At 59.8% G+C, this 54,997-nt stretch carries 59 protein-coding genes (1 of these 59 cut by a window edge); 32 read left to right on the top strand and 27 right to left on the bottom strand.

Features of this window, described 5'->3' with window-relative positions; genetic code table 11:
• From K290_RS0111205 to K290_RS0111165, 9 genes are all read right to left on the bottom strand, one after another.
• Positions 1 to 427: the 5' end (the start) of an aldehyde dehydrogenase family protein gene (locus tag K290_RS0111205; protein ID WP_028752015.1), read on the bottom strand. It extends 1,037 nt beyond the left edge of the window; 427 of the gene's 1,464 nt are visible here — the first part of the coding sequence; it begins with the start codon at positions 425 to 427; its stop codon lies beyond the left edge, outside the window.
• A gap of 126 nt (positions 428 to 553) precedes the next feature.
• Positions 554 to 1,426 carry a LysR family transcriptional regulator gene (locus K290_RS0111200; RefSeq protein ID WP_028752014.1) on the bottom strand — a complete coding sequence of 291 codons (873 nt, stop codon included), beginning with the start codon at positions 1,424 to 1,426 and terminating at the stop codon, positions 554 to 556.
• 48 nt (positions 1,427 to 1,474) lie between these two features.
• The gene (locus K290_RS0111195) at positions 1,475 to 3,442 is read right to left on the bottom strand and encodes a hydantoinase B/oxoprolinase family protein (RefSeq protein ID WP_028752013.1); all 1,968 of its coding nucleotides are present in this window, start codon (positions 3,440 to 3,442) and stop codon (positions 1,475 to 1,477) included.
• Position 3,443: 1 nt separating this feature from the next.
• A complete protein-coding gene (locus tag K290_RS0111190; RefSeq protein ID WP_028752012.1) occupies positions 3,444 to 5,489 on the bottom strand; it encodes a hydantoinase/oxoprolinase family protein in 2,046 nt (681 codons plus the stop codon).
• A gap of 88 nt (positions 5,490 to 5,577) precedes the next feature.
• Positions 5,578 to 6,042 (bottom strand): GNAT family N-acetyltransferase, encoded by a 465-nt coding sequence (locus K290_RS0111185; protein WP_037135256.1) that lies wholly within the window; start codon positions 6,040 to 6,042, stop codon positions 5,578 to 5,580.
• On the bottom strand, positions 6,042 to 6,395 hold the full coding sequence (locus tag K290_RS0111180) for a cupin domain-containing protein (protein ID WP_028752010.1): 354 nt from the start codon (positions 6,393 to 6,395) through the stop codon (positions 6,042 to 6,044). Before K290_RS0111180 ends, K290_RS0111185 begins: the two co-directional genes overlap by 1 nt.
• Positions 6,396 to 6,417: 22 nt before the next feature.
• The gene (locus tag K290_RS0111175; protein ID WP_028752009.1) at positions 6,418 to 7,341 is read right to left on the bottom strand and encodes a 2-hydroxyacid dehydrogenase; all 924 of its coding nucleotides are present in this window, start codon (positions 7,339 to 7,341) and stop codon (positions 6,418 to 6,420) included.
• Between the two features lie 126 nt (positions 7,342 to 7,467).
• Positions 7,468 to 8,592: an acetylornithine deacetylase gene (gene argE / locus K290_RS0111170; RefSeq protein ID WP_028752008.1), complete on the bottom strand. Its 1,125-nt coding sequence runs from the start codon at positions 8,590 to 8,592 to the stop codon at positions 7,468 to 7,470.
• Between the two features lie 8 nt (positions 8,593 to 8,600).
• Positions 8,601 to 9,929, bottom strand: coding sequence for an NAD(P)/FAD-dependent oxidoreductase (locus K290_RS0111165; protein ID WP_028752007.1), 1,329 nt, complete (start codon positions 9,927 to 9,929; stop codon positions 8,601 to 8,603).
• Between the two features lie 270 nt (positions 9,930 to 10,199).
• Between K290_RS0111165 and K290_RS0111160 the strand changes: the two genes are divergently transcribed.
• The 3 genes from K290_RS0111160 (at position 10,200) to K290_RS0111150 (ending at position 12,379) form a co-directional block, all read left to right on the top strand.
• Positions 10,200 to 11,099 carry a GNAT family N-acetyltransferase gene (locus K290_RS0111160; protein WP_028752006.1) on the top strand — a complete coding sequence of 300 codons (900 nt, stop codon included), beginning with the start codon at positions 10,200 to 10,202 and terminating at the stop codon, positions 11,097 to 11,099.
• An 87-nt stretch (positions 11,100 to 11,186) separates the two neighbouring features.
• Complete coding sequence (locus K290_RS0111155) at positions 11,187 to 11,732, top strand: DUF4334 domain-containing protein (protein ID WP_245276518.1); 546 nt, start codon at positions 11,187 to 11,189, stop codon at positions 11,730 to 11,732.
• A 305-nt stretch (positions 11,733 to 12,037) separates the two neighbouring features.
• Positions 12,038 to 12,379, top strand: a complete 342-nt coding sequence (locus tag K290_RS0111150; protein ID WP_028752004.1) for a hypothetical protein — start codon at positions 12,038 to 12,040, stop codon at positions 12,377 to 12,379.
• A gap of 65 nt (positions 12,380 to 12,444) precedes the next feature.
• Here K290_RS0111150 and K290_RS0111145 read toward each other — a convergent pair whose 3' ends face one another.
• Positions 12,445 to 12,732, bottom strand: coding sequence for a hypothetical protein (locus K290_RS0111145; protein ID WP_028752003.1), 288 nt, complete (start codon positions 12,730 to 12,732; stop codon positions 12,445 to 12,447).
• 146 nt (positions 12,733 to 12,878) lie between these two features.
• Entirely contained in the window at positions 12,879 to 13,901 is a 1,023-nt protein-coding gene (locus tag K290_RS0111140) for an LLM class flavin-dependent oxidoreductase (RefSeq protein ID WP_028752002.1), read from the bottom strand.
• A gap of 219 nt (positions 13,902 to 14,120) precedes the next feature.
• Between K290_RS0111140 and K290_RS0111135 the strand changes: the two genes are divergently transcribed.
• Both K290_RS0111135 and K290_RS0111130 read left to right on the top strand, forming a co-directional pair.
• Complete coding sequence (locus tag K290_RS0111135; protein ID WP_028752001.1) at positions 14,121 to 14,396, top strand: hypothetical protein; 276 nt, start codon at positions 14,121 to 14,123, stop codon at positions 14,394 to 14,396.
• Between the two features lie 208 nt (positions 14,397 to 14,604).
• Complete coding sequence (locus K290_RS0111130) at positions 14,605 to 16,437, top strand: methyl-accepting chemotaxis protein (RefSeq protein WP_028752000.1); 1,833 nt, start codon at positions 14,605 to 14,607, stop codon at positions 16,435 to 16,437.
• Positions 16,438 to 16,493: 56 nt separating this feature from the next.
• Here K290_RS0111130 and K290_RS37880 read toward each other — a convergent pair whose 3' ends face one another.
• The 3 genes from K290_RS37880 to K290_RS0111115 form a co-directional block, all read right to left on the bottom strand.
• Positions 16,494 to 17,159 (bottom strand): alpha/beta hydrolase family protein, encoded by a 666-nt coding sequence (locus tag K290_RS37880; RefSeq protein WP_028751999.1) that lies wholly within the window; start codon positions 17,157 to 17,159, stop codon positions 16,494 to 16,496.
• A gap of 121 nt (positions 17,160 to 17,280) precedes the next feature.
• Entirely contained in the window at positions 17,281 to 17,469 is a 189-nt protein-coding gene (locus K290_RS0111120) for a hypothetical protein (RefSeq protein ID WP_028751998.1), read from the bottom strand.
• Positions 17,470 to 17,579: 110 nt separating this feature from the next.
• Positions 17,580 to 18,638, bottom strand: a complete 1,059-nt coding sequence (locus K290_RS0111115) for a LacI family DNA-binding transcriptional regulator (RefSeq protein WP_028751997.1) — start codon at positions 18,636 to 18,638, stop codon at positions 17,580 to 17,582.
• Positions 18,639 to 18,880: 242 nt separating this feature from the next.
• On the opposite strand from K290_RS0111115, the gene K290_RS0111110 reads away from it, so the two are divergent.
• From K290_RS0111110 to K290_RS0111060, 11 genes are all read left to right on the top strand, one after another.
• Positions 18,881 to 19,870: an autoinducer 2 ABC transporter substrate-binding protein gene (locus K290_RS0111110; RefSeq protein ID WP_037135252.1), complete on the top strand. Its 990-nt coding sequence runs from the start codon at positions 18,881 to 18,883 to the stop codon at positions 19,868 to 19,870.
• Between the two features lie 85 nt (positions 19,871 to 19,955).
• Complete coding sequence (locus tag K290_RS0111105) at positions 19,956 to 21,470, top strand: sugar ABC transporter ATP-binding protein (protein ID WP_425337587.1); 1,515 nt, start codon at positions 19,956 to 19,958, stop codon at positions 21,468 to 21,470.
• The gene (locus K290_RS0111100; protein WP_028751994.1) at positions 21,463 to 22,464 is read left to right on the top strand and encodes an ABC transporter permease; all 1,002 of its coding nucleotides are present in this window, start codon (positions 21,463 to 21,465) and stop codon (positions 22,462 to 22,464) included. The genes K290_RS0111105 and K290_RS0111100 overlap by 8 nt, the downstream gene beginning before the upstream one ends.
• Positions 22,461 to 23,456, top strand: a complete 996-nt coding sequence (locus K290_RS0111095; protein ID WP_028751993.1) for an ABC transporter permease — start codon at positions 22,461 to 22,463, stop codon at positions 23,454 to 23,456. The genes K290_RS0111100 and K290_RS0111095 overlap by 4 nt, the downstream gene beginning before the upstream one ends.
• 5 nt (positions 23,457 to 23,461) lie before the next feature.
• Positions 23,462 to 24,310: a sugar phosphate isomerase/epimerase family protein gene (locus K290_RS0111090; protein ID WP_028751992.1), complete on the top strand. Its 849-nt coding sequence runs from the start codon at positions 23,462 to 23,464 to the stop codon at positions 24,308 to 24,310.
• Between the two features lie 74 nt (positions 24,311 to 24,384).
• Positions 24,385 to 24,912, top strand: a complete 528-nt coding sequence (locus K290_RS0111085; RefSeq protein ID WP_028751991.1) for a DUF992 domain-containing protein — start codon at positions 24,385 to 24,387, stop codon at positions 24,910 to 24,912.
• Positions 24,913 to 25,247: 335 nt separating this feature from the next.
• Positions 25,248 to 25,562, top strand: a complete 315-nt coding sequence (locus K290_RS0111080; protein WP_028751990.1) for a BufA1 family periplasmic bufferin-type metallophore — start codon at positions 25,248 to 25,250, stop codon at positions 25,560 to 25,562.
• 33 nt (positions 25,563 to 25,595) lie between these two features.
• Positions 25,596 to 26,522, top strand: a complete 927-nt coding sequence (gene bufB / locus K290_RS0111075; RefSeq protein ID WP_028751989.1) for an MNIO family bufferin maturase — start codon at positions 25,596 to 25,598, stop codon at positions 26,520 to 26,522.
• Positions 26,509 to 27,324, top strand: coding sequence for an HvfC/BufC N-terminal domain-containing protein (locus K290_RS0111070; RefSeq protein ID WP_051264009.1), 816 nt, complete (start codon positions 26,509 to 26,511; stop codon positions 27,322 to 27,324). The genes bufB and K290_RS0111070 overlap by 14 nt, the downstream gene beginning before the upstream one ends.
• Positions 27,308 to 27,862 carry a DoxX family protein gene (locus K290_RS34040; RefSeq protein ID WP_051264007.1) on the top strand — a complete coding sequence of 185 codons (555 nt, stop codon included), beginning with the start codon at positions 27,308 to 27,310 and terminating at the stop codon, positions 27,860 to 27,862. Before K290_RS0111070 ends, K290_RS34040 begins: the two co-directional genes overlap by 17 nt.
• A 104-nt stretch (positions 27,863 to 27,966) precedes the next feature.
• Complete coding sequence (locus tag K290_RS0111060) at positions 27,967 to 28,422, top strand: thiol-disulfide oxidoreductase DCC family protein (RefSeq protein ID WP_028751987.1); 456 nt, start codon at positions 27,967 to 27,969, stop codon at positions 28,420 to 28,422.
• 68 nt (positions 28,423 to 28,490) lie between these two features.
• On the opposite strand, the gene K290_RS0111055 is transcribed toward K290_RS0111060, so the two are convergent.
• The 3 genes from K290_RS0111055 to K290_RS34035 form a co-directional block, all read right to left on the bottom strand.
• The gene (locus tag K290_RS0111055) at positions 28,491 to 29,495 is read right to left on the bottom strand and encodes an inorganic phosphate transporter (protein WP_028751986.1); all 1,005 of its coding nucleotides are present in this window, start codon (positions 29,493 to 29,495) and stop codon (positions 28,491 to 28,493) included.
• Positions 29,495 to 30,112, bottom strand: coding sequence for a DUF47 family protein (locus tag K290_RS0111050; protein ID WP_037135251.1), 618 nt, complete (start codon positions 30,110 to 30,112; stop codon positions 29,495 to 29,497). The genes K290_RS0111055 and K290_RS0111050 overlap by 1 nt, the downstream gene beginning before the upstream one ends.
• Before the next feature lie 169 nt (positions 30,113 to 30,281).
• Positions 30,282 to 30,671, bottom strand: coding sequence for a hypothetical protein (locus tag K290_RS34035; RefSeq protein ID WP_183932596.1), 390 nt, complete (start codon positions 30,669 to 30,671; stop codon positions 30,282 to 30,284).
• A gap of 536 nt (positions 30,672 to 31,207) precedes the next feature.
• Between K290_RS34035 and K290_RS0111040 the strand changes: the two genes are divergently transcribed.
• A complete protein-coding gene (locus tag K290_RS0111040) occupies positions 31,208 to 31,750 on the top strand; it encodes a hypothetical protein (RefSeq protein WP_028751984.1) in 543 nt (180 codons plus the stop codon).
• Between the two features lie 15 nt (positions 31,751 to 31,765).
• Here K290_RS0111040 and K290_RS0111035 read toward each other — a convergent pair whose 3' ends face one another.
• Together K290_RS0111035 and K290_RS0111030 are read right to left on the bottom strand one after the other, a co-directional pair.
• Complete coding sequence (locus tag K290_RS0111035) at positions 31,766 to 32,413, bottom strand: response regulator (protein WP_028751983.1); 648 nt, start codon at positions 32,411 to 32,413, stop codon at positions 31,766 to 31,768.
• Positions 32,410 to 33,837, bottom strand: a complete 1,428-nt coding sequence (locus tag K290_RS0111030; RefSeq protein ID WP_037135250.1) for a sensor histidine kinase — start codon at positions 33,835 to 33,837, stop codon at positions 32,410 to 32,412. The genes K290_RS0111035 and K290_RS0111030 overlap by 4 nt, the downstream gene beginning before the upstream one ends.
• Before the next feature lie 306 nt (positions 33,838 to 34,143).
• Between K290_RS0111030 and K290_RS34030 the strand changes: the two genes are divergently transcribed.
• Together K290_RS34030 and K290_RS34025 are read left to right on the top strand one after the other, a co-directional pair.
• Entirely contained in the window at positions 34,144 to 34,866 is a 723-nt protein-coding gene (locus K290_RS34030; RefSeq protein ID WP_051264005.1) for a hypothetical protein, read from the top strand.
• 211 nt (positions 34,867 to 35,077) lie between these two features.
• Positions 35,078 to 35,950, top strand: coding sequence for a sterol desaturase family protein (locus tag K290_RS34025; protein ID WP_081670272.1), 873 nt, complete (start codon positions 35,078 to 35,080; stop codon positions 35,948 to 35,950).
• A gap of 65 nt (positions 35,951 to 36,015) precedes the next feature.
• On the opposite strand, the gene hutC is transcribed toward K290_RS34025, so the two are convergent.
• Entirely contained in the window at positions 36,016 to 36,771 is a 756-nt protein-coding gene (gene hutC, locus K290_RS0111015) for a histidine utilization transcriptional repressor HutC (RefSeq protein ID WP_028751981.1), read from the bottom strand.
• Positions 36,772 to 36,963: 192 nt separating this feature from the next.
• Here hutC and K290_RS0111010 point away from each other — a divergent pair, with 192 nt between their 5' ends.
• The 6 genes from K290_RS0111010 to solA all read left to right on the top strand — a co-directional run bounded on the left by K290_RS0111010 (position 36,964) and on the right by solA (position 42,838).
• Positions 36,964 to 37,809: a transporter substrate-binding domain-containing protein gene (locus K290_RS0111010; protein WP_028751980.1), complete on the top strand. Its 846-nt coding sequence runs from the start codon at positions 36,964 to 36,966 to the stop codon at positions 37,807 to 37,809.
• A gap of 112 nt (positions 37,810 to 37,921) precedes the next feature.
• A complete protein-coding gene (locus K290_RS0111005) occupies positions 37,922 to 38,644 on the top strand; it encodes an ABC transporter permease (protein ID WP_028751979.1) in 723 nt (240 codons plus the stop codon).
• Positions 38,645 to 38,653: 9 nt separating this feature from the next.
• Positions 38,654 to 39,358: an ABC transporter permease gene (locus tag K290_RS0111000; protein ID WP_028751978.1), complete on the top strand. Its 705-nt coding sequence runs from the start codon at positions 38,654 to 38,656 to the stop codon at positions 39,356 to 39,358.
• Between the two features lie 32 nt (positions 39,359 to 39,390).
• The gene (locus tag K290_RS0110995; protein WP_028751977.1) at positions 39,391 to 40,167 is read left to right on the top strand and encodes an ABC transporter ATP-binding protein; all 777 of its coding nucleotides are present in this window, start codon (positions 39,391 to 39,393) and stop codon (positions 40,165 to 40,167) included.
• Positions 40,164 to 41,660, top strand: coding sequence for an HAL/PAL/TAL family ammonia-lyase (locus K290_RS0110990; RefSeq protein WP_028751976.1), 1,497 nt, complete (start codon positions 40,164 to 40,166; stop codon positions 41,658 to 41,660). Before K290_RS0110995 ends, K290_RS0110990 begins: the two co-directional genes overlap by 4 nt.
• Before the next feature lie 8 nt (positions 41,661 to 41,668).
• Positions 41,669 to 42,838, top strand: coding sequence for an N-methyl-L-tryptophan oxidase (gene solA / locus K290_RS0110985; protein WP_028751975.1), 1,170 nt, complete (start codon positions 41,669 to 41,671; stop codon positions 42,836 to 42,838).
• Between the two features lie 14 nt (positions 42,839 to 42,852).
• On the opposite strand, the gene K290_RS0110980 is transcribed toward solA, so the two are convergent.
• Entirely contained in the window at positions 42,853 to 43,626 is a 774-nt protein-coding gene (locus K290_RS0110980; RefSeq protein ID WP_028751974.1) for a slipin family protein, read from the bottom strand.
• Between the two features lie 26 nt (positions 43,627 to 43,652).
• Positions 43,653 to 45,008, bottom strand: coding sequence for an NfeD family protein (locus tag K290_RS0110975; RefSeq protein ID WP_028751973.1), 1,356 nt, complete (start codon positions 45,006 to 45,008; stop codon positions 43,653 to 43,655).
• Between the two features lie 192 nt (positions 45,009 to 45,200).
• Here K290_RS0110975 and K290_RS0110970 point away from each other — a divergent pair, with 192 nt between their 5' ends.
• Positions 45,201 to 46,079: an intradiol ring-cleavage dioxygenase gene (locus K290_RS0110970; protein ID WP_028751972.1), complete on the top strand. Its 879-nt coding sequence runs from the start codon at positions 45,201 to 45,203 to the stop codon at positions 46,077 to 46,079.
• 14 nt (positions 46,080 to 46,093) lie between these two features.
• Here the strand turns inward: K290_RS0110970 and K290_RS34020 are convergent, their stop codons facing one another.
• Positions 46,094 to 47,410 (bottom strand): MFS transporter, encoded by a 1,317-nt coding sequence (locus K290_RS34020; RefSeq protein WP_037135249.1) that lies wholly within the window; start codon positions 47,408 to 47,410, stop codon positions 46,094 to 46,096.
• A 253-nt stretch (positions 47,411 to 47,663) separates the two neighbouring features.
• Here K290_RS34020 and K290_RS34015 point away from each other — a divergent pair, with 253 nt between their 5' ends.
• The 3 genes from K290_RS34015 to K290_RS0110950 all read left to right on the top strand — a co-directional run bounded on the left by K290_RS34015 (position 47,664) and on the right by K290_RS0110950 (position 49,368).
• A complete protein-coding gene (locus tag K290_RS34015) occupies positions 47,664 to 47,969 on the top strand; it encodes a putative quinol monooxygenase (protein WP_051264002.1) in 306 nt (101 codons plus the stop codon).
• Complete coding sequence (locus K290_RS0110955) at positions 47,966 to 48,346, top strand: EthD family reductase (protein WP_245276517.1); 381 nt, start codon at positions 47,966 to 47,968, stop codon at positions 48,344 to 48,346. Before K290_RS34015 ends, K290_RS0110955 begins: the two co-directional genes overlap by 4 nt.
• A gap of 164 nt (positions 48,347 to 48,510) precedes the next feature.
• Complete coding sequence (locus K290_RS0110950) at positions 48,511 to 49,368, top strand: sigma-70 family RNA polymerase sigma factor (RefSeq protein WP_028751970.1); 858 nt, start codon at positions 48,511 to 48,513, stop codon at positions 49,366 to 49,368.
• A gap of 68 nt (positions 49,369 to 49,436) precedes the next feature.
• On the opposite strand, the gene K290_RS0110945 is transcribed toward K290_RS0110950, so the two are convergent.
• The 3 genes from K290_RS0110945 to K290_RS0110935 all read right to left on the bottom strand — a co-directional run bounded on the left by K290_RS0110945 (position 49,437) and on the right by K290_RS0110935 (position 51,760).
• Positions 49,437 to 50,474, bottom strand: coding sequence for a glycoside hydrolase family 25 protein (locus K290_RS0110945; RefSeq protein ID WP_028751969.1), 1,038 nt, complete (start codon positions 50,472 to 50,474; stop codon positions 49,437 to 49,439).
• 199 nt (positions 50,475 to 50,673) lie between these two features.
• Positions 50,674 to 50,955, bottom strand: a complete 282-nt coding sequence (locus K290_RS0110940; RefSeq protein WP_051264036.1) for a hypothetical protein — start codon at positions 50,953 to 50,955, stop codon at positions 50,674 to 50,676.
• Between the two features lie 7 nt (positions 50,956 to 50,962).
• Positions 50,963 to 51,760 (bottom strand): DUF899 domain-containing protein, encoded by a 798-nt coding sequence (locus K290_RS0110935; RefSeq protein WP_028751967.1) that lies wholly within the window; start codon positions 51,758 to 51,760, stop codon positions 50,963 to 50,965.
• Between the two features lie 122 nt (positions 51,761 to 51,882).
• On the opposite strand from K290_RS0110935, the gene K290_RS0110930 reads away from it, so the two are divergent.
• From K290_RS0110930 to K290_RS0110920, 3 genes are all read left to right on the top strand, one after another.
• The gene (locus tag K290_RS0110930) at positions 51,883 to 53,103 is read left to right on the top strand and encodes a hypothetical protein (protein ID WP_028751966.1); all 1,221 of its coding nucleotides are present in this window, start codon (positions 51,883 to 51,885) and stop codon (positions 53,101 to 53,103) included.
• 9 nt (positions 53,104 to 53,112) lie between these two features.
• Positions 53,113 to 53,769: a Vgb family protein gene (locus tag K290_RS0110925; RefSeq protein WP_028751965.1), complete on the top strand. Its 657-nt coding sequence runs from the start codon at positions 53,113 to 53,115 to the stop codon at positions 53,767 to 53,769.
• Between the two features lie 440 nt (positions 53,770 to 54,209).
• A complete protein-coding gene (locus tag K290_RS0110920) occupies positions 54,210 to 54,455 on the top strand; it encodes a helix-turn-helix domain-containing protein (protein ID WP_028751964.1) in 246 nt (81 codons plus the stop codon).
• Positions 54,456 to 54,736: 281 nt separating this feature from the next.
• Here K290_RS0110920 and K290_RS34010 read toward each other — a convergent pair.
• Positions 54,737 to 54,997: IS256 family transposase (locus K290_RS34010; RefSeq protein WP_037135081.1), on the bottom strand; the 261-nt coding region annotated here is incomplete at its 5' end.

The raw sequence follows: 54,997 nt of genomic DNA, 5'->3' as shown, positions 1-54,997 counted from the left end.
CGAGGCTATGGTCATCGGTCGGCACCAGATCGCTGCCTTCCTTGTCGGCGAATTCGGCGAAGAAGCGGATCTGTTCGGCGGTGATGGCGATGTCGCCAGCGATGAGTTGCCCGATCGGGCGGGTCGAGGACACGGCTTCCAGACGCGCGAGCGTCACGGCCTCTTCTTCCATGAGATCGGCCCAGCGAACCAGCGCCTTCGTTCGCTCGCGCGGCCGGAGCGAAGACCAGCCGCTCGTTTTCAGGGCCCGGTTCGCGGCCTCGACGGCCCGGTCGACCATATCCTTTCCGGCAACCGGACATTCCGCGAAAGCAACGCCGTCAGACGGACGATGCACGGTCATGCCGCCGCTGGCGGCGACATAATGGCCATCGATGAAATGTCCGTCTGGGAGATCGAGCGAATCTGGGTCGAAACTAAGGGTCATGGTTGCTCCTTACCGCCGGGTAAGGCAAGTCTATCGGCTGCACCCTGGCAGTTTCGATTGAGTGCTTTCGCTATCGCGACGGAATATCCCGTTTGCGCTCGGTGTTTCAGCGCAAGATTCGGCGGTTCAGAGAACATCACGCAGCGTGGCGAGGAAGGGTCGCACAAATCGCGAGGCGGGCCGGGCGTCATTGGTCGCCGCCACCATTTGCATGGCGATTTGCGGTTCGAAGGGGCGGGCAACTAGACCCTCGAAGCCATGCCACGCAACGAGTCCGTCTACCAGGGCGATGCCGAGACCTTCCCGCACCAACGGCACCGCGCCCACCGAGGAGGCAATCTGAATGGCAACCTCGCGCTGCCGACCGCAGCTTGCGAAGGCCGCATCCATCGCTGCGCCGATTTCCGCATGGGCGCCGTAGGAGATCAGCGGCAAACCATCGAGATCGGAAGGGCCAATCGTTTCCTTTGACGCCAAGGGATCATCGGCCCGCATCACCGCGACGATCGGGACATCGCTGAGGATTTCGCTGCGAACGGTCGGGGCTTCGATCACGGACAATGTGACGGCGAGGTCGATGTCGCCGAGAAGCAGAGCCTCAGCGATCTCGCGCTTCGGCAGGGCATGGAGGTGAACCTTCACTTCCGGATGCTTCGTACGAAAACGCAGGAGCGCCTTGGGAAGCACTGAATAGGTGACTGCCAGGCTGATACCGAGCCGCAACAGGCCGATCTTCTGCGCGCCGATGTCCCGCGCCAATGACTTCAGTGCCTCGATTTCGCGAAAGACCCGGTCGGCATCCGCAAACAGCAGGTTGGCCTCCATGGTCGGCACGAGACGCCCGCCGATGCGATCGAATAGCTGATAGCCGAGCTGACTTTCCAGATGATGGAGAAACTTGCTGGCTGCCGGCTGTGAAATCCCGAGCGAATTCGCAGCCGCGGTCAGCGTACCGTCGCGCATGATCGCGCGGAAGATTTCTAGCTGGCGTGCATTCATAAGGTCCGCCGTTGGGTTATGGAAGTCATAACCAATCGCCGCAGTCTGTCAAACGCCGTAGCGTTCGCGCATGTCGGCGAAGATGGCGCGCATCTGTTCGGCCATGCCACTGCCCGCCCTGTTTGATTGCGATGCGACCGCATCGAAGATCCTGTGCTTCAAAAAGAAGCGCCAACCGACCGGGACGCCCGCAAGGAAGGTCGTCAGCAGATCGTAGCGTTCCTCCGTCCACACCGCTTCAAAGGCGATTCGCTCGACGGCATAGGTGATAGGACCGATCTTTGCTGATCGCCCAGCCCGCAAGGCGGCCGTCGCCTCGCCGTCGACCACGCCATCCGATATCGCCACGCCGTAGTCGCGTCGCGCACTTTCCGTCGAGAGGGCGCCGCACTGTACATCTCGGATGACGGTTTCAACGGGCCGCTCAAACGGATTACCGTAGCCGCCGGCGCCAGGACCAATAACACGGATCACATCGCCGGGATTGCAATGCACGATGTCTGTATTCCCAAGCGAAATTTCGTCCTCTCTACCGGGATTGCGGATGAAGCGCGAAATCGTGCCGGCATGGCCGCCGGCGAGCCCCCAGGAGGGCATGACCGAGCGATTGCGGTTGCGGGCCGTCACCACGGTCTCCGGCGCCGAGACCTGGAACTCCATCACCGCCGACAGGCCGCCGCGATAGCGACCCGGAGCGCCCGTATCGGCTTCCAGTCCGTAGCGGAGAAAGCGGATCGGCACTTCCGCCTCGCTGATCTCGATGGGTGTGTTGCGCAGGAAACCTGTGGCGCCGCCGGCACCGTCGCTTCCGTCGCCGACCGGTGTCCCGCCGCCACCGCCGCCGACAGGGCCGATCGAGGCCATGACCGGCCGGCCGTTTCTGTCGCTGGTCTTGATGTTCATGATCGCGTTGCCGCCGGGAGACGCAGCCGGCATCAACTCCGGAAGCGCCTTTGCAAAGGCGCCGACCGTTACGATCTGGGTCGTGGCGCAGGTCAGCGAGCGCATGCCGACAGCGGCGGGACGCTGACAATTGACGATGCTGCCTTCGGGGAGCACCGCTCGCGCCGGCCGGAGCGTTCCGGCATTCAGCAGCAGGGAATTGTCGAGCGTGTAAAGGACATAGGTGAGACCCACCATCACCAGCGGATGGCGCTCGCGTCCGCCGGTCGGCATGTTGAGCGACGACCCCAATTGCGGATCGCTGCCGGTATAATCAAGCTCGATCTCATCGCCGCGGATGCGCAGCGTCAGCGCCACGCGGCAAGGCTTGCCGCCGACGGAATCCTCATCGGCGTAGTCCGCGAAGAAATAGTCGCCGTCCGGTATGCGCTTGAGAATGGCGCGCGTCTGTTCCTCGGCATAGTCGAGGATCTGGCCGACACCATTGATGAAATCCTCGAAGCCGAAGCGCGCAATGATCTCCTTCAGCTTGCGCTCGCCGATATTGACCGAGGCGATCTGGGCGTTGAGATCGCCGATGTTCTGGTCCGGCAGGCGTACATTGGCGCGGATCGTGCGCAGCACGAAATCGTTCAGCACGCCGTTCTCGACGAGCTTGACCGGCGGAATACGCAGACCCTCCTGCTCGATTTCGGTGAGCGATCGCGACAGGGAAGCAGGCACGGCGCCCCCGACATCGGTGTTGTGGATGTGACCGACGACGAAGCAGGCGATCTCGCCGCCGTGAAATACCGGCTTCCAAATGTGAATATCCGGGGAATGGGTCGCGACGAAGCCGCTATAGGGATCATTGGTGATGCAGATGTCGCCTTCGGCATAGTCGTCGAACATGTCGAGGATGGGGCGGTAATCGATGCCGCTGTACCAGGGGGCTCCGAATTGTCGCGGGCTTGCGAAGGCGAGCCCTTCGCGCGTCACCACTTGGCAGGAGAAGTCCTCCGTTTCCTTGACGAAGGCGGAGTGCGCAGTGCGCATCAGCGTGAAGGCCATGGCATCGGCCGCCGCAGCGCAAAAATTGGCGAGCACCTTCAGATTTCTGCGATCGATCGCCATGTCAGGCCTCCATGCGGGTGATGACGAGATTGCCGAACCTGTCGACGTCGACGGCGAAATCCGGGGGCACCACTGTGGTCGTATCGTCCTGGGCGATGATTGCCGGGCCGGCCAGGCGATGTCCCGCCCGTAAATCGCTGCGATGATACATTGCCGTCGCTGCCAGGCGGCCGTCGAACAAGGCCTCGACCGAAAAGCGCGGCTGGGCGGGTTCAGATGCAGAGCCGAGTTCGGCGAGATACGGTTTCGGCGTCGCGCCCGATATGGTCAGGCGGAGATTGATCATCTGTACAGGCGAAGCCGATGCGGCATGGCCGAAAAGCCGCTCATGTTCGGTATAGAAGGCAGTGACAATAGCATCGGCATCTATCTCTTCGAGCCAATCGCCCTGTAGCGTGACTTCGATCTCGTAGGATTGGCCGAGATAGCGCATGTCGGCAAAGGCCTGGACGACGGCGGGCCCGGCGAAGCCCTGCTTCTGCCGTAGCCAGTGTTCGGCTTCAGCCTTCAGTTCCCGGTACGGCGCGGCAACATTTGCCATGGCCTCCGGCGTAACATCGCAATAGACGGTGCGGATGAAATCGTTTTTCAGGTCGGCGATCAGACCGCCGAGCGCCGAGACGACGCCGGGAGTGGGTGGCACCACGACACCCTTCATGTCCAGTTCGCGGGCCAGGAAGCAGGCCAGCATGGCTCCGGCGCCGCCGAAAGCGAAGAGATGGAACTCCCGCGGGTCTATCCCGAAACGGGAGATCAGGCCGCTGACCTCGGCATACATGCCCGAGACCGAGATGTTGAGGATGTCGTTTGCCGTCGCTTCGATCGTGCTGCCGAGCGCAGATGCAAGCGGAGCAATCGCGGCACGCGCGGCGGCGCGATCGACGTCGACCGCACCATAGCCGAGCGGCATGTGGCCGATGAGGTTACAGGCTGCGACGGCATCGGTGACCGTCGGCCTCGTGCCGCCGCGTCCATAGCAGGCAGGACCCGGCGTCGAACCGGCGCTGTCCGGTCCGACCTGCAGCATGCCGAAGGCATCCACCCAGGCAACGGAGCCGCCGCCCTGTCCGACCGAGCTCACCGATACCGAGGGGATGTGAATCTGGGAATCCCCGATCAGCTCGCCGACACCATATTGCGGCAGACCGTCGACGATGACGGCGACATCGGCGCTGGTGCCGCCGATATCGAGGCTCAAAATGCGGTTGAAGCCGCTGGCCTTGGCGAGATAGCCCGCCCCGATCACCCCAGAGGCGGTCCCGGAAAGGATCATCTGCACGCAATCGTTTCGCGCCTGGTCGATGCCCATGACGCCGCCATTGCTCTTGGTGATCAGCAGAGGGCAGGCGAGGCCCTCCTGTCTCAGAACCCTTTCGAAACGGTCGAGATAGCGGGAGACGCGCGGCTGCACATAGCCGCTGATGACGGCCGTGATGGTGCGCTCATATTCGCGGATGATCGGCCAGGTCTGTGCCGAGGAGAAGACCGGCAGGCCGGGAGCAAATCTTTCGATCATCGTCTTGACGGCAAGTTCGTTGGCCGGATTGCGATAGGCGTTGAGAAAGGCGATGACGATACCCTTGCAGCCGGCCCGTTCGGCGGCACGCACCGCTCCCTCCACGTCGTCCTCACGCGGAGCGTCGAGTATATCGCCCGTTGCGGCGGTTCGCTCGTCGATGCCGAACACGCGGTCGCGCCCAATCAGCGGCTCCGGGCGCACCGAATAGAGATTGTGGATCTGCGGGATCTTCAGGCGCGCGATCTGCAGCACGTCCTCGAAATTCCGCGTGGTGAACAGCGCGAGGTAATGGCCGTTGCGCTGAATAACGGTGTTGACGCCGACAGTCGTGCCATGGGTGAAATAATCGACCTCGGCAGGATCGAGTCCGTCGCGGGCTTTGAGCGTCGAAAGACCTGCCGTGATTTCCGCTCCCGGCTCATCGGGCCGGGAGAAGACTTTGAGGGTGGAGATGCGCCCGTTGGCCTCATCAAACACCGCAAAATCGGTGAAGGATCCCCCGACGTCGACCCCGATACGATAGCCCATGTGCTGTTTCCTCGTGCTGGCCGGTGCAGAATGGCGGGTGAGCCTCACGGTCGCCAGTAACAAGAGCAGCGCAATCCATAACCCTTGGTTATGGGCTTTCAGTGGGTTTTCGGATACTCATGTAATATTCCGGGTGTGGGACTGGCGCGAAGCCAGCCTTTGTGTAGACCGCATGCGCATCACGCGTCGCCAGCATCCAGTTGCTCACCGTTTTCAGCTCGGGATGGGTCTGGATCACCGTGGCAAGAAATGTCGCCAAGCCCCGGCCGCGATGGTCGGGCAGAGTGAAGACGTCGCGCAGATAGGCAAAGACAGCGAGATCCGTGACGACGCGTGCAAAGGCGGCAAAATCGCCGTTCGGCGCATAGATCGCGACTGGCAGTGAACCGGCAAGCGCCCGTTCGAGCAGAGCGCGGTCGAGGCCGCGCGCCCAGTAGGATTCTTCCGAGAGATAGCGATGGATCTGATCGACATCGAGGCGAGCGCGATCTGTGCTCAGCATATAGCCGTCATGAACGGCCTCAAAGACCGGCAAGTCCGCAAGGCTTGTCATCAGCTAACCGTCACATAGATCTTGCGGACCGTCTCTATCGTCCGCCATACGCCCTTGAAGCCAGGCTTCATGACGAAGCTGTCGCCGGCGCGATAGGTTACGGATGTCCCGCCCTCATCGGTCAATTCGATGACGCCTTGAAGGATGTGGCAGAATTCGAAAGTTTCGCCCTTGATCGAACGCGTTTCGCCCGGGGTCGCTTCCCATACGCCGGTGTTGATCATTCCGTCGCGTGCGCTGTCCTGGGCCCAGGTCTTGAAGGACGGATCTCCGGAGATCAGACGGTCCGGCATGGCTTTGGAGTGTTTCGGGTCGAATGCCGGCTGCGGGTCGATGGTTTTCAAGAGAGACATGGGGTTCCTTTCCTGGTGATGATCAATAGCCGCGGCTGCGATCGACAAGACCGATCGGGTCGAGCCCGGCCTCATGGCGGCGAATATTGGCGATGACGGTGTTTGCGGCCGTCTCCGGCTGCGTGATGCTGGCAATGTGCGGCGTCAGAACGATCTTGGGGTGGCTCCAGAGCGCGTGGTCAGTCGGCAGTGGCTCGGGCTCGGTGACATCGAGGACAGCGCCGCCGATATGGCCGCTGTCGAGCGCTTCGATAAGAGCCTCCGCATCGAGCTGCTGACCGCGGCCGGCATGGACGAGGCAGGCTCCTTGCGGCAGAGCCTTGAAAAGATCGGCATTCAGGATACCGCGCGTCTCGGGCGTTAGCGGCAAAAGGCAGACGAGGATATCGACATCAGCCAAAAACTCCGGCAACTGATCCGTTCCGCCATAGCAAGCGACGCCCTCGATGCTGCGCGGCGAGCGACTCCACCCGCGAAGCGGAAAACCGAAGGGGCGCAGCCGCTCGATGACCGCAAGGCCGAGATTGCCGAGGCCGAGTATGCCGATACGCCGATCGGCGGCCTGCCGAACCGGACGGGAGGCCCATTTGCCTGCGTTCTGCTGCTCGATATAGCCGGGCAGATCACGATGCAACGCCAAGACGCCGAGCGTCACATATTCCTGCATCATCCTGATAATGCCGTCCTCGACCATGCGGACCAGTTTGACCTTGTCCGGTAGCGCGGCCAGCGAGAACTGATCGACGCCTGCGCCGATCGAAAACAGGATTTCGAGATTGCTATAGCGGTCGAGATCGTCAGGCGCTGTCCAGGTCAGCAGATATTTGACTGTCGCTGGATCGACGCTTGCCGGATCTGTGATGAACGGAAGAGCCGGCAATTCGCGCGCGAAAGCCGCCGCGAAGATTCTCGCCCGTTCGGCATCGGAGTTGAATAGAAAAGCCATGGGCCTCCTCGCGCTTACGTCACATCATCCTGCTGAGATTTCCACGGCAGGATGGATCGAAGTGAGACCTGTCGACCGCATATCGATCCGATTTTTGCGTTTGGACATGCTTGTCGTCGCCGTCGATTATCGGGCAAGACGTTCCCCCAGCGCTTCGATCATCCTGACACAGGCGCACAATTCATCATCCTCGATGAATTCATTGGCTTTGTGAGCCCGCCCGATATCGCCCGGACCGCAGATGATCGCCTCCGTTCCGGCCGCCTGGTAAAGGCCAGCCTCCGTGCCGTAGCTGACGGCAGCGAGCGGTGTTTGCCCCGTCACTTCTTCCAGCAGTAGGGCAAGCGGCGCATCGGCGGCAAGGGAAAGGGCGGGATAGCTACTCATGATCTCCCAACGCGCCGCAAAGCCCCGCTCTTTCAAGGCATCCAGCCGTCCCTCTATCCCCGCGAGCAACTCCGTTGGATCGACGCCGGCGATCGCCCGCGCCTCCAGCTCGACCGTGCATTCTTCGGGAATGACATTGACGGCCTGCCCGCCATGAATGGTGCCGATCTGCAGCGAGGAATAGGGCGGCTCGAAGTTGTTGTCGAACGGCCCTCCGGTGAGACGCTTGGCGGTCATAACTGCTTCATTAAGAATGTCCGCCATCGCATGGATGGCGTTCAGCCCGAGGTCCGGCCGCGACGAATGGCCGGCTCGGCCGCCGAGCACGACCCTTGCGGCCGCTTTCCCCTTGTGGGCGCGGATGGCGCGCATGCCGCTCGGCTCGCCGATGATGCATCCCTCCGGCTTCGCGCAGAGATCGGGAAGCCGCGCGATCAGATGCGGAGCGCCGCGGCAGCCGGCTTCCTCGTCATAGGAAAAAGCAAGATGCAATGGCCGTGCGAGCGGGCGTGCGGCAATGGCCGGCAGCGTAGCAAGTACACAGGCGAGAAAGCCTTTCATGTCGCTCGTGCCGCGACCTGTGAGTCGCCCGCCGTTTCGCTGCAGGCGAAAAGGGTCGCTGGCCCATCCGGGTTCGGTCGCCGCGACGACATCCATGTGACCCGAAAGCAGGTATCCCGGCCGGTCGGCGGGGCCGATGGTCGCAAACAGGTTGGATCGATCGCCTTCGGGTCCGGTAAGGACGACGACCTTTGCGCCGGCCCCCTCCAGATAATCGGCGATCCAGCCGACGATCTCATGGTTTGGCGTACCGACCACAGAGGGAAAGCCGACCAGCTTTTCGAGGATCTGTTCCGCTGTCATCGCGATCATCACAGCATCCCCGGCTTTCCAAGATCGGTGCCGTCGATCATGCGCTCATATCGATAGGGGGCGGGATCGACGCAGGGCTTTTCACCGCGAATGAGATCGGCGGCCAGCATGCCCGCGGCGGGTCCGATCCCAAAGCCGTGACCGCTGAAGCCCGACGAAACGAACAGGCCGGGCCGCGAAGGGATCGAGGAGATGACGGGTATGGCATCCGGAGTGGAATCCACCATGCCGCCCCAGGACTCGGCGGGACGGATGCCGGCAAGCTCGGGGTAGGTCGCCACGAGCCGGGAAATGCCGCGCTTGACAAGATGGATGTCCGGCTGCGGATCGAGCGTGCGGATGCGCTCGAACGGAGAAATGCCGTCTGCCTTCCAACGAGCGATTGCTTCCGGTCCTTCGACAAACTGGCGGCTGAGGGCAAAGGTCAGGCCCTTCCGTCTTGTCTGAAACGTGCGCCAGAAATCGCGCGCTTGCAGCAGGCCGTAGGGCGTGATCTGCAACTGACCGAGACCGCTCAAGCCAACGGTATAGCCGCCATCCAGCCGTCTGCGGATCGTCACGTCCTCCATCGCGATCCCGCCGTCGGTTACGGCCGGCGCAGCGACGGTATAGAAGGATGTGGATTTGACGCATGCCTGCAGGAAGCGAATTCCGTGATGCCGGAGGAACATACCGCTCCAGGCGCCGCCGGCAACCAGAACGGCCGAGGCGCGGATTGCGCCCTTCTCCGTGACGACGCCGCTGATGCGCCCCGCTTCGGTTTCAAGCTCACGGGCGGCACAGTTCTGGACCATGACCGCGCCAAGCCGTTGGGCGCCGCGCGCCAATGCCGGCACGGCAAGCTCCGGTTCCGCGCGTCCGTCGCTCGGCGAGTAGACGCCGCCGTCCCAGTGACGACTATTACCGGGAAGCATCGTGGCACATTCGGCTCCCGTCAGCATTCGGGTGTCGACGCCGAACTGCTTGCCGACGTGGCTCCAGCGCTCCCAGGCGGTCAGGTCTGGTTTACGTGTCGTGGCATAGACGAGGCCGGTGCGGCGAAAGCCGGTTTCTTCGCCGAGCTCCGCATTGAGATTGTCCCATCTATGTAGCGCAAGCCGTGCGAGCGGCAGTTCTCTCGGATCGCGATTCTGCTGGCGACACCAACCCCAATTGCGGCTCGATTGTTCCCCGGCGATCACGCCTTTCTCGATGAGGACGACGGAGGTTCCGCGACGGGCGAGTTCGTAAGCAGTCGCAACGCCGGCCATGCCGCCGCCGAGGATAACGACATCGGCGGATTTCGGAACATCCTGGTTGCTGGCGACGCGACCGACGGGAGGGGACATCGATGGACCTCTTGAGTGTGTGGAAGGAGGTATCCGGAAGCGGAAGGTTTCATTCAGAATAAGCCGCGGCCTGTCCCCTGCCTGCCGAAAGCCCCGCGGCTTTGGTGGAATCTTTCGAATTCGCGGGGATCTCAAGCGTATTCTGTTGCGTGATCACCGCTACAACCGAAGCGGGGTGGTCGGCTGCCGGAAACGTGAGAGTCCATCCTGCACGGTAGGCCAAGCGTTCCCGCCGGTCCGGGAACGCGCATGTTGGGAGGGGAGATAGTCATGGCAAGATCCAGTTCGATCCAACTGGATTCCTTCGAACTGACCCTCAGCGAGATGGAGAATGCCGATCTCGATGCCCTGCATGCGCTTTCGCTGGCGGTCGGCTGGCCGCATCGCGCCGAGGACTGGCAGATCGTTCGTGAGATGGGTCGCGGCGTCGTGGCGCGCGATGCCATAGGCCGCGTGCTCGGCTCCGCCATGTGGTTCGATTTTGCTCCCGACTTCACCACCATCGGCATGGTCATCACCTCTCCAAGATTGCAGATGCTGGGCACCGGCCGCTGGATGATGGAGCATGTCCTTGCTCAGACCGGTTCCCGCGCTCTCGGCCTCAATTCCACGCGCGCGGCCAAGCGGCTTTATCAGTCACTCGGCTTCCGCGCGGAAAAGCTCGACTATCAGTGCAATGGCGAAGCGATTTCTCCACCCGTCGTACCGCTGCCGCCACGCACCCGCCTGCGAGCGCTTGATCAGGCCGATCTTGCGGAAATTGCCGCGCTGGATTTGGCGGCCTATGGTGCGGGTCGAATGCCAGTGCTTGCGCGCCTGTTGAACGTCTCGAAAGGTATGGCGCTTATACGCGACGGGCGCATCGTCGCCTATTCGCTTTGCCGCCGCTTCGGGCGTGGCCACGTGATTGGCCCGGTCGCCGCAACCAGTGACGAAGAGGCAATCGCCGTCATCCGGCCGCATGTCGCCGACCATGCCGGCAGCTTCCTGCGGATCGACACCCGCCAGCAGACCGGCGCCTTTCCGCAATTCCTCGCGCAATCGGGCCTGTCCGTCTACGATACGGTAACGAGCATGTCGATGAGACGCGCATGGCTGCAGGGAGACGGCGCTCAGCCGAGCGGCGGAGGGCCGCTCATCTATGGTTTGGCGAGTCAGGCCTTGGGGTAGCTAAGTTCCAAAGGAACAGTATTCGGCCGTCTTTGCATGGGATGGTGCGGGCCTTGATTCGACCATCAAGCTTCCGAGTTGAGCGACGTGGAAAATACTGCCAAGCAGATCCCAAGCAGTTTCCTATCGGAGGCCGACGCCCTTGACTATTTCGACAGCCTAAGCGTCGCGCCGGTCGCCGAACTTGCCGGACTTTGGCAAGGTCATGGCGTGGCATCCGAACACCCGCTGGATGGTGTCTTGGAAAATCTCGGATGGTACGGCAAGCGCTTCGCCGCTGATCTGAGAGCCGATGCTCTGCTGTTTGCCGTAGGGCCTCATCGGCTGGTGGCCATCGACCCTGCATTGATCCCTCTGAGGCTCGCTTTCCGCTTTCATCGTTTCGGACGAACCCAGGTGGCGCGCAACTTGTTTTTGTATCTGCAGAAAATCTGGCGAGCAAAAGGGCCGGTCGCCTCACTCAGACCGATGTCCTTCAGGGGCAAGACAAGTGCCGCAATGGTATATGACAGCCAGCCGATTACCGACCATTTCCGCAGAATTGACGAGGACCGGCTCCTCGGCGTCATGGCTGTAGAGGGAGATAGCCGGTATTATTTTTTTGTCCTCACGCGTGTGGGGACGGAGCCTTAGGGCGCACGGGGGACCACAATCGGCAAATGGTCGATATCATCGTGTCCCCGGTTTTGCCATGATCCCTATCCACTGGTGCGCTGCACCACTTACCGCCACATATGACTGTTCTCCGCAAATGCCTGCGCTATCTAGTTTATTAACGGGCATTGAGTACGTCACTTCCACGGTTCCAGCTTGGCACCGGATGAAAGGGCTAAAGTGCCCCGCGAATCAAAGTGGCTACATGAATAGCTCGTTCGGGTAGCATTCAGGTAGGTACTGTATGATCCCGCCCATATCGCCGACATAGGAGGAAGCGAAAGATGTTTGGACGTTTCACAGGAATTTCTTGCATTGCGTTGGTCGCAATGGCCGCGGTGCAATTGCTACCTTCGGCCGCGATGGCGCAATATTACGACGATGACAATGGCCCGCCGCCGCGGTGGGACCGCCAAGATCCGGACTGGGGTCGCTCGCGAGGGGATTGGGATCGTGGTGGCGGCTGCGACCGGCGCGAACTCATGCGAGCCGCCCGCGAAGAGGGTTTCCGCCGCATCGATTCCATCCAAATGAACGGACGGCGCATTATCGTGCGTGGTTGGAATGACGGTGGTCCCGACCGTATGGCCTTTGCCAACCGGCGTGGTTGCCCGGCTCTTAACTAATCGGCGATGACTCATTGCGCGCCGATAACGAGGCCCGGCATGGAATGCCGGGCCTTATTCATGAGTTAGTCGCAACGGCGGATCGTTCTTGTGATTCGATCGCCGTCTTCGTTCATGCGCGTAATCGTCTTGGTGTAGCACCGATCGCGGTCATAATAGCGATCACGATGAACCCTGCCGACCGAAATGCCGCGATCGCTAATGATCACGCCGGCGCGGTCGCGATGATGCCCTTGATAGTAGCCGTCATCATATGAGGGGCCGCCGATTACGAGGTCGTCTGCGAATGCCGGCACAGCAGCGGATCCCATGACGAGAGCGGCGACTGCGCATCCGATGATTGTATTTCGCATGTGTTTATCCTCCTTAATTGCATATTTAAGCAACGATTGAGGAGGGACATGGTTCCCACATAGGACTTCAGTCCAATGGCGCGGTGGAAACGCCAGCAAGCCGCTCAAGGATCAATTGCCGATATTTGATGCCTTCCCGAGCGGCGTCAGCGCCAGCCAAGTGCCGGCGCGACGTGAGTCAGAATCGCTTCGATGACATGCGCGTTATAGTCGACGCCGAGCTGGTTGGGGACGGTCAGAAGCAGTGTGTCGGCCTCGGCAATAGCCTCATCCTTTGCCAGTTGCTCGATGAGTCTATCCGGCTCTGCGGCGTAGCTGCGACCGAAGATTGCTCGGGTTTTCTCGTCGATGAAGCCGATCTTGTCGTCATCCTGGTTGCCATATCCGAAGTAGGCGCGGTCGCGGTCGTCTACCAGCGCAAAGATGCTGCGGCTGACTGACACCCGCGGCTCGCGCTTATGGCCGGCCGCCTTCCATGCCTCGCGAAACACTCTGATCTGGTCGGCCTGTTGGACATGGAACGGAAGCCCGGTTTCGTCATCCTTCAGCGTCGAGCTCTGCAGGTTCATCCCCAGTTTTGCCGCCCAGGTTGCGGTGGCATTCGAGCTGGCGCCCCACCAGATCCGGTCGCGCAGACCTTCCGAATGCGGCTCGAGGCGCAGGAGGCCAGGCGGATTTGGGAACATCGGCCGCGGATTGGGCTGGGCAAAGCCCTCGCCGCGCAATACGTCGAGCAGGACCTCGGCATGGCGCCGGGCCATCTGAGACTCGGTCTCGCCTTCGCCCGGCACGTAGCCAAAATGACGCCATCCGTCGATGACCTGCTCGGGGGAACCGCGGCTGATGCCGAGCTGCAGGCGCCCGCCTGCGATGATGTCGGCAGCACCGGCATCCTCGGCCATATAGAGCGGATTTTCGTAACGCATGTCGATGACCGCCGTGCCGATCTCGATGCGGCTGGTCTTCGCGCCGACGGCTGCCAGCAGCGGGAACGGCGAGCCAAGCTGGCGGGCGAAATGATGTACGCGGAAATAAGCCCCGTCGGCGCCCAGTTCCTCGGCCGCGACGGCGAGGTCGATAGACTGCAGAAGCGCGTCGGATGCCGATCGCGTCAGCGATTGGGGTGAGGGTGTCCAGTGCCCGAACGATAGGAAGCCGATTTTCTTCATCGTCGTGTAGCCTCAAAACTGTGATATGCGCAGCTTACCTCTTGGCACAATTCCGGCTGGACATACAGCCTCGGTTCTCATGCGGCGAAAACTGGCTGCGGTGAGGTCAAATACGTATAGGCCGGCGCGGTGAGCGGCAAAGAAGCTGCAGGGAACAATCGCATTCGATCGTCTGTTCTGCGATCGCCTGCAGCAACGGTTTGAACACGGGAGTCAGTTATGCGGCGTATCATCCTTCTCGCGGCCATTGGCCTGATTATCTGTTCCTGCGATCAGACGAGCACCCATACAGGTAGCTTTTCGTTGCAGCCAATCCCGGGAAGCATCACCTATACCGGTCAGCCGACGATGAAGCTCACGAAATCTCCCATCGGAAGCCAGGTTCCGCACCATTTCACCGACCAGTGGGGAAATGACGTCTTCGAAACCTACATCATCGAGCCGGATCGCAGCTTGAGATTGGTCGATCGGAGAATCATCGAGCAGCCGTTTTAGGATCGTATGCTCTGCGAGTTTCTTGCTCGTTACGCGTACTCTCGAATGCTTTATACTTGAGACTACGCTAATATTTTAGATAGTTTAGCGATAATAACAGTATTTGTTTTTCTACCGTAAGTCGAATACAGAACAAAATCGGGGAATGAGAAATAATTAAGCATGTTTGTATATCCTCGCATTTGATCTTTAGCCGCGAGGGGCATTCATGGCGTCAATTCAGCACAAAACCATCATAGCCAGCGTCGCAATTTTCGCGTTGGCGGGCGGCGCGACGGGCGTTGGCATATGGTCGACATCCACCCTGTCCGGAAACAATGCGGAAGTTGCCCGTTCGGCACAAGTGCTTCGCAACCACATGCAGGCCGATATGATGCACGACGCTCTTCGCGCGGACGTGCTTGCTTCCCTGCTGGCCGCGAACCCGGCTGCGGGCATGGCCGCTGACGCCGTGAAAGCGGATTTGGCGGAACATGAAGCGTCGTTCCGGGAGATGATCACCGCCAACAAAGCGCTCGCAACCGACGCCGCCACACAGCGCGTTCTTGCCGGTGTCGAACCGCCCCTTCTTGCCTATATCGACAGCGCCACGAAGATGGTCGAGCTTGCCGGCAAGGACCCGTCGGCGGCCATGAAGTCGCTGCCCGAATTCATGAAGCAGTTTTCCGCATTGGAAACTGCGATGGAACAGGCCGGGGATCAGATCAACGCGGTCTCGGAAGACATCGCAAAACGCAGCGCCGCTACCCAGGCCCTTGTCGATACGCTCTTGAAGGTGCTCCTCGGACTGACCGCGCTATTCTCCGGCGGCCTTTACCTGCTGACCCGAAAGACGGTTACCAAGCCGATGCTTGCACTCTCCAGTGATATGGCGAAACTTGCCGGCGGCGACACCAACATTACGTCTGGAGGCGCCGGTCGTTCGGATGAAATCGGAACCATGGCGTCGGCGGTCGAAGTCTTCCGCCAGGCCGCGATTGCCAACAAACAGCTCGAGCAGCAGGCCGAGGCAGCTCGCGCGGAAGCGGAAGCCGACCGGATCGCGGCGCGAAAGCAGGCCGATGAAGATGCTGGTGCGCGCCTGCTGGCCGTGACGTCGGACCTTGGCGCCGGGTTAAAAAGACTCGCCGCTGGCGACCTTGCCTTTCAGATTGATGTCCCCTTCTCGCCCGAATTCGAGAGTCTTCGACACGATTTCAACAGCTCGGTGAAGCAGCTCGGGGATACGCTGAGCGCCATCTCGATGGCTATCACAGCGATCGATGACGGCACCCGGGAAATCGCATCGGGCGCCAACGATCTTTCAAGACGAACCGAGCAACAGGCGGCGTCGCTTGAAGAGACGGCGGCGGCGCTCGATCAAATTACCGTCAACGTGTCGAATTCGAACAAGCGCACCGACGAAGCTCGTGCGGAGGCGATAAAAGCAAACGATAGCGCCGCAAAGTCCGCGGAGGTCGTGTCGCATGCGGAAGAAGCGATGCGCCGTATCGAAGCCTCAGCGGAACAGATTTCCAGCATTATCGGTGTTATCGACGAAATCGCCTTCCAGACCAACCTTCTGGCGCTGAACGCGGGCGTCGAAGCCGCTCGTGCCGGTGAAGCCGGCAAGGGTTTTGCCGTCGTCGCCCAGGAAGTGCGTGAGCTTGCACAGAGATCGGCCCAAGCCGCGAAGGAAATCAAGGGACATATTCAGAAGTCCTCGGCCGAGGTCGAAAGCGGCGTGAAACTGGTGCTCGATACTGGCCAGGCCCTGAAGACCATCAGCGGACAAATTGCCGGCATCAGCCAACATATGAACGCCATCGCGACCTCCGCCAAGGAGCAGTCGACGGGGCTTGCCGAAGTGAACGTCGCCGTCAATTCCATGGATCAGACAACACAGCAAAACGCGGCAATGGTAGAACAATCCACCGCAGCGTCGGCCAGCCTTGCTCAGGAAGCGGCCAAGCTTCGCGATCTCGTTGCCCAGTTCAGGCTGCAAGCGGCTTCGATGCAGCCCGCTGCTGCGCGTCGCACAAGGGGACAGATGGCGGCGTAACCGTGTCCTTCACACGGCGCCCTCCGAGACGCGGCCGGCTGTAAAGCCGCAAAGGCTCAGCTGGCCGCTCTTCGATCTCCAAGACGGTCGCTCCATGCTCGCACCGTCTCGGCCACCGTTCTCAGGTGCTCGGCGGCCGTGAAACCGGAAACTGCCTTGCGCGGTTTCAGGTCGTGATCGCCGTCTTCGAGCCAGACCATTTCAATGGCGTCCGACAGCACGTAATGGGTCACCTCCTCACGGGTGCCGAATTGATCTCGCGTGCCCTGGCAGATTAACGTCGGGGTCTTCAACTCGGCGAGGTGGGCTGTGCGCAGATTTTCAGGTTTTTCCGGCGGATGAAAAGGGTAGCCGAGGCAGAGCAATCCGACGATCTTGCCGGCTGCGTAGAGGTCATCGGCAATCATGCTTGCCACGCGGCCACCCATTGATTTGCCACCGATAACAAGCGAGCCGTTGGCCCCGAGCTCGGCAACCGCGCTCAGATATTCGCCCTTCAGCGTTTCCGCCTTCGGCGGCGGTTTTCGCACGCCGGAATTGCGCCGGCTGGCCATGTAGGCAAATTCAAAACGAGCAACGCGAAAATTATGCTCGGCGAGGGCGCGAGCAGCGGCGCTCATCGAAGCAGAATCCATCGGCGCACCCGCGCCATGCGCAAGGAGAATGGTGATCTCCGCGTCTTCCGGACCTTGAAGAAGGAACTTGCCGTTTGTGATCGTCATGGGGCTAGTTTTCGCCCACGGTTTCGAGTTTGACAATCGTGGGCGTAGCAAAATCTGATCCAATTGTTGTCAAATGGATCTGCTCGCTTTGCATGTCATTGAGTAAGCGAACCCGATGCTTTTAAAGACGCTGCTTTGCTCCGGCACTTTTGCCGTCGGAGCTTTTCGAACGTTCTTCAAACCGCTCGGAACCTTTCGCAAGGTCTGAACCCTTTTGAGCTTCTACCTTCTTTTCCTCTTTCGCAGCGCTTTTTCTCAATCCGCGCGCAGCTTGCTTACCCTTTTCGGTTGGAGCTTGCTCGATGCCCATAGTCTTTCCTCCGAGACTTGCTGATCAAATCTCAACGGCCAAGCTTTAAGTTCGTTCCGGCTTTGTGGATGGGACTCTAGGCATAAAGCGCTTCCGTCGACGCTTGCCTCCTAAACAATGTCCTTGAGCCCATCCAATGGACCAGTCAGGGCTGTGCGTGGCGGCACGAGGTCCGGGCGAATAAGATGGATTTTCGGCGGCGTCCGCGTTTCCTCGATCAGCTCGAATGCCTTGGTGATCATGCCTTCCACGTCCTGGCGCATCATGATCACGGGAAAGGGGAGGAAGGATCCGAACGGATCGTAGTCGTAGCAGCCGACGACCAGATCCGCGAAGGTTTCGTGCGGATGGGCCGACATGAAACGCAGCAGCCCTTCGAAATTGATCGACGAGTTGATGAAGAGCGCACGGGGCAGGCGGCCTGCCTTCTCGAAAAACGCCTCGAAAGCAATTCGGGCCGTGTTGGGCGAATAGCCGGTCGGCTGGATCGACGCCTCCGGATCGGCGCCAAGCAGTGCGCGTTTGACGTCCCGGAAACCGCGGATACGTTCACGGCTGGCATGGTCGTTTCGCCCGCCGAACAGGGAGAGTTCGTCGGGGCTTAAGGGATCGTCGGATGCAAAGCGGCCGATGATCGCTTCCGTCAGCATGCGCCCGCCTTCGTAATTGTCGCTGATGACCGAATGGGTCTTCGTGCCCGGAAGGTCGATATTGATGTGTTTCAGGCCCGCCGCTTCGCAGACTTCGTGCACGCCGTCGGGATCCGTCGCGCCGCATATGAACAATTCGTCAATGGAGTAGGAGATCAGATTCTCGGCGGTCTCGCGTTCTTCCTGGGGGTCGCGGCTGGAACTGACCACAATCGGACATTGCCCCCGTTGGCGCACATGGGCTTCGAACGTCTGAGCCATGGAGGAGAAGTAGCGATTGTCGTAAACGGGGAGCATCAGCCCCACCAATCCCGAGCGAGATCTGCGCAGCCCCTGCGCCTGCCGGTTCGTGGTATATTGATGCTTTTCGGCGAGATCGCGAATGAGTTCGGCCGTACTTTCCTTGATGCGGCGCTTGCGCCAGGTGCCGTTCAGGACCGCGCTGACGGTCGAGGGGGAAATTCCGGAGAGCATGGATAGGTCATAGATCGTGGCCTTCTTCCGACTGTCTTTTTTCATGAATGTCTCCTCGGTTTGTCTTAGCCCCCGAGTCCTCTTGACGAAAGGATAGATCTCATCGATATTGATTGCACCATCGATTGTGCAAAAAAGAAAGATCGATTGTGCACAATAATGGTGCCGTTTGAGGAAGCGGCTGCCAAAGGGAGGCGGGGCATTGATTCGCCACCCAAGCCGGGAGGAAGGCCGCCTGTTGCGGAGCGCCTGTTTGTTCCCCGAGGGGAACTGTGGAGGAGAAGATCATGAAGAGATTTATCGTGGCTGCGCTAGCAGCTTCGCTGTCGCTTGCGACCGCCACAATGGCCTTTGCACAGGACACCGGTAAGGTCGGCATCGTCGTGAAGATCGGCGGTATCCCGTGGTTCAACGCCATGGAAGCCGGCATCAAGGAGCAGGGAAAGAAACTTGACGTCGATGCCTTTATGATCGGTCCGACAAGCGCCGATCCGGCGCTTCAAGTGCGTGCCATCGAGGATCTGATCGCCCAGGGCGTCAAGGTCATCGGTGTCGTTCCCAATGATGCCAAGGTGCTCGAGCCGGTTCTCAGCAAGGCGAAGGAAAAGGGTATCATCGTCATCACGCATGAATCGCCGGGTCAGAAGGGTGCCGATTGGGACTTCGAGCTTGCCTCCTCGGTTGGCTTCGGTGAAGCGCATGCCAAGCTGCTCGCCGAGAAAATGAGTGGCAAGGGCGAATATGCAGTCTTCGTCGGTTCGCTGACGGTACCGTTGCACAATGCCTGGGCCGATGCGGCGATTGCCTATCTCAAGAAGAATTATCCCGACATGAAGCTCGTGGGCGATCGTTACGGCGTGGCGGAAGACGTCGACAAGAGCCGCAGCACGGCGCTCGATCTCATTTCCGCGCATCCGGATCTGAAGGGCTTCCTTGCCTTCGGCAGTCAAGGTCCGATCGGCGCAGGCCGCGCGATCGAAGAGCGTCGCAAGGTCGGCAAGATCTTCGTGCTTGGCCCCTTCTCGCCCGGACAGGGACAGAAGCTTCTGAATTCGGACGCGATTTCCGGCGGCTTCATGTGGAATCCGAAACAGGCTGGCGAGGTCTTCGTGACGCTTTCGCAAAAGCTGATGAAGGGTGAGCAAATCAAGGACGGCGAGCAGATCGAAGGCTTGGGCACCATCCATCCCGATTTCGAGAAGCACAACATCATCGTCGATCAGCTCGTTCCGATCAACAAGAAGACGGTTGCCGATCTCGCGGCGATGGGGCTCTGAAACAAGTCCGGTTCTCCCGGCAGGCTGGGCCGGCTTCGGCTGGCCCGGCATGTCCTCACCCATCCACGGTATGACGGGCGGATCCATGTCTGAGATCGAAAGCGCGGATGCGAGCGGCGGAGCGCTGCTATCTCTTCGCGACATCAACATAACGTTCGGCGGGGTCAAAGCCTTGAAGAACGTGGCCTTTGAAGTCCATCCGGGCGAGGTCCACTGCCTTGCCGGCGAAAACGGCTCGGGCAAGAGCACGTTGATCAAGATCATCACCGGCGTCTATCGTCCGGCACCCGGCGCCGTCATCGAATATGACGGCCAGACCTATTCGCATATGTCGCCGGTGACCGCGCAGGCGAAGGGAATCCAGGTCATCTGGCAGGACCTCGCGCTGTTTCCCGAGATGAGCGTCGCGGAAAATATCGCGTTCCAGACCGTGCTCGGCCGCTGGCCGCGCCTGGTCGATTACGCGCGGATGCGACAGCTTGCCATGAACGCGCTGAAACGGCTCGGCGTTGCGCTCGATGTCGATCTGCCTCTCAAAGAATTTGCAATCGCTCAACGGCAGATCGTGGCGATTGCCCGCGCCTTGGTCGGTGAAGCCAAGATCGTCTTCATGGACGAGCCGACCGCTTCGCTTACGCAATCCGAAACCAACCATCTTCTCGAGATCGTCCGCAATCTCTCCGCCTCCGGCGTCGCCGTCGTCTTCGTCAGCCATCGGCTTGCAGAAGTGCTCGACATATCGAGCAGGCTGACGGTGCTTCGGGATGGTGCGCTTGTCGGCGTCTATCCGGCGGAAGGCATGACGCAGTCCCGTATCACCGAGCTGATGACGGGAAAGACCTTCGACAATCAGGTTCGGGCGAGGCCAAAGGATCAGCAGGCCGTTGTCCTCGATGTCAATTCGCTCAGCCGGCGTGGTCAGTTCGAGGATATTACGCTGACGGTGCGGCGCGGTGAAACGCTTGGCATTACCGGGCTGCTCGGGGCCGGACGTACCGAGCTTGCCCTTGCTCTCTTCGGCATGACGCGACCGGATTCCGGAACGATTATGCTAGATGGCAAGCCTGTACGCTTCTCGTCCAATCGCGATGCCGTCCAGGCCGGCGTCGCCTATCTTTCCGAGGACCGGCTGTCGCTCGGGCTCATCCAGCCGCAATCGATCGCCGACAATCTCGTGATTTCGTCGTTGCGCAAGATCCTGTCCGGCGGCTTGCTCTCCGACGAAAGGAAGGAAAGCCTTGTTTCGCGCTGGATTCGCGAGCTCGGTATCAGAATCGGGCGGCAGGAGGATGCGATTTCGACATTGTCGGGCGGCAATCAGCAGCGCGTCGCCATCGCCAAATGGCTGGCGACCGATCCGAAGCTGCTGATCCTCGATGCCCCGACGGTCGGCGTCGATGTCGGTGCGCGGGCCGGCATCTTCGACATCGTCGCCAAGCTGGCCGAAAGCGGCCTGGCGATCATCCTGATCTCCGACGAGGTGCCCGAGGTCTATTTCAATGCGGACCGCGTGCTGCACATGGCGCAGGGCAGGATCGTCGGCTCGTTCGATCCGCGGCAATGCTCCCTTCACGATATCGAGGCTGCCGTCTATGCGTAAATTCATCGGCACCCATGCGACGGAAAGCTCCCTGCTGGCGGTGATGATCGTCATCTGCGCCTTCCTGTCTTTCGCCACGGATAATTTCTTTTCCCTCGGCAATAGCTTCGATCTCCTGAACACCAGCGCCGTCAACATCATCTTCGCGGTTGGCCTGCTGGTGGTTCTGATCGCCGGCGGGATCGATATCTCCTTCGCCGTTGGCGCCTCCGTCGTGCAATATGTGACGGCGATCGCGCTCGGCTGGATTGGCGGGGGAAGCTGGTTTTCGGGCCTTCTCATCGCGGGATCGATCGGCATCCTGCTCGGCGCAATCAACGCCTTCCTTATCCATCGCTTCCGCATCATCTCGATCGTCGCGACCATCTCCACCTTCAACATCTATTTCGGGCTTCTGATGTTCTTCACCAAGGGCGTCTCGATCTACGACCTGCCGGACTGGCTGACGGACAAGGTGGTGCTGTTCGAGCATGAGATGCCGGACGGCACATGGATCGAGATCACCCTTCCGGTCCTGGTCATGGCAATCTGCGTCGTCGCCACCTGGGTACTCATCACTCGCACCACCATCGGGCGGCAGCTCTATGCCTTTGGCGACAATCCAGAAGGTGCACGCCGTTTCGGCATCAATATCGGCGCCATGCAGTTCATCGCATTCGGCTGGCTGGGGCTGATGGCCGGCATCGGCGGGCTGGTGCAGGCGCATTATGCGCAGGAGGTGGTCCCGAATGCGCTTTACGGTCGTGAACTCGACGTACTCGCCGCGGTGGTTCTCGGCGGCGCGCGTCTCGGCGGCGGCAAGGGATCGGTGCTCGGCTGTGTTCTCGGCGTGCTGCTGATCTCCATTACGCAAAACGGGCTCAATCTGATGGGCGTCTCGCCTTTCGCGTTCAAGATGATCATCGGTGCCATCATTCTGGTCGCCATCACTTTATCGAATACGCGGATCGACAAGCTTTTGCCTGTCCTGCGCAGGGAAGGGCCGGCACGATGACCGTTCTCGTCGAAAGTTTCCAAAAGCGTTTCGGTTCGGAAATGGCAGGCCCATTCTTCGCCTTCCTTGCCGTGATGATCTTCTTCGGGCTTGCCTCGCCGCAATTTCTGAGCCAGGCGACCTTCGGTTCGGTCGCCTTTCAACTTCCCGAGCTTGGCCTTCTGACACTGGCGATGCTGCTGCCCATTCTGACGGGCGGGCTCAACCTGGCCATAACATTCACGGCCAATATCGCCGGATTGACGGTTGCCTGGGTGCTGCAGGCAAATGGAGGCGTGGATGCCGGACCTTTGGCGTTTGGCCTCGGATGTGCGCTGGCACTGGCGGCAGGGGCGGCGAGCGGCGTGATCATGGGTTTCGTCATCGCCTATACGCGCGCTCATCCCATCCTCGTCTCGCTGTCTATGATGATCTTCCTGCGCGGCCTGGGTGAATTTCTCACACGGGGCGGTGACGTGTCCGGCTTTCCGGATTTCCTCCGGCCGCTGGGGCACGGATCAGTGCTCGGCATTCCCGTTCCTTTGATCATCTTCATTATCTGCGTTCTCGTCTGGCATCTGCTGCTGACGCGCATGAAGCTGGGCTTCAATACCTACATGATCGGCTCCAATATCGAAGCCGCGCGTTATTCCGGCGTCAATACGCGCAAGGTTGTCGTTCTCGTCTATACGCTCTCCGGCGCCATGTGTGCGGTGGCCGGCATCATCATGCTGGCGCGGTTCAATTCCGTCCGCGTCGGCCACGGCGAATCCTATCTGCTGATCACGGTGCTTGCCTGCTTCCTGGGCGGCGTCAATCCGTTCGGCGGCTTCGGCCGCGTGATCCCCGTCTTCGTGGCGCTCGTCGTTCTGCAGCTCCTGTCTTCGGGGCTGAACCTGATGGGAGCCAATCAGCATCTGGCGACCGCGGTCTGGGGCCTGCTCCTGGTCGGGGTGATGTTCCTGCGCTGGGTCGCCTCGCACTACAAGTTCCTCAACAAGAGAAAAGGATAAAAGCTATGGAAGGCTTCGGTGTTCATACCAGCATGTGGACGATGAACTGGGACCGGGCAGGGGCCGAGCGGGCCGTCGCCGCCGCCGTGAAATACAAGGTGGATTTCATCGAAATCCCGATGCTCAATCCGCCCGCAGTCGATACGGCCCATACCAAGGCGTTGCTGGAAAAACATAGGCTTCGGGCGGTGTGCTCGCTCGGCCTTCCCGAACACGCCTGGGCGTCCGTCCGCCCGGATGCTGCGATCGAACATCTCGCCATCGCGATCGACAAGACCGCCGATCTTGGCGGCGAGGCCCTTTCCGGCGTGATCTATGGCGGCATCGGCGAGCGTACCGGCGTGCCCCCGACGCAGAAGGAGTATGACAATGTCGCCCGGGTTTTGACGGCCGCAGCCAAGCACGCCAAGGGCCGGGGCATTGAACTCGGCGTCGAGGCCGTCAACCGCTACGAGAACCATCTGATCAACACAGGCTGGCAGGCGGTGGAGATGATCGAGCGCGTCGGTGCCGACAACGTCTTCGTCCATCTCGATACCTATCACATGAACATCGAGGAAAAGGGCGTCGGCAACGGCATTCTGGCTGCGCGCGATCACCTGAAATACATCCATCTGTCGGAAAGCGACAGGGGTACGCCCGGCTATGGCACCTGCGATTGGGACGAGATCTACGCGACGCTTGCCGCCATCGGCTTCAAGGGCGGGCTTGCGATGGAGAGCTTTATCAACATGCCGCCGGAGCTCGCCTACGGACTGTCGGTCTGGCGGCCCGTCGCCAAGGATGAGGAGGAGGTCATGGGCAACGGCCTGCCGTTCCTGCGTAACAAGGCGAAGCAGTATGGTTTGATCTAAGGAATCCTCCTTCGGCTCGAACGAACTCCTGTCCGGCGCGTTGAGGAAAGTGCGAATGGTCAAGGAGAAATCTTATGAAAAAGTTTGCTCTTGTTGTCACCGCAGCCTCGCTCGCGATCGCCGTTCCTGCCGCCGATGCAGCCACCACGGTGCATCGATCACAAAGACACACCCACAAGGAGGAGGTTACGACCGGGCCTAAGGAGCGTCTTGGCACCCTGTCCTGCCAGGTCGCGGGCGGCGTCGGTATGATTATCGGCTCCAATAAGGCCGTCGATTGCAGGTTCAAGCGAAGCTCAGGTCCGTCGGAGCGCTATATTGGCTCCATCGGCAAGCTCGGTGTCGACATCGGCGTGACAGGCAAGTCCTATCTGAGCTGGGTCGTTTACAGTATCCATCCGACCCGCGCCGGGGAAGGCGCTTTGGCCGGCGATTATGTCGGCGCGTCCGCCGGTGCCGCGGTGGGCGTGGGCCTCGGTGCAAATGCGCTGATCGGGGGCAATTCGAGAAATTTCGGTTTGCAGCCATTGAGCGGCGAAGCGGGAACGGGACTTAATGTTGCTGCCGGTGTTTCGAGGCTGCAATTGCGCCCGGCTAGATAAAAGCTCTCACAGGCAGGATGTGGACCTGTGAGGGAAGCGGTAAATTCTTGATGGTTCGACATGAAAAAAACCGCCGGGTTTGCGCCCGGCGGTTCGTTGTGTTCGCGCTTAAGCGGCGCGGCAGTTCTGGGTGAACGGTCGCCACCGCGCGCCCGATATGACTTAGAAATCTTCCCGAATGGCGGTCTCTCGATTGCGTGTCATACACGCTTGGCCCCGGCGCGCCGGCAATCACGCGTTCGTGACAATCTCGGCTGTAACGAATCTCCTTTCGCAAACGAGTACCTGACGTGCCCCGAAGACAGGGGCGTCACGAACCCAAATGGAGATAGTTCATGTTGAAAGCTACTGTGAGTTCTGTCCTGCTCGCCGGTGCGGTTACCACGGCGCTTGCGTCGATGGCCGCTGCCGCACCGCTGACGAAGGCTGAAGCCAGTGCTGCCGTCGCCGCTCACAAGGAGAAATGCTACGGTGTTGCTCTGAAGGGCCAAAACGATTGCGCAGCCGGTCCAGGAACCACCTGCCAGGGAACGTCGACCGTGGATTTCCAGGGCAATTCCTGGAAGTTCGTTCAAGGTGGCACTTGCGCCTCGCTTGATATTCCCGGCGGCCGCCATGGCTCGCTGATGCCGCTCAAGCGCGATCTCTAATCGAAATAGTGATTGGAAAGCGGAGAAGACACGATGAACGCCCACAATCGAACCGTCGCTCCTGTCGTCGAAGCGGGTGCCGCGCTCCGCTTTCCCTCCTATCCCGTTCACGGTTTGGCTGGGACGAGCTTCAAGCCGGAACATCTGCCTGCCATTCTTGCAGAAAAAGGCCCGCAAGGGTTTTTCGAAATTCACGCCGAGAACTACATGGGCGCCGGTGGTCCTCCCCATCACGCGCTCGAACTCGTGCGACGGGATTACCCAATCTCGCTGCATGGCGTCTGCATGTCGCTCGGTGGGCCGCAGCCGCTGAACAGGGGTCACCTCCGGCGCTTTCGCGAGCTGGTGATCAGATATGAGCCCGCACTCGTGTCCGAGCACCTGGCGTGGTCGACCCACGAGAATACCTATCTGAATGACCTGCTGCCGCTGCCCTATACCAGCACCACGCTCGCGCATGTCTGCAATCACATCGACGAGATGCAGACGGCGATCGGACGTCCCATCCTGCTCGAAAATCCCTCGACCTACGTGCTTTTCGCTGAATCTTCCATGAGCGAAACGGATTTTATTGGCGAGATTGCGAAGCGGACCGGTTGTGGGCTTTTGCTCGACGTCAACAACGTCTTTGTTTCGGCCACCAACCACGGCTATTCGGCGCTGGATTATCTTGGCGATTTTCCCCTGTCGAAAGTTGGTGAAATTCATCTCGCAGGCCATGCCGAGCAGGCCGATGACGAAGGCGAGCTGCTGCTGATCGACAGTCATGATGGACCTGTCGCGGACGCGGTCTGGCGGCTCTATGAGATCGTCATCGACCGATGCGGGCCAATTCCCTCGCTCGTCGAGTGGGACAGTAAAATCCCCGATTGGCCGGTCTTGCGCGCCGAGGCGGTTGCAGCGCAAGCGATTCTCGATCCGCAATCCCGGACCTCAGGAAAATCCCATGCGGTCCGCTGAGATCCTCTCGATCGGGCGCGGCGATCCGTCATTCGCTTCGACCTTCTCCACGTCGCTGCTCGATCCCGAACAGCGAACGCCGGCTTCGCTGGTCGGCCCGCATGGGAAAGGCGCCGACAAACGCTATAATGTCTATCGCAACAACGTTACGGTGAGCCTGATCGAGGCGCTGGCCGCGATTTTTCCTGCGACCCAGCGCATAACGGGGCCGGATTTCTTTCGTGCGATGGCGCGCTTCCACATTCGCGAAACGCCGCCGACCTCACCGCTTTTGTTTGAATATGGTCATGACTTTCCGGCGTTCATCGATGCCTATGAATACGCGCAGTCGATGCCTTGGTTGGGCGATGTCGCGCGACTGGAGCGGGCCTGGCTGGATGCCTATCATGCTGCCGATTGCCCGGTCATCTCAGCGGATGATCTCGCGCGCGTCGCACCGGACGAGCTGCCCGACCTGCGATTTCACGTCCATCCCGCGACGAGAATTCTGTCCTCCGGATTTCCGGCCGTGACGATCTTCGCCGCCAATCGGGGCTCCGAACCGGTGGGGCGCATCGAGCGTATCGCTCCAGAGGATGCATTGATCACGCGGCCAGACCTCGAGGTCGTGGTCCGGTTGCTGCAGCCCGGCGGGGCCGCATTCCTCATCTGCCTTGCCGATGGAGGTACTTTCGCGGCGGCGGCGGCCGCAGCGCTGACTGTCAACCCTGCTTTCGATCTTGCGGGGATGGTTGCCGAGATGATCGAAGCCGGCGTTTTTACTGAGATTTACCTGGGGAATTCCAATGACGAAAACGCTTGAAACTTCGGTAGTGGGCAGGCCGTTCGCACCTGTCATTGCATTTCTTGAAAAGGCAAGCTGGCTGGTACAGATGATCGCTCAGCCATCCCTGGTGCAACTCATTCTGCGTATCGGGCTTGCCGTGCCGTTTTGGCGTTCCGGCATCCTCAAATGGGATGGGTTCCTGCAGTTGAGCGATACGGCCGTCGAGCTCTTCACGGACGAGTTCATGCTGCATCTGCCGGGCGGCCCATATCCCTATCCTGCTCCGGCGGTGATGGCATTTCTGTCGGGTTCCGGCGAGGTCGTATTTTCGACCCTTCTGGTGCTTGGCCTTGCTACGCGTTTTGCCGCGACCGGTCTTCTTGTCATGACCGCTATCGTGGAATTGACCGTTCCAGATGGATGGCCTGTTCATATTACCTGGGCGGCGATGGCGCTGGGCATTATGGCCTGGGGGCCGGGACGTCTGTCCCTGGACTATCTCATCCGACGGGTTTTCGGGCTGGAGGCGCCGTTCCGGACGACCTCGTCCGCAGAAAGTGATCACAGCGCTTGAGTTGCTGGCTCTTGCCGAAATGACGTGTGCCTGACGGTTACGACAGCTTTCGCTTGACGCAAAACATATTGCGACGTTCATTGCGCTTCGGAGATGCGCTGCCGATGACCGAACTTGCTTCATACAGTTTCAGAAATGACCCGAACGTGCCGCCTCATGATCATGACAAGGGTCTTATCGTTTTCGACAACGAGTGCATTTTCTGCTCCTCGTTCATCCGTTTTGTCTTCGCCCACGACCCTTCCGGCCGTTTCCTGTTCACGGCCGCGCAGTCTCCGCTTGGACAGGCGCTTTATCGGCACTACGGCCTCGATACGACGGACTTTTCGACCAATCTAGTGATCGTGGACGGCATCCTGCACACGAAAATGGATGCGTTTGCCACCGCCGTGCGGTGTCTCGGCTTTCCGTGGAGCTTGCTTGCGGTGGTGAACTTGATGCCGCGGCGGCTTGTCAATGCAGCATATGATCTGATCGCCAAAAACAGATACCGCATTTTCGGCAGATACGAGACCTGTCTTGTGCCATCCAAGGAATTGCGGGCGCGTGTCATCGAGTAGCCTTGCCGGAGCGACGAGCCTTGCCGATATGGTAAAGCGGGAAGAGACATTCCCGGCGCACTCGGTTCCTATACCACCCAGTTCGTGATCCAGTAGACCAGCGCCGAGATGAGGGCTGCGGCGGGCAAGGTTATCACCCATGCGACGACGATATTGCCTGCTAATCCCCATCGCACGGCCGAGACGCGTCGAGCGGCGCCGACGCCGATGATTGCACCGGTAATCGTATGCGTCGTCGAGACCGGGATGCCGAGCCATGTCGCGGCAAATAAGGTCAGCGCGCCGCCTGTCTCGGCGCAGAAGCCCTGCATCGGATTGAGCCTGGTGATCTTCGAACCCATCGTGTGCACGATCCGCCAGCCGCCGAACAGCGTGCCAAGGGCCATCGCGGATTGGCAGGCCAAGACGACCCAGAGAGGCACATGGAATTGCGCTCCGGAATGTCCCTGGGAATAAAGCAGAACGGCGATAATCCCCATGGTCTTTTGGGCATCATTTCCGCCATGCCCGAGGGAGTAGAGAGAGGCGGAGACGAATTGCAGCACGCGGAAGACGCTGTCGACAGCAAAGGGCGTCTGGCGAACGAATATCCATGTCACGCAGAGGACAAGGAAAAGTGCGAGCAAGAAGCCCAACAACGGCGACATGACGATAGCGCCGGCCGTCTTCAGGAGGCCCGACCAGACGATGGCGCTCATGCCCGTCTTGGCCAAGCCGGCGCCGACGAGACCGCCGACCAACGCATGCGAGGAGCTTGACGGAATGCCGAATATCCACGTCACGATATTCCAAACGATCGCGCCCATCAGGGCAGCAAAAATGACCTGAGGCGTAACGATACCGGGGTCGATAATACCGGTACCGAGCGTTTCGGCGACATGCAGCCCGAAGAACAGAAAGGCGATGAAATTAAAAAATGCGGCCCATATCACGGCATATTGCGGCCGCAAGACCCGGGTCGAGACGATGGTCGCGATCGAATTGGCGGCGTCGTGCAATCCATTCAGAAAGTCGAAGAACAGTGCCACGGCAATGAGACCTGCCAGCAACGGAAGCGCGAGGGTGGCCTCCATTAGACGTTCTCGATCACGATGCCGCTGATTTCGTTAGCGACGTCTTCGAAGCGGTCGACGACCTTCTCCAATTCGCCATAAATCTCACTGCCGATGATGTAAGCCATCGGATTCGTCCCGCCATGTCGGCGAAAGAGATCCTTCAATCCCCGTTCGTGCAATTCGTCGGAACGACCCTCGACCTTGACGACCTCTTCCGTGAGCGCACTCAGACGGGAAGAGTTGGCGCCCATCCGATCAAGGAGCGGGACTGCCTCGGCCACCAACTTGGCGGCCTGAACGATCACACCGCCCATCTCCTGCATGCCGGGATCAAATTTGGTTTGCTCGAATAGCCGAATTGTCTTGACCGTCTTATGCATCATGTCGATTGCGTCATCCATCGACATGATCAGATCCTTGATGTCGCCACGATCGAAAGGCGTGATAAAACTGCGTCGGATCGCAAGCAAAACTTCGCGGGTAATGGCATCCGCCTCGTTTTCGAGCTCAACGATACGCTGACAATGCCGCTCGGTATCTTTGCCCGAAAGCAATTCGTTCAGAGCTTCTGCTGCGCCGACGATGGTGCGGGAATGCCGGGCGAAAAGATCAAAAAAGCGATCTTCTCGCGGCATCAATCTACGAAACCAATTCAATAGCGGCGCTCCAAAACACTTAATGTCGTAAATCTGTCATAAATGACGGAGCAGTAGATGAAAAGACGATGGGTCTTGCAAAACTTATTCGCGCACCAATAAAGATTTGGATTATCTGGCCGATCCGCGGAGGTAACCGGGAGAATGCCTACAAGGATGCGTGTCCGACAGGGTTATTTTCGATCCTCGTCGACCGGGATGCTGCGATCGAATGCCGTGAGGTCAAGGATGCGTCGACGACGCCGGATGGCGAGGAGCATTGTTGCAACTCGATGGCGAGAAGCGTTACGGCTTCCGCCAATGCCTTCTCCGCATCGGTAAATGCAAGCGCCGAACCCGCCTCCCTCGCTTCGCCATATATGTCGGCGGATGCCATGACACGCTCGGCGAGATAATGACATTCAGGGGTCGCTTCGACAATTTTCAGAGAAAGCCGGAGATTGATGGCCACTTGAAGCAGAAAAGCTGCGGCTGAGAAATCGACAATGGCGCCGGGCGGTGTCGTGTGATCCAGGTACATCTTCCATTGTGTTTTCATTTTTATGCCTTTCGCGCCGGGCCAGCTCGAAATGAACCGCAAGAGCTGGCGGGATTTCTGTGCCGGCGCCAATCGGGCATATTGTTGGCGCCACGCGTACTCGGCGTCGCTTTAGCGACTGCGATCAAACAAGTGAGTTGTAGAGCGTGTCTACGAGAGATTCCCCATTTCCTATTGCAGCCGGCCGTGACAAAAGGCATTCATCTCTACGTCTTCGTCTGGTGTGCCGACTATCTGCCAGCTAGTAGTAAGCGCAGGGCAGGCGCTCTTTCAATCGCGCTGTTTGCTATTGAGGCTTCAGTCCAGCCGCCCTTTGGACCTTTGTCCAAGGAAGAGCCGGACCAAGGTCTTAGCCGAGATTGCAAAAGTCCAAGATGGGCATTTTTGTCTGGACAAAGGTTGACGGCCGCGCCTCAGAAACGATCTGATGTCGTTGCGGAGAGGTTGTTTTGAATACGTGATCGGACTGTTTCGCGTACGGCGCCTGAACAGTCTTTCCGCACAATGACTATTTATGAGCGTGCAGGAGGCCAGCCATGTCTTTACGCGGAAAGTCGATCACCGCTCTTCTCGGTGTTTCGTTTACGCTGGCGCTCGTCGCAACGCCTTATACCGTCGAGATTCATGGATCTTCTATCAGCCTAGTCGCCCAAAAAGCTGCCGCAAAGAGCGGAGGCAATGGAAACGGGGGCGGCAACGGTAACGGCGGCGGCAACGGTAACGGCGGCGGCAACGGTAACGGCGGGGGAAATGGCAATGGTGGAGGTAATGGCAACGGTGGGGGTAATGGCAACGGCAATGGCGGAGGCAACGGCAACGCCGGCGGCAATAGCGGCGGCAATGGCAACGCCGGTGGAAACAGCAGTGGCAAAGCGGCCAGCGGAAAAAGCGCTACGCAAAGTGATTCGGATGACTCAGCCGAGGCAAATGATGCGTCGATGGCAGTGCACCACGATGATGGCATGAGCGAAGAAATACAGAACGGACGTTATGTCATGAAGGATTCGAAGGGTCGCACCATCATCAATCGCAGTGCGACGGTGGCCGATCAGCAGAGGCTGCGGTCTTTCCTTCATTAATAAAAGCACAATGCTCTAAACACGCTTTTCAAGCGCATCGCGAAAAGCCATCGCTGCCTCGGTTCGGTTCGCAACGCCCAATTTCGTGAAAATCTGGGTCATATGGTGTTTGACGGTCTTTTCGTGGAGATCAAGCTTCAGCCCGATGTGCTTGTTGCTTAATCCGGCTGCAACGAGCTGAAGTACCTCGCTTTCCCGGCCTGTCAGGTCACGAAGAAGATCCGCTTTTCGCAACGAGGCGCTGCCGTCGCCCGAGATCAGGCGAGCGGAGAGCGTGGGGGCGACATAGCTTTCTCCGGAGGCCACCGTGCGGAGGATGTCTGCCAGCGCTCTCGATCCAACGCCTTTCAGCACATATCCCTTCGCTCCGTTTTTGAGAGCCGCGGTCACATCGTCGCTGGCTTCGGAGACCGTCAGCATCACGATCTTCTGATCGGGCACCCGCTCCACGATCAGCGAAAGCGCCTCCAGGCCTCCGCCCGGCATGGAGATATCCAGCAATAAGACGTCTGGATGCTTATCCTCCGCTATTCGGACCGCATCCTCCCTCGTACTGCCTTCGCCCACGATCGTAAAACCTTCGATCTCGGCAAGGCTGCGAATGACCCCTTCCCGGAACAGTGGATGATCATCGACCACCGCCAGACTGATTGCCGTCGTCATATCTGCTCCATCTCCATTGCGTTCAGCGACATTTGAACCACGGTGCCGCTTTCGGAAGACTTTAATTCGAAAATGCCGCCGAGACTTTCCACCCGCTCTCGTAGGCCAGCCAAACCGATGCTGCTTGGCGGTATATAGGCCGGATCAAAGCCGGGTCCCTCGTCCGATACCGCGATTGTAATCTGTCCGCCGTCGATGGCTTGTCTCACTTGCTGTGCTGCACCTTCACCGTGACGATAGCCGTTGTTCAGTGCTTCTTGAACGAAGCGATATATGCATATCTTCGCGGAAGTCGAAAGTTCTGGCGCCGTATCGGAAAGCGACAAGCCGACCGTGACGCCGGTCCGTTGCTCATGGGCACGGACGGCGCGCTGCAATAGTTCGGTCAGGTTTGCCGACTCGATATGCGGCAACACCAGCCCGCTGCAGATGCTCCTGATGTCTGCCATCGCATCATCCAAGCTTGACTTGATTGCCGCAAGCGACTGCTCTCGGTTCTGCGCCGGCGCGGCCGGATTGACCAGCGCCTCGCTATCCAGTCTGAGGGAGGCATAGGCAACGAGCTGGGCGGGGCCGTCGTGTAAATCGGCGCCAATGCGTCTAAGATAGCTTTCATTGAGAGCGGCGGCACGTTGTGAAGCTCTTTGCACGCGGGCATGCAAAATCTCGTTCTGTTGCAGAAGCGACGATAGCTCGCCGATACGCGCTTTCAATGCGCTACGCTGGCTCTCGATCGTTCGGCTTCCGCGTAGAACGATAATGGATAGGACGAGAAAGAACGTCAGGGTGAACAGGGCGACGGCTAGCCAGCTTCTCATACGCGCCTGGTTCAGGCTGCGCTCGAAGTCGTATGCCACCTCATAAAATTCGGAAACGGCCACAACCTTGCCCGACCAGGGCTGGAGGACCGGATTGTAGATCTCCAGCAGCGGCTTGCCGCTGTTGCGCTCTGCGACGCTTTCGACGTCGTCGTCGAGCTGGTTGAACTGCGCCACCATCGTGCCGGCAAACGCCGTCTTCAGATCATGGCTAAGCGGGAACTGTTTGCCCATAAGGTTTTTGTCGTTGGAATAAAGAATGGTGCCATCGCTACGCCATAGGCGGAAGGACATAAGGCGGCTGCCAAGCGCGCCCTCACCGAGCGTTTCGTCGAGCGCGTGCGTCACCGTATCGTCCAGAAGCTCCGTCGTCTGCATATCCGGAAGCAGCGGGGCGATGACGCTGTCGACATAAAGAGCGGTGCTGGCGGCAGAGTTGCGCGTAACGGCATCCTCGATGAGACTGGTGACGAAGGCGCCCACGAGAAGCATTGCGCAGGCGGAAACAAAACCACCGATCAGCAGAAATTGTTTCGCGAGCGATTGAGAATTCCAACCGGCGAGTAAACGAACCGGCGACAGCATTGATTTGAGCTTCGTCAGCATGTCTGGCTACTTTCACCGATGACCACCCAATACAGCATACCTATCGTAGCCGAACAGCGCGTCAAATGGCGACTGGTTCACCTCCCCTGGCAAGTCTTTTGCTTTCTGCAAACCAAGCTTCTTTCGACATCAATGAGACTTTCGGCTATCCGCCGTCGGGCTAAGGTCCGATCGCCGGAGGCATTGGTCTGACCCCGGTAGAAACTTTCTTTTCGAGCAATATTGTGGCGAGCAGCAACATTGCTCGTCCCCGCCGCGGTCGCATGGCATCGGAAGGGCGCACGTCTGAAATGAAAGGAAAAGTACATGAAACTCCGATCAGTTTTCGGAACGACCATGGTCGCTCTGGTACTAGCCGTCGCTCCGGCCGGCGGCGCCGCTGTGGGTCTGACGGGTCTTGCCTATGCCAAGGGCGGTAATGGAAACGGCAATGGTGGTGCCGGCGGCGGCAATGGCGGCGGTAACGGCAACAGCAACGGTAATGGCAATGGCAATAGCGCGAGCCACGGCAGCGCCAATTCGAGCCACGCCAAGTCCGATGACGCAGATTCGAGCGACGCGGATGTGGATGCTGATACGGATGCAGATGTGGGCCATGGCAAGCAGGCGACTCACGTCTCGAAGTCTGCGGCTGCTGATGAGAAGCTTGAGAAGCACGGCGTCACCAAGACCAAAACGCAGGCAGCGGCGCTTGGCAGCCTCAATTCCCTCAAGAGGAACTATCATGCCTATATGAATTCCAAGGATCCCAAGATGGCGGCGATCAGAGCCTATGTCATGGATTATGCTGAATTCGAACTCAAGAATGGAACCAATGCTGTTCCGACGGATCCTGCCCTGAGCGACGAAGCACTGCGCTCGGCTTTGGCCCAGGAATCGAAGACCGGCGTCGTGACCGACAAAACGCTGGCCGAGGCTAAGGATATCCTGGGCGTCGGCCCTGCGGTCGGGAAAATAGATCAGGTTCGTGATGCGCTGGAAAGATCGACTGTGGCGCCAACGGACGATACGACAGACACCGCTGATTGATTGAGCGCTGCGGCGGGTGTGAAAGGCCCCCCAACCGGATTCATCCGCCGTTTCGCTGAGCGACCAACATGCTCAATCGTGTTGGTCGCTCTTTTTCATCCGCCTTCCTGATACGGCGTTTCGTTGCCCGACGCAGCCGATATTGCCAGAGCTTGGCGGCGCGTCACTTGCCTGTCATTTTTTTAAGAGACATCTTGTTCGGCATGCTTCTATGCTGCTTCGCGATTGGTCGGTTTTAGCGGCCATTTCGCGGGTGGATAGAGTGGCCCGCGGTTTAGCGATGAGGGAAGCCGTTCTGTTTTGGCGCTGTGTCGCCGAACATGACGGGCAAATCTTGGTCGATTTACCGTCGTGTGCAAATATTGGAGTGCTTTCGCTTCTTTTGCGTGTCCTCGGACAAACGGCGATAGAGGCATATCAATCGTTTCTGCCTGTAAAGAATGAAGAAGAATCTTATGACGAATCTTCACAGTCAATGCAGCGAGCAAGCCCCATGAGGCGCTCACTTTCGCGAAAACCAAATGCGATCGCTTACTATACCGATTTCGTCGTCTACCCGATCATCACGGTCGGACTGATCGCTGCCTATTTTGTTTGGGGCTATGATGGCCGGCCTTTGATCTGGCTCGCTGCCATCGTGATCGGCGCAGCAGCATGGACGCTTGTGGAATATCTCATCCATCGCTTCGTGCTGCATCATGTCGTCTATATACGCGACATGCACGTTCAACATCATCACGCGCCGACCGAACTGATCGATACGCCGATTTGGCTCAGCCTGTTCTTTATGGTCGCGTGCGTATTGCTGCCCTCGTGGTGGGTCTTCGGTTTTGGCGCGGCGTCCGGCTTTACCATCGGCATGGCGCTTGGCTATCTCACTTACGGAACGATGCACCACGCCATGCATCACTGGCGCATTCCGCATGGCACCTATCTCTATCGCGCCAAGCGCTGGCACGCGCAGCATCATGCTTCCACGGACGAAGGGAATTATGGTGTTTCCTCGCTTTTCTGGGACCATCTGTTTGGCACGGTGCTGCCCGACCCGGCGATGAAGAGCAGGAAAAGGCGAGAGGGCGGCTAGTGCTGTCGCTTCAAGGCGCCCATCGATTAAGCGCATGATCTTCCATATACAAGTTGATCGCTGTTTTATTCCTCGAACATCTTGCCGCTGCGCGCTTCAAGCCGATAGCGGTGTCCGGGATAGACGAGACGGGCGATGGAGACGACCTGTCGCGCCGACCATGTACGCCGGCGGATCGCCAGGCACGGTTCGGTTTTCAGGACGGTGAGGAGCTTGCATTCCCAGGATTGCGGCATCGCCGCCTCGACGATGTGTTCCGAACCGCTGAGCGGGGCTGCAGCCGTCAGATAGGCGTTCGGCGTCAGCGTCGTGAAATCCTGCTCAAGGTATTCGGGCGCTGCTTCCGGGTGAACGAAACGGTCCTCGATCTGCACCGGGACGCCATTTTCGCTGTGGACGATCAGCGAGTGGAAAACCGCCGCCCCGATTTCCAGTTCCAGCGCGTCGGCAACCTCGGGAGAGGCGGTTTCGCAGGCCAAAACGACGACGGAAGCCTCATGAACATGGCCGCGCTCGGCGATCTCGTCGGCGATGTTGCGCACCTCGAAAAGTGCGGAATAGCCTTTGCGCTCGGCAACGAAGGAGCCCACCCCCTGAATGCGAACGAGTTCACCTTCATTGGCCAGTTCTCGCAGCGCCCGGTTGGCGGTCATCTTGCTGACGCCAAGCTCCACAACCAGTTCGTTTTCAGAGGGAACGCGATGCTTCGGCGGCCATTCGCCGCTGTGAATGCGATCAAGGATCATCTGCTTGACGCCGGCGTAAAGTGGGCCAGAGTCATTTTCGGCGAGCTCACGTCTCCGGTCGATAGCGCGTTTCATTGCCTAATCCTTGTGCAGTCGCGAATTTCGCATGTAAATCGACTTGGCACTTGCATAACACAAAATATCACATATGGTACCCTATACAACTATCCGATCGATGTGACCAGCGAATGCAGGTGGGGATCGGCAAGCCGGCGAAGACTGGCGTGAACAGAAATTGGCTATTTCGATCTCAAGAGGAGAACATCGATGAAGATTAGACATGCCCTTCTTTCCAGCGCCCTGGCGCTCGCTGTTCTCGCCGGCCCTGCGGCCCAGGCGAAGGACTGGAAAACCGTTACCATCACACTTGAAGGCGCCTATGCGCCATGGAACCTGACCAACTCCGACGGTACGCTCGGCGGTTTCGAACCGGAACTGGCCAAGGTGTTGTGCGAGCGGGCCAAGGTCGACTGCAAGCTCGTGGCATCCGATTGGGACGGCATGATTCCGGCTCTGAACGCAGGCAAGTTCGACGTGATCATGGATGCGCTGTCGATTACCGACGAGCGCAAGCAGGTCATCGACTTCACCGTTCCCTACGCCGCGACGCCGGCCGCCTTCGCGACCGCTAAGGACAGCCCGCTGGCCAATGCTGCCGGCACCGGCGCAACCGTGAAGATGACGCCCGGCCAGACCGGCGTTAAGGAGATCGACGCTCTGAAGGCAGCCTTCAAGGGCAAGACCATCGGCATCCAGGCCGCTACCGTCTACGCGAAGTTCATCTACGACAACTTCGGCGACGTCGCGACGATCCGCGAGTACAAGACCGGCGCCGACCGTGACCTCGATCTGCAGAACGGCCGTATCGATCTCGGCTTCGACGACGCCGTCTATTTCCAGACAGCTTTCGATGCCGCCAACGGCGCGCTCGCCTTCACCGGCCCGCAAGTCGCCGGCCCGATCTGGGGCGTCGGCGAAGGCCTCGGCGTCCGCAAGTCGGACACGGACCTGCGCGACATGTTCAGCGCGGCAATCAAGTCGGCGCTGGCCGACGGCACTGTGAAGAACCTCTCGATGAAGTGGTTCAAGACGGACGTCTCGCCGCAGGAATGATCGTTTGCCGGCGCTTCCATCGGAGGCGCCGGCCTTCGGCTCAATGCCGATTCCCGCATGTTATGATTGACTAATCAAGAAAACAGACCGCTCGGTACGGGGAACGAACGAGATGGCGATATTGCAATTGATCGGTTTCGGCTCGACCGGCTGGGGCGCTCTGCTTCTGCTCGGAGCGCTGATGACGCTGTGCGTCACCGCGGTCGCACTGGCGATCGGCGCCGTCTTCGGGGCCATCATCGCGGGGGCGAAGCTTTCCGGCAATCTCATCCTGAAGACGCTTGGAAACGTCTATACGACCGTTTTCCGTGGCGTACCGGAACTGCTCATCATCTATCTGATCTATTTCGGCGGATCGAGCGCGATCACCAGCATTGGCAAATCCCTCGGATATGAAGGGTTTCTCGGCATGCCGTCCTTTGCGGCCGGTGCGCTTGCTGTCGGCATTATCTCCGGCGCTTATCAGGCGGAAGTGTTCCGCGGCGCCTATCTCGCTATTTCCAAGGGCGAGCTTGAAGCAGCCTCGGCGATAGGAATGCATGGTGGCTTGAGATTTCGCCGCATCATCATGCCGCAGGTGCTGCGGTATGCCATTCCCGGCATGGGCAATGTCTGGCAGTTGAGCCTCAAGGATAGCGCGCTGATCTCAGTCACCGGTCTTGCCGAGCTGATGCGGACCAGCCAGGTCGCTGCCGGTTCGACGCGGCAATATTTCCTGTTCTTCATCGTGGGCGGCGCGCTCTATCTCATCCTGACGAGCCTGTCGGATCGCGTCTTCAACGGCGCCGAACGGCGCGCCAACCGCAGCATGCCCTCCGCAATGGGCCAGGCCTGAGGACCGATCATGGATTTCGCTTTTCTCGGACAGACCATGCTCACGCTGCTCGAAGCTCTGCCGACGACGCTGGCGTTGTTTTTTCTGTCGATCGCCATCGGCGGCGTTCTTGCGATCCTGATCGTCTGGATGCGGGTCGGCGGCAATCCGGTCTTCACCGCCATCGCCAAAGGCTACATCTTCATCTTTCGCGGTTCGCCGCTGCTCATCCAGATGTTCCTCATCTTTTACGGGCTCGCCCAGTTCGGTTTCATCCGCTATGGGCCTCTGTGGCCGCTGCTGCGCGAGCCTTTCGTCTGCGCCGTCCTGTCGCTGGCGCTGTGCACCGGCGGTTATACGGCGGAGATCTTCCGTGGCGGCATTCGCGCTGTCTCTCCGCGTGAAATCGAGGCGGCACGTTCGATCGGCATGTCCGGTTTCCTGCTGGTGCGGCGCGTTCTGGCGCCGATCGCCTTCCGCCACGCTTTGCCTGCCTATTCGACCGAAATCGTACTGATGATGAAGTCGACAGCGCTCGCAAGTCTCGTCACCGTCTGGGAAGTGACCGGCGTCGCCCAGCGGCTGATCTCGCATACCTACCGCACGATGGAGGTCTTCCTCTGCGCGGCCGCCATCTATCTCATCTTGAATTTCATCATTCTGCAGGCGCTCGGCCTGCTGGAATATCGTCTGTCCCGCCATCGTCGTGCCGTCCCGGCGGCGCTGAAGGCGTGAGGCAACTGGCCTAGATCTGGATTGGAGCGATCATGCCCGGCGTCGTCAGACTTTCGGTCCGCAATATTCGCAAGAGCTTCGGCACACACGAGGTTTTGCGCGGGATTTCCCTAGATGCACAGGATGGCGACGTCATCTCGCTGCTTGGCGCCTCCGGCTCGGGCAAATCCACCTTTCTGCGCTGCATCAACCTCTTGGAAACCGCCACGGACGGCGAGATCTGGGTCGATGGCGAGCAGATCCGCATGGTGCACAAGGCCGGCAAAACCAAGCCCGCGAGCCAGAAGCAGGTGGATCATATCCGCTCCGAGCTCGGCATGGTGTTCCAGTCCTTCAATCTTTGGTCCCACATGACAATCCTGCAGAATGTCATCGAGGGGCCGGTGCATGTGCTGAAGCGGCCGCGGGCCGAGTGCATCGCCGAAGCCGAGGTGCTGCTTGAAAAGGTCGGCATTGCCGATAAGCGCCATGCCTATCCGGCGCTCCTGTCCGGCGGCCAGCAGCAGCGCGCGGCGATTGCCCGTTCGCTCGCCATGAAACCGAAGGTCATGCTCTTTGACGAGCCGACCTCGGCGCTCGATCCCGAGCTTGTCGGCGAAGTGCTGCGCGTCATGCGTTCGCTGGCGGAAGAGGGCATGACCATGCTCGTCGTCACGCACGAGATGAGCTTTGCCCGCAACGTCTCCAACCGTGTCGTCTTCATGCGCGAGGGCCTGATCGAAAGCAGCGGGCCGCCGCAGGAGATGTTCGGCAGCGGCGCCTCGCCGGCCTTCCGCCAGTTCATCGGACACTTTGGAGCGCCGGCATGACTGTCACGCTTCGCACGGTGCTGAGCTGGCGGGATGTCGCCAGCGTGGCGACCGGTGCGCCTTTATTGCTCGCACCGGCCGTCCGGGAACGCATCGCCTATGCGAGCCGGATCGTCGAACGCATCGTCGAGACCGGCGTACGGGCCTACGGCGTCAACACCGGCGTCGGTGCGCTGTCGGATACGGTGGTCGACCGTCAATCCCAGAGCCGCTTGTCGCGCAATATCATACTCAGCCACGCCTGCGGTGTCGGGGAGCTGCTGGCGCCGCGTGAGGTCCGTGCCATCATCGCTGCTCAGATCGCCAATTTCGCCCATGGCCATTCCGGCGTGAGGCCGGACATCGTCAATTATCTTGCAGCCTTTCTCGAAAAGGACTGCATCCCCCACGTGCCCTCGAATGGTTCGGCCGGCTATCTGACGCACAATGCCCATATCGCGCTGATGCTGATCGGTGAGGGCAGTGCCAGGGTCGCTGGTAAGGCGATGTCCGGACGTGAAGCCTTGGCCGCGATCGGTCTTGAACCGCTGGTACTCGGCGCCAAGGAAGGGCTGAGCCTCGTCAACGGCACGGCCTGCGCGACCGGTCTTTCCAGCGTGGCGCTCGCTCGTGCCGAACGCCTGCTTGCCTGGGCCGATGCTGTCGCGGCATTGACGCTGGAGGCGGCGGGTTGCCAGATGGCGGCATTCGACGAAGCGGTGCTGGCGCTGCGTCCCTCCAAGGGAATTGCCGCAGTCGGTGCTTCGTTGCGCGCCCGGCTGCAGGGCAGCGGCCTGATCTCCGCGGCGTTGGGCCGGCGCACGCAGGATGCGCTCAGCTTGCGCGCCATTCCGCATGCTCACGGCGCGGCGCGCGATGTCTTCGATAATTCCGCGCGTATTGTCGATCAGGAGCTTGCTTCCGTCACCGACAATCCGGCGGTTTCCGGTACGCCGGAGAATCCCGTAGTCTCCTCGGAGGCGCATGCGGTTGCTCCGGCACTCGGACAAGCCGCCGACAGTCTTGCGATTGCGCTTGCCCAGGTCGCGGCGATGAGCGAGCGGCGCGTGGACCGGCTGGTCAATCCGCTTGTCAGCGGTCTGCCGCCCTTCCTCGCGAGCGATGCCGGCAGCAATTCCGGCTTCATGATCGCGCAATATACGGCCGCAGCTCTTGCCAACGAGAACCGCCGATTGGCAGCACCCGCCAGCACCGACGGCGGACTGACCTCTGGCCTGCAGGAGGATTTCCTCGCGCATCCGACAGCCGCCGCAAACAAGCTGCTCGCGGTGATCGACAATGCCGAATATATCCTGGCGATCGAACTGATGGCGGCGGCGCAGGCGCATGATTTCCTGAGTGGCGCCGGAACACGCGCCGAGGGCACCGAGGCGATCTACAATATGGTGCGCGACCGCCTTCCGCACTATGGCGACGACCGGCCCTTGAGCGGCGATATGGAAGCCTTGCGAAATCTCATTCGCGAGACGCTGCCGCCAGATTTCACCGAATAGGATAGTTTATGACTGCTGAGTTCGACGTTGCCGTCATCGGCCTCGGTGCTATGGGGAGTGCGGCAGTTTCCTTTCTCTCGGCGCGCGGCGTCAAGACGATCGGCATCGACGCCCACTTTCCCGCCCATGCCTCGAGTTCATCGCACGGTGACAGCCGGCTGATCCGCCTCGGCTATTTCGAAGACCCATCCTATGTGCCGCTGCTACAGCGGGCCTATGAAAACTGGCGAGCGCTGGAAGCGCGGCTGCGCGCCGACGTCCTTACGATCACCGGCGTCCTGCAGATCGGCAAGCCGGACAGCAAGATCGTCAGCGGCACACGGGCGTCCTGCAAACTGCACCATTTGCCCTATGAGGAGCTGGATCAGAAAGCGATGGCGACGCGTTTTCCGGCTTTTGCCCTCGACGAAGGCGAGATGGCGGTGCTCGATCCGCAAGGTGGTTATCTCCGTCCGGAAACGGCCGTCATGGGCTATCTGAATCTCGCGGCGGCGGATGGGGCGGTCCTGCATTTCGGCGAGAGAGTGACGGCAATCGAGCCCGATGATGCCGGCGTGACGATTTCGTCCGCTGTCGGCAGCTATCGTGCCAGGAAGGTGATCGTTTCGACCGGCTCGTGGATCGCCGAACTGGTGCCGCAATTGCGGGAGCATGCCAATCCGATCCGCCAGGTCGTCGCCTGGTATCAGCCGCGCGATGGCTTCGTGACGCAGCCGCACCGCATGCCCGCTTTCCTGCGTGACGAGGGCGAGGAGGGCTCCTATTTCGGCTTCCCGGCCATCGGTGTCGATGGCATCAAGGTCGGCCGCCACGCGCATTTCATGGAACCGATCGATCCGAACCAGGCAAATCCGCCCGTCAATGACAGGGATAACGCATTGCTTGACGGCTTCATCGCCAAGCGCCTACCAGCCGCAGCAGGCGTTCGTGTCAATGCCGTCACCTGCCGCTACACGATGTTGCCGAGCGAGGATTTCCTGATCGATCACATGCCGGGCGAGCCACGTGTCGTCGTCGCCTCACCCTGTTCCGGCCATGGATTCAAATTCACCAGCGTCGTCGGAGAAATCCTTGCGGATCTCGCGATGGAGGGCGGCACAGGCTTGCCGATCTCGGCCTTCTCCTTCGAGGCGATGGAAAGTTTCCTGGCGCAGCGAAAGATGCGGGCTCGCAGCTAGCGACTGCGGCGCGGCTATTGCGGCGGCTTGTCCGTCTTGGGCGGGAGCAGACTGGCGAATTCCATCGGGAAGGGAAAGAGGATCGTCGAGGTCTTTTCGCCGGCAATGACATTCAGCGTGCTCAGGTAGCGAAGCTGCATGGCTTCCGGCTGTCGGGCCAGGATCTCCGCTGCCTCGAGCAGCTTTGCCGCCGCCTGCTGCTCGCCTTCGGCGTTGATAATCTTGGCGCGCCGTTCGCGTTCCGCCTCCGCCTGGCGGGCAATCGCGCGGATCATGGACTCGTTGATATCAACATGTTTGATCTCGACATTGGCCACCTTGATGCCCCAGGCATCCGTCTGCGCATCGAGAATTTCCTGAATGTCGTTGTTGAGCTTGTCGCGCTCCGACAGCATCTCGTCGAGGTCGTGCTTGCCGAGCACCGAGCGCAACGTGGTCTGTGCAAGTTGGCTCGTCGCCATCATGAAGTCCTCGACCTGGATCGTCGATCTTTCGGGATCGATGACCCTGAAATAGATTACGGCGCTGACCCGGACCGAGACGTTGTCATGCGAAATGACATCCTGACCGGGGACGTCGAGCACCCTTGTGCGCAGATCGACCCGCATCATCTGCTGGACGTAGGGGATGAGCAGAAACAGGCCGGGTCCCTTGACGCCGGTGAAGCGGCCGAGCGTGAAAACCACCCCGCGCTCATATTCCCGCAGAATCTTGATCGCAGACGCGAGGACGAGCAGCAGGATAAGGATAACCACAAGATAGAAGGCGAAATCTGCAAACATGCCCATAACTTTTCTCCTGCTCCGCCAGTCTCTTAAGTGCTGCGGGTCACCTCAAGCGTCAGACCATTGCGGCCGGTCACTCTGACGGCATCTCCTGCGGCAAGCGGCTCCGGGGAAATTGCCTTCCAGCGCTCGCCGCGCGCGATGACGTAGCCTGCGGCACCTGTCCAACTATCGACCTTGCCGGACATGCCGATCATCTGTTCTGTGCCGGTTGTAACTTTGCGCCGGCGCGAGAGGATCGCCACCCGGGCGACGATGAGGCTGAACGCAAGGGCCGCTATGGCGATAGCACCCAGCACGGACCAGGATACTTCAAAGCCCGGGACATCCGTCTCGAACAAGATGGCCGCGCCGAGCACGAGCGCAATCCCACCGCTCATGCCAAGGGCGCCAAAGGAGGGCGAATGCGCTTCGGCGACGGTCAGTCCGACGCCGAGGACGATCAATCCGAAGCCGGCATAATTCACCGGCAGCAATGCCAGAGCGTAGAGACCGAGCAGCAGGCATATTGCGCCGATTGTGCCGGGGACAAATGTTCCCGGGGTGAGAAATTCGAAGATGATGCCGTAGATCCCGACCATCATCAGGATCAGCGCTATGTTCGGATCGGTAATCACGGAAAGCACACGCGTCCGCCAATCCGGCTCGAATTCGCGAACGCCAAGGCCGGCGGTATCGAGGCGGACATCCGTCTGGCCGACCCGAACCGTGCGTCCCTGCGCCTGGGTCAGGAGATCTTGGATGGTGTTTGCCGTGAAATCGACGACGTGCTCGTGCACGGCTGCGGTTGCAGAAAGGCTCGCAGCTTCCCGGACGGCCCTTTCCGCCCAATCGGCGTTGCGATTGCGCAGTTCGGCCAGCCCCCGAATATAGGCGACGGCATCGTTGACCGCTTTGGCCTCGCTGGCGTCACGGGAAGGCTGTCCTTGGGTATTGCCTGGCCCTCCTGAATTCCCCTTGTCCGGTTCCGAACCGCCCCCAAACGGATTGCCGCCGATAGCAATCGGAGTGGCCGCGCCGATATTGGTACCCGGCGCCATCGCCGAGATGTGGCTTGCATAGAGAATATAGGTGCCGGCGCTGGCGGCGCGGGCGCCGCTTGGCGCCACAAACCCCGCCACAGGCACAGGCGAGGCGAGGATTGCACGAATGATCTCTCGCATCGATGTGTCGAGCCCGCCGGGCGTATCGATCTGCAGGACGACCAGGGTTGCGCCATCTTCGCTGGCGCGTTGAAGACCGCGCCGTATATAGTCCGATGTTGCCGGGCCGATCGCGCCGTTCACCTTCAGGACCATCGCCACGCGCCCCGCACCAACTGTCGGCGAGAGGGTCAGGCAAAATGCCGATGCCAGAGCCAGCATCAAGGCGAGGATTGGCGGCATTCGTCGCCAAAGCTTCAAACACTGCGCCATCGTTCGCCAAGCATTCATGTACATAAATATATGGCGCGCGCCGTCAAAGGGTAAGATGCAAACCATTCGGTCTGCTCAGCCACCCGATACAAGCGTCGATGCGCTTCGATATGGCGAGTGCGCGTTACGGCTGTGGGATATTGACAAGTGAGGATTGTGGACATGGAAGCGCACGAAAAAGGCTTCTTCACCGAGGAGAATTCCGTCGAAGTGGTCACTGGCCGCAACCGCAATGCCAAGAACGAACGGCTGAAACAGGTGATGGAAGTCATCACCCGCAAAATGCACGAGGCGGTAAAGGAGATCGAACCGACGCAGGACGAATGGTTACAGGCCATCCTGTTTCTCACCCGCACCGGACAGATCTGCAATGAGTGGCGGCAGGAGTTCATCCTGCTTTCCGACGTGCTGGGCGTATCGATGCTGGTCGACGCGATCAACAACCGCAAGCCGTCGGGCGCTTCGCAAAGCACGGTGTTAGGGCCATTCCATGTGGACGGTGCACCGGAGCTGGAGATGGGCGCCAACATCTGCCTCGACCAGAAGGGCGAGGACATGTTCATCTCCGGCCGTATCCTGGACACCGAGGGACAGCCGATCGAAAACGCCGTCATCGACGTCTGGCAGGCCAATGACGAAGGTTTCTACGATGTCCAGCAGCAGGGCGTGCAACCGGAGTTCAATCTGCGCGGCGTTTTTCGCACCGGCGCAGACGGCCGTTACTGGTTCCGGGCGGTGAAGCCGAAATATTATCCGATCCCCGACGACGGTCCGGTCGGTCAGCTCCTCGGCCAGCTCGGCCGCCATCCATATCGCCCAGCGCATCTGCACTACATCATCAAGGCAAAGGGCTTCGAACCCCTGGTAACCCACATTTTCGATCCGGACGATCCCTATATCAGTTCCGATGCGGTCTTCGGTGTGAAGGAGAGCCTGCTTGCCAAGTTCAAGCGGACAAATGATCCTTCACGCGCGAAAGAATATGGTTTCCAAGGCGCTTTCTGGGACATCGAGCACGATTTCGTGCTGGCGGCCAAATAGCGGATGCCGGCTGATCAGATTTTCGGGGATACTGCTACCCCGATCTCTCTTTCTCTGGCGATCCGCTCCCGGCGCGATATCTGCTGCTCCACGACGAATACGAGCAGGCCTCCGACAGCCAGGCATCCGGCCAGGAAGAACATCGGGGCAATCGTGCTTCCCGTGGCGTCCTTGATCCACGGTACGACGTTCTGGGCAATGAAGCCGCCGAGATTGCCGACGGAGTTGATGGCTGCAAGGCCTGCGGCGGCGCCTGCGCCCCTCAGGAATCGCGACGGCAGGCTCCAGAAGACCGGCTGGCCGGAAAAGATGCCCGCGGCTGCGATGGAGAGAAACGCGAACTGCAGCGTGTGATCCGGAATCAGCGCGGAAAGCAGCAGTGACACCGCTCCGACAAAGGCTGGGATGACGATATAAGGCGTCTTCGATTTCGCCTTGGCCGCCATGGCGGGAACGACATAAAGGCTGATCGCGACCAGAACCCAGGGAATGATGTTCAGGAAACCGTTCTCGGTATTGCCGACGCCGAAGCTTTTCACGATTGTCGGTAGCCAATAGCTCAGGCCATAGGCCGCGAGCGGAAAGGCGATGTAGCAGAGCGCCATCAGCAGCACGCGGGGGTCGACGAGAGCTTTGAAACCACTATCGGCGTTCTTGTCCATACCGGCATTTTCGGTGGCGAGCCTGTCCTGCAGCCAACGCTTCTCCTCATCCGTCAGAAAATGCGCCTGCGATGGGCGGTCCGACAGATAGAATATCGTCACCACGCCCAATATGATGGCCGGCACGCCCGTTGCGATGAAGACCCATTGCCAGCCGGCGAGATTGTACAGCCCGTTGAGATCTAGCAGCGTACCGCCGAGCGGCGCACCAACGGCATTGGCGAATGCGCTGAAGATCATGAACAGCCCGACCATCGCCCCGCGATAAACGGACGGGAACCAGAGCGTGAGTAGATAGAGAACGCCGGGGAAGAAGCCTGCCTCGCATGCGCCGAGAAGGAAGCGCAGGATATAGAACATCGTCGCATTCTGCGTGTAAGCGAGGAGCGTCGTCACGATCCCCCAGGATACCAGAATTCTGGCGAACCATTTGCTGGCGCCAAATCTATCCAGCATCAGATTGCTCGGCACTTCGAAGATGAAATAACCGATGAAAAAGAGCGATGCGCCAAGGCCATAGGCATATTCGCTCATCCCGAGCGCATCGACCATCTGCAGCTTGGCGAAGCTGACATTCTGACGGTCGATATAGGCGACCAGGTACAGGAGCCCCAGAAAGGGCATCAGGCGCCAGGTGATTTTCGAGATGAGCTGCTTTTCGTCGACCATGGCCGTGTCTCCTTCATTGCATTTCCTGAGCACCCGAGGATGAGCAAGCTGATTATTTCGCTTTCTAGATGTAGCGGCGGGAGAGTGTGGCAATATGTGTTCGGCAAGTTCCTTGTGGACGAACCTGGTTAAGCGTGGATGACACTGGTTAAGCCGCGCCTGCGCTGCAGATTTTCAAAAAATCTTCCAGGTCGCGATCCGTTTCCACTCTGCCGATCGTCTTTGGTGTGTTCGAAGCACAAGGAGATATGGCATGTTCAACGAGTCCGCTATTTTGATCAATCTGCTGAAGGTCAAACCTGAAGAGCAGGATGCGCTGATTGCGCTCTTGAAGCAGACCACCGACACAGTGATCCGCACACTCAACGGCTGGAAAACGACCCGGCTGATTGCGGCAGAGGACGGCGCCAGCGTCGTCATCTACTCCGAATGGGAGACCCCCGAAGCCGTCGAGGCGATGCGTAGGGATCCACGGATGCAAGCCTATTTCCCGAAGGTCCTCGATCTGGCGAGCTTGGATTCGACGGTGGACTCGGCGGTGTTCAGCGAAACCCGGTGAGTGAAAACACGTCAGTTTGCGTCACATACAGAACATCTCATACAGAACAAAGGAGAACTGCAATGGCTCCGATGGTCGTGATTTATCCGACACCGAAAAATGTCGAGGAATTTGACCGACATTACTTCGAAATCCACGTGCCTCTCGCCAAGAAGATTCCGGGTCTCAGAAAATACGAGGTCAACAACGGACCCATTGCGATGCCCCTTGGAATCTCACCTGTTCATCGGATCGGAACCTTGTATTTCGACGATCTCGCGGCGATCGAAAGGGCGTTTGCAAGCCCAGAGGGACAAGTGGCTGGCGCAGATCGCCGGCTTTTTGCGCCCGATGACTCGGGCGTTCAGATGTTCCTTTTCGACATTAGGGAAGTTTGAAACATTCCCGTTGTCGTCTCGGCGGGTGAGGGAGGAATGGCGGGTGGCGGTGACTATCCAAAGTTTGGAAAGCCACCACTCCGCCACCTTGCCGACGAGTCTCATCGATATTTATGATCAATGCCTAGCGAAACAGAACGCTGAAGCACAGTAGGTCTCGATACATGAACACCGACGAATTCGAAGATCGGATAAAAATGCTGCGGCCACGCCTGCACCGCTACTGCGCGCGCATGACCGGATCGGCCGTCCATGGCGAGGACGTAGTGCAAGATACCCTCGTCAAAGCTCTTCACGCGCGAGCCGAGGGCACCGCGGTGGATAATGTCGATGCCTGGCTGTTTCGCATCGCCCATAATGCGAGTCTCGATTTCCTGCGTGGTGGGTCCCGGCAGACTGTCGTTCCGCTCACCGAGGACATCGAGGCGGCACCGATGCCTCAGGCTGATATCGTCGCGATCAGCTTTCAGATGTTTCTGCGACTGCCTGAATTTCAGCGCTGCGCGGTAATCCTCAAGGATGTTCTCGGTCATTCGGTCGACGAGATCGCAGATATCGCAGAGTGCTCTCCTGCGGCGGCCAAGTCGGCGCTTCAGCGCGGGCGAACTGCGCTACGGCAACTCGCGCAAGCGCCCGAAGACACCCGGCTGCCGCTGATGTCAGACGCGGACCGGCGGAAGATCACCGCCTATGTCGATCTGTTTCGCAGCGGCGAATTCGACACAATCCGCGCCATGCTTGCCGATGACGTGAAGCTCGAACTGGTGAACCGGCTCCGACTGGAAGGGCGCGACAAGATTGGTGTCTATTTCACGCGCTATGCGGAGGAAACGAGATGGCGGTTTGCCCTTGGTGCGATTGAAGGACAGCCTGCTATGCTGGTCTTCGACAGTACCGGTTCGATGGAAAGACCTGCGCATTTTGTGCTGATCGGCTGGTCGGAAAATCGGATCGTCGATATCCGAGATTTCTTGTTCGCTCCCTATGTTCTCGACGCCATAGATTGGGTGCGGCTAGGCTAAGACCGACAGCCTTCGTTCTCCATGTTCATTTGACAGGAAACGAAAGTCAGGTTCGGTCCCCCCTCGGCTCAATTCGAACGCGCCGCCACCCAATTGTGCCATTCTTCCTCGCTGCCGTGGAAAGCATTGAGGTCGATCCGACCCTCGACGCCATGGGTGAGTCCGGAACCGGAATATTGCCAGAAGAGCCATTTGCGTCCCGGATAGACCTGGGAGGGATGCGCGGCCACCGAGCGCAGCCAGAAGGGGTAGTCGGTGAATTCACCCCTTAAATTGTCGCGGTAGAAATCCGGGGCGGTATAGATGATCGGACGTTGGCCGTAGTATCTCTCCAGCCTGTCCATGAAGACCTGCATTTTTTCGAGGACGTGCTCGCGTGATGGCCGTCTCTTGCAGCTCGATTCGCCATTCCATTCGACGTCTATGACCGGCGGAAGGGCGCCCGCCTCCCTCGGAACGTTGCGGATGAACCAATCGGCCTGTTCGCCTGCCGTCCGGCACCAGTAGAAGAAGTGATAGGCACCCCGTTTCAGTCCTGCCTCCTTGGCTCTGCGCCAATTCTTCTTGAACATGGGGTCAAGGTGATCGCCGCCGTCAGTCGCTTTCAAATAGACGAAATTGGCGCCCTGCGCCTGCAACTTCTCCCAATCGATTTCGCCTTGCCAGCGGGAAACGTCGACGCCATGCACGGCGAGTTTTCTTGGCGAGGAACTGCCGAAATTGATGGGTTTGGCGTCGCGGAAGCGCCGGCTATAGATTTGCATCCGCGTGTGCGGCGCTGCGCTGATCGCGGGGTTGGTCGGCATGAGCAGAGCGACCGGCTTTTCCGCGGGAATTGGGACGCTGTCGGTCTTGGCTGTGGGCAAGAACGCTTGCGGCTGCGGGTCCGGCTCGGTCCATGTCAACGCTTGCTGCTGCTGGACTATCTGCTGGGTGGCGCTGCCGACCTCGGCGGATGGCACAGGCCCGTTCGATCGGGTGATGGAATTGGTCGTTTCCTGCGACGGCGGCGCGACGGCCATGAGGTCTTCCGGACCGGAACTGGCGGCGCATGCCGACAAGATCAAAGAGGTGAGAAAGATTGCTGAGACAGCCGTTAGACGCATATGAACCCGCACGCAAAACCACAGTCGACCGCAGAATCCATGCAGTCGGACACCCGCCGACATGAATTGCTAATGGAGAATTACCAAAAAAGATTGAATCCAATCTTTACGAGTCGGTAATCGCGCATCGCAGGTTTGGAATTGTCGGGGGAGGAACCGAAAGGCTCCCATGGTGGTGATCAGCATGGCGAACGCCGGCTTAGGCCCGGCGCGCAGCGTTTCGTTGGCGGGACAGAAGTTTCAGCCAGGGCGCGACATGAAAGACGCTCATGAGCAGGTACATCGGGACCATTCCGCTGAGGGGTGAAGCCCCTTGCATGGCGGAGCAGATCATATCGGCATCGCCGATTGTGGCCGTCAGCAGCGCCATGATCGCGAATGTCGGCGCTGCGGCGAGGGACAGCCAGTGAGAGAGGCCGATGGCCGCAGGCTCGCCGGCAGATCCGCTGCCGGCGGAAAGAGGGTTGCGTTGAGTAGACATCGAAACCTCAGCTCCGGCCGTACCGGTCATGATGGCGCCACCAGATCCCATTCTCGTTGCGTCCCTTGGGGGCACGGTCGAGCCATTGGTACATGCCCCAGAGGCCGTCGAGCCCGCGCGCATAGCTGGAATAGGTGTGATAGACGACGCCGTCATCGAGCACGAAGGCGCTGACGCCCGGCCTTTCGCGCGTAAATGTGGCGGCGTCGGTCCCGGTCATAGCTGCTATCTGCGTCACTGGTTCCTCGCTGCCGCACGCTTCGCATCCCTGAACGGTCTTGCTTGTGAGAGGCTGAGGTAGAGGCGCCTCGCGGCGGAAATTATATTCAATGCCGCCCTCGCGCTGCTGTTCTTCGCTGAAGCAGACGCTGAAGTCGCTATTGAAATCGCCGCCGAATGAGGACGCCCAGGGGAAGGTCCAGCCCATTCGCTGCTTGAACGCCTGCAGCTTTGCCAGCGGTGCGCGCGATATCGCCGAGAAGGCAACATCGTGGTTTTCGAGATGAACGAAGAAGCCGTTGAACCCATCCGCGATCGAAGAGCAAGACGGGCAGCCGGCCGTATAGTCGGGGCCGAACATGAAGTGGTAGACGAGAAGCTGCGAGCGCCCCTTGAAGAGATCGACAAGCGAGGCGCTGCCATTCTCCGTCTCGAAACGATAGTCCTTGTCGATCCGCACCCAGGGGAGGGCTTGCCGGCGCAGCGCCAATTCGTCGCTCTGCCGCGTCAGTGCCTTCTCATCTGCGAGTAGGTCCAGCCTTGCGGCCAACCATTCCTGACGTGTTGCGATCACATGTGCGGTCATGATTTTTCTCCCTTGGCTATCTGCCGTCGTATCATTCAAGATGCGGCGTGCTGGTTGGTGGTCGCGAGTAAGCTACGCCCGGCTATCGAAATGATGGGAGTTACAAGTTTGACGGGATTTCGATGGACTCGATGATCACCGCTGCGGCGCATGCGCTGGCGGGTGGCGACCCTCTCGGCGCGTTGAAGCGGGTAGCCCTGCGCGATGATGCGCCCGCTCTCGCGCTCAGGGGCATCGCGATGGCGCAACTCGGCGATCTCAGCCGTGCAAAGACGCTCCTCAAGAGTGCTGCACGCGCTTTCGGGCCGAGGGAGGCCATGGCCCGCGCCCGATGTGTCGTCGCCGAAGCGGAGATTGCACTCGTCTCGCGTGACCTCACCTGGCCTTCCAAGGCTCTTGCTGCCGCACGGGTAACGCTGGAGGCGCATGGCGATCGCGTGAATGCCGCGCATGCCCGCAATCTCGAAGTCCGGCGCCTGCTGCTGATCGGCCATCTCGACGAAGCCGAGCGTGTGCTCGCCGAGCTCGACCCGGCACCGCTCCCTTCCGCATCGAGGGCCGCTCACGAGCTGGTGGTTGCCGGAATAGCTATTCGCCGCCTGCAGACGAAGGCAGCGCGTGCGGCGCTCACGCGGGCAGCGCATGCCGCGCGGGCAGCGAATATTCCCGCGCTGACGGCAGAGGTCGAAAGCGCTTCACTCGTTCTGCACACAGCAGCGGCACGCGTGATCCTGCATGGCGAGGAGCGCCCGCTCCTGCTCGAAGAGGTGGAAACGCTGCTGGAGTCGGGGACGCTCGTGGTGGACGCGTGCCGGAATGTCGTTCGGAACGCGGGAACAATCGTTTCGCTCGCGACGCGCCCGGTCTTGTTTACGCTTGCCCGCGTGCTGGGTGAAGCCTGGCCCGGTGACGTGCCGAGGAGTACCCTCCTCGCGCGTGCTTTCCGGGCGAAACATGCCGATGAATCGCATCGCGCGCGGCTGCGTGTCGAAATGGGCCGACTTCGCGCGGAACTGCGGACGCTGGCGGATGTCAAGGCGACGAAGCGAGGCTTCACGCTGGTGCCGCGGCGCTCACGCGAGGTCGCAGTCTTGGCGCCGCCCGTCGAAGAGCAGCATGCGGCGCTGCTCGCCTTTCTTGCCGACGGCGAGTCCTGGTCGAGTTCGGCGCTGGCGATTGCGCTGGGTGCCAGCCCGCGCACCGTACAACGGGCGCTCGAACAGCTTGCGGAAGCTGGTAAGGTGCAGTCGTTAGGCCTTGGGAGGGCACGCCGCTGGATGACCCCGCCGGTGCTCGGTTTCCCGACAATCTTGTTACTCCCGGGGCCCCTGCCGAACGAATAGGATGACAGCATGAAACGATCTCAAGCCGAAATTCTTCGTGAATATGGACCCTTTCCGGGCGCCGACCGCGTGAATGGCGTCACCTTCGACGGCCAGAGCGTCTGGTTTGCCTCCGGAGACAGGCTGAACTCCTTCGATCCCACAAAGGGAGAGCAGGTGTTGCGCTCGATCGAGGTCGCCTCGCATGCAGGGACAGCCTTCGACGGTCAGCATCTCTTTCAGATCGCCGAGGATCGCATCCACAAAATCGATCCGAAAACCGGCAGCGTGCTCGCGACGATCCCGGCGCCCGGCAATGGCGGGGATTCGGGGCTCGCATGGGCCGAAGGCACTCTCTGGGTGGGTCAGCACCGGGGCCGGAAGATCCATCAGATCGATCCGCAAACAGGGGCTATTCTCCGCACGATCGAGTCCAATCGCGTTGTTACGGGAGTCACCTGGGTCGACGGCGAACTCTGGCACGGCACCTGGGAAGGTGACGAGAGCGATGTGAGACGGATCGATCCTGAAACGGGAAAGGTGCTGGAGCGGCTCGACATGCCGCCTGGAGTGGGGGTGTCGGGCTTGGAGTCCGATGGCGGCGATCAGTTCTTTTGCGGCGGTGGAGGCAGCGGCAAGGTAAGAGCCGTCCGCCGGCCAAGTCGCGCCTCGAAGTCCAAAGGCTAGACCTTCAATCGCTCTTGCGCCTCATGTTTGGCGATGCGGAGCAAATCTCTCGGTCAAGCGAATCGACGATGGATTTTGTTTGAAAAGGCAAGCCGTCCTGACATCTCATCGTCTCAATTTATCTTCGCATCCCGCCATATTCACAGATATTTCATGAAGAGGCAGGCCGAGCGCCGGCCTCTTCGTTGCCGTGACCGCCCGCTCCATGATTGGGTAAAAATCCGTTCACTATCCGTTGTTTGATCATTCTTCGTAAGGTGCCAGCCATGGCATCCATGAATAGCATCCCCGCGCCGCGATCAGCGCGCCCGGGCCGACTGCGACGATTTGCGCTTGTTCATATTACAATGCTGAAATAAAAGGTTATCGGCACCTTAACGGGCGCCTGTCCCGAAACTCACAAAAGACTTCGTAAGAATCTATATAGAGAAGGAGACGATATGTCCATTTCACTCAACAATTTCAACCAGGTTCAAACGGAACCCGTACAGGCGGACGATGTGGCGGCGCGTGTAAAGGCAGCGCGTGAAACCGTGGGCTACAGTATCGAGGATCTGGCGGTGACGTGCGGTCTCGCCAATGAAGAGCTCATCGATATCGAAAGCGGCGCTGATATTGATCCAGCAAAGTTGAGACGGATCGCTGCTGCTCTTCAGCTCCCGCCGTCAGCATTCCTGACGCTTTAGTCCGACAAGAAAGTCTGGTCGGCCTTGTTTTCAGCAAGAGCCGACCAGCGGATATTTGTTCGTCTATGATTGGCGAGCACTTTGGCGCTATGCATTCCGATGATTTGCGAATCCGTGATTGCGACTGACAGCTGATATTTGCCGAACGTCGATATTTTTGTCTCAACGCAGCGCGTAGGCTTTTACAAACAGATGATCCTTCCGAGACGCCGCGGATGATGTCCCAGGGAGTGGTGTAGCTCGGTCGATCGTCGAGCTTTCCGGACAGGGCCGGGAACGGGTCAGCTTGCCGCAGCAGGCAAGTTGATGAGCGGATCATCGCTCATTGTCGCGATGGTTTCCAGTGTCATGTACCGCGAGCGCTGAACAGCCCACTCATCATTTTGCTCCAGAAGCAAAGCGCCGACGAGCCTGACGATGGCATCGTCGTTTGGAAAGATGCCGACGACCTCGGTCCTTCGCTTGATTTCTCCATTCAATCGCTCAATCGGGTTCGTGCTGTGAAGCTTGGTCCAGTGCTGCTTGGGAAAGGTCATGTAGGC

Origin of the sequence: Rhizobium leucaenae USDA 9039 (assembly GCF_000426285.1) — a bacterium.
Taxonomy (GTDB): Bacteria; Pseudomonadota; Alphaproteobacteria; order Rhizobiales; family Rhizobiaceae; genus Rhizobium; species Rhizobium leucaenae.
Note: the sequence above shows the minus strand (reverse complement) of the source record. Positions and strands in the feature narration are given on the sequence as shown.

Excerpts from the sequence above, each read along its gene's own strand:
- K290_RS0111200 (WP_028752014.1), bottom strand. The coding sequence starts at position 1,426 with ATGAATGCACGCCAGCTAGAAATCTTCCGCGCGATCATGCGCGACGGT.
- K290_RS0111195 (WP_028752013.1), bottom strand. The coding sequence starts at position 3,442 with ATGGCGATCGATCGCAGAAATCTGAAGGTGCTCGCCAATTTTTGCGCT.
- K290_RS0111190 (WP_028752012.1), bottom strand. The coding sequence starts at position 5,489 with ATGGGCTATCGTATCGGGGTCGACGTCGGGGGATCCTTCACCGATTTT.
- K290_RS0111185 (WP_037135256.1), bottom strand. The coding sequence starts at position 6,042 with ATGACAAGCCTTGCGGACTTGCCGGTCTTTGAGGCCGTTCATGACGGC.
- K290_RS0111180 (WP_028752010.1), bottom strand. The coding sequence starts at position 6,395 with ATGTCTCTCTTGAAAACCATCGACCCGCAGCCGGCATTCGACCCGAAA.
- K290_RS0111175 (WP_028752009.1), bottom strand. The coding sequence starts at position 7,341 with ATGGCTTTTCTATTCAACTCCGATGCCGAACGGGCGAGAATCTTCGCG.
- argE (WP_028752008.1), bottom strand. The coding sequence starts at position 8,592 with ATGACAGCGGAACAGATCCTCGAAAAGCTGGTCGGCTTTCCCTCTGTG.
- K290_RS0111165 (WP_028752007.1), bottom strand. The coding sequence starts at position 9,929 with ATGTCCCCTCCCGTCGGTCGCGTCGCCAGCAACCAGGATGTTCCGAAA.
- K290_RS0111160 (WP_028752006.1), top strand. The coding sequence starts at position 10,200 with ATGGCAAGATCCAGTTCGATCCAACTGGATTCCTTCGAACTGACCCTC.
- K290_RS0111150 (WP_028752004.1), top strand. The coding sequence starts at position 12,038 with ATGTTTGGACGTTTCACAGGAATTTCTTGCATTGCGTTGGTCGCAATG.
- K290_RS0111145 (WP_028752003.1), bottom strand. The coding sequence starts at position 12,732 with ATGCGAAATACAATCATCGGATGCGCAGTCGCCGCTCTCGTCATGGGA.
- K290_RS0111140 (WP_028752002.1), bottom strand. The coding sequence starts at position 13,901 with ATGAAGAAAATCGGCTTCCTATCGTTCGGGCACTGGACACCCTCACCC.
- K290_RS0111135 (WP_028752001.1), top strand. The coding sequence starts at position 14,121 with ATGCGGCGTATCATCCTTCTCGCGGCCATTGGCCTGATTATCTGTTCC.
- K290_RS0111130 (WP_028752000.1), top strand. The coding sequence starts at position 14,605 with ATGGCGTCAATTCAGCACAAAACCATCATAGCCAGCGTCGCAATTTTC.
- K290_RS37880 (WP_028751999.1), bottom strand. The coding sequence starts at position 17,159 with ATGACGATCACAAACGGCAAGTTCCTTCTTCAAGGTCCGGAAGACGCG.
- K290_RS0111120 (WP_028751998.1), bottom strand. The coding sequence starts at position 17,469 with ATGGGCATCGAGCAAGCTCCAACCGAAAAGGGTAAGCAAGCTGCGCGC.
- K290_RS0111115 (WP_028751997.1), bottom strand. The coding sequence starts at position 18,638 with ATGAAAAAAGACAGTCGGAAGAAGGCCACGATCTATGACCTATCCATG.
- K290_RS0111110 (WP_037135252.1), top strand. The coding sequence starts at position 18,881 with ATGAAGAGATTTATCGTGGCTGCGCTAGCAGCTTCGCTGTCGCTTGCG.
- K290_RS0111105 (WP_425337587.1), top strand. The coding sequence starts at position 19,956 with ATGTCTGAGATCGAAAGCGCGGATGCGAGCGGCGGAGCGCTGCTATCT.
- K290_RS0111100 (WP_028751994.1), top strand. The coding sequence starts at position 21,463 with ATGCGTAAATTCATCGGCACCCATGCGACGGAAAGCTCCCTGCTGGCG.
- K290_RS0111095 (WP_028751993.1), top strand. The coding sequence starts at position 22,461 with ATGACCGTTCTCGTCGAAAGTTTCCAAAAGCGTTTCGGTTCGGAAATG.
- K290_RS0111090 (WP_028751992.1), top strand. The coding sequence starts at position 23,462 with ATGGAAGGCTTCGGTGTTCATACCAGCATGTGGACGATGAACTGGGAC.
- K290_RS0111085 (WP_028751991.1), top strand. The coding sequence starts at position 24,385 with ATGAAAAAGTTTGCTCTTGTTGTCACCGCAGCCTCGCTCGCGATCGCC.
- K290_RS0111080 (WP_028751990.1), top strand. The coding sequence starts at position 25,248 with ATGTTGAAAGCTACTGTGAGTTCTGTCCTGCTCGCCGGTGCGGTTACC.
- bufB (WP_028751989.1), top strand. The coding sequence starts at position 25,596 with ATGAACGCCCACAATCGAACCGTCGCTCCTGTCGTCGAAGCGGGTGCC.
- K290_RS0111070 (WP_051264009.1), top strand. The coding sequence starts at position 26,509 with ATGCGGTCCGCTGAGATCCTCTCGATCGGGCGCGGCGATCCGTCATTC.
- K290_RS34040 (WP_051264007.1), top strand. The coding sequence starts at position 27,308 with ATGACGAAAACGCTTGAAACTTCGGTAGTGGGCAGGCCGTTCGCACCT.
- K290_RS0111060 (WP_028751987.1), top strand. The coding sequence starts at position 27,967 with ATGACCGAACTTGCTTCATACAGTTTCAGAAATGACCCGAACGTGCCG.
- K290_RS0111055 (WP_028751986.1), bottom strand. The coding sequence starts at position 29,495 with ATGGAGGCCACCCTCGCGCTTCCGTTGCTGGCAGGTCTCATTGCCGTG.
- K290_RS0111050 (WP_037135251.1), bottom strand. The coding sequence starts at position 30,112 with ATGCCGCGAGAAGATCGCTTTTTTGATCTTTTCGCCCGGCATTCCCGC.
- K290_RS34035 (WP_183932596.1), bottom strand. The coding sequence starts at position 30,671 with ATGAAAACACAATGGAAGATGTACCTGGATCACACGACACCGCCCGGC.
- K290_RS0111040 (WP_028751984.1), top strand. The coding sequence starts at position 31,208 with ATGTCTTTACGCGGAAAGTCGATCACCGCTCTTCTCGGTGTTTCGTTT.
- K290_RS0111035 (WP_028751983.1), bottom strand. The coding sequence starts at position 32,413 with ATGACGACGGCAATCAGTCTGGCGGTGGTCGATGATCATCCACTGTTC.
- K290_RS0111030 (WP_037135250.1), bottom strand. The coding sequence starts at position 33,837 with ATGCTGACGAAGCTCAAATCAATGCTGTCGCCGGTTCGTTTACTCGCC.
- K290_RS34030 (WP_051264005.1), top strand. The coding sequence starts at position 34,144 with ATGAAACTCCGATCAGTTTTCGGAACGACCATGGTCGCTCTGGTACTA.
- K290_RS34025 (WP_081670272.1), top strand. The coding sequence starts at position 35,078 with ATGCTGCTTCGCGATTGGTCGGTTTTAGCGGCCATTTCGCGGGTGGAT.
- hutC (WP_028751981.1), bottom strand. The coding sequence starts at position 36,771 with ATGAAACGCGCTATCGACCGGAGACGTGAGCTCGCCGAAAATGACTCT.
- K290_RS0111010 (WP_028751980.1), top strand. The coding sequence starts at position 36,964 with ATGAAGATTAGACATGCCCTTCTTTCCAGCGCCCTGGCGCTCGCTGTT.
- K290_RS0111005 (WP_028751979.1), top strand. The coding sequence starts at position 37,922 with ATGGCGATATTGCAATTGATCGGTTTCGGCTCGACCGGCTGGGGCGCT.
- K290_RS0111000 (WP_028751978.1), top strand. The coding sequence starts at position 38,654 with ATGGATTTCGCTTTTCTCGGACAGACCATGCTCACGCTGCTCGAAGCT.
- K290_RS0110995 (WP_028751977.1), top strand. The coding sequence starts at position 39,391 with ATGCCCGGCGTCGTCAGACTTTCGGTCCGCAATATTCGCAAGAGCTTC.
- K290_RS0110990 (WP_028751976.1), top strand. The coding sequence starts at position 40,164 with ATGACTGTCACGCTTCGCACGGTGCTGAGCTGGCGGGATGTCGCCAGC.
- solA (WP_028751975.1), top strand. The coding sequence starts at position 41,669 with ATGACTGCTGAGTTCGACGTTGCCGTCATCGGCCTCGGTGCTATGGGG.
- K290_RS0110980 (WP_028751974.1), bottom strand. The coding sequence starts at position 43,626 with ATGGGCATGTTTGCAGATTTCGCCTTCTATCTTGTGGTTATCCTTATC.
- K290_RS0110975 (WP_028751973.1), bottom strand. The coding sequence starts at position 45,008 with ATGCCGCCAATCCTCGCCTTGATGCTGGCTCTGGCATCGGCATTTTGC.
- K290_RS0110970 (WP_028751972.1), top strand. The coding sequence starts at position 45,201 with ATGGAAGCGCACGAAAAAGGCTTCTTCACCGAGGAGAATTCCGTCGAA.
- K290_RS34020 (WP_037135249.1), bottom strand. The coding sequence starts at position 47,410 with ATGGTCGACGAAAAGCAGCTCATCTCGAAAATCACCTGGCGCCTGATG.
- K290_RS34015 (WP_051264002.1), top strand. The coding sequence starts at position 47,664 with ATGTTCAACGAGTCCGCTATTTTGATCAATCTGCTGAAGGTCAAACCT.
- K290_RS0110950 (WP_028751970.1), top strand. The coding sequence starts at position 48,511 with ATGAACACCGACGAATTCGAAGATCGGATAAAAATGCTGCGGCCACGC.
- K290_RS0110945 (WP_028751969.1), bottom strand. The coding sequence starts at position 50,474 with ATGCGTCTAACGGCTGTCTCAGCAATCTTTCTCACCTCTTTGATCTTG.
- K290_RS0110940 (WP_051264036.1), bottom strand. The coding sequence starts at position 50,955 with ATGTCTACTCAACGCAACCCTCTTTCCGCCGGCAGCGGATCTGCCGGC.
- K290_RS0110935 (WP_028751967.1), bottom strand. The coding sequence starts at position 51,760 with ATGACCGCACATGTGATCGCAACACGTCAGGAATGGTTGGCCGCAAGG.
- K290_RS0110930 (WP_028751966.1), top strand. The coding sequence starts at position 51,883 with ATGGACTCGATGATCACCGCTGCGGCGCATGCGCTGGCGGGTGGCGAC.
- K290_RS0110925 (WP_028751965.1), top strand. The coding sequence starts at position 53,113 with ATGAAACGATCTCAAGCCGAAATTCTTCGTGAATATGGACCCTTTCCG.
- K290_RS0110920 (WP_028751964.1), top strand. The coding sequence starts at position 54,210 with ATGTCCATTTCACTCAACAATTTCAACCAGGTTCAAACGGAACCCGTA.